The organism is Pseudomonas sp. Ant30-3, from assembly GCF_000690905.1.
GTDB lineage: Bacteria > Pseudomonadota > Gammaproteobacteria > Pseudomonadales > Pseudomonadaceae > Aquipseudomonas.
Genome location: NZ_JMCL01000072.1, coordinates 1 through 57,671, shown reverse-complemented (window position 1 = coordinate 57,671; position 57,671 = coordinate 1). Strand labels below are relative to the sequence as shown.

The 57,671-nt window shown below is 57.5% G+C and carries 35 protein-coding genes (1 of these 35 running past the window's edge); 20 read left to right on the top strand and 15 right to left on the bottom strand.

Annotated elements, in window-relative coordinates:
- On the bottom strand, positions 1 to 1,337 hold the 5' portion of the coding sequence (gene sbcB / locus DU29_RS0117775; protein WP_028622885.1) for an exodeoxyribonuclease I. It extends 94 nt beyond the left edge of the window; 1,337 of the gene's 1,431 nt are visible here — the first part of the coding sequence; the start codon lies at positions 1,335 to 1,337; its stop codon lies beyond the left edge, outside the window.
- A 185-nt stretch (positions 1,338 to 1,522) separates the two neighbouring features.
- Here sbcB and DU29_RS0117770 point away from each other — a divergent pair, with 185 nt between their 5' ends.
- The 4 genes from DU29_RS0117770 to DU29_RS0117755 are packed head-to-tail and all read left to right on the top strand — an operon-like array spanning position 1,523 to position 5,913.
- Positions 1,523 to 2,248 (top strand): RDD family protein, encoded by a 726-nt coding sequence (locus tag DU29_RS0117770; protein ID WP_028622884.1) that lies wholly within the window; start codon positions 1,523 to 1,525, stop codon positions 2,246 to 2,248.
- A complete protein-coding gene (locus DU29_RS0117765; protein WP_028622883.1) occupies positions 2,245 to 3,222 on the top strand; it encodes a stage II sporulation protein M in 978 nt (325 codons plus the stop codon). The genes DU29_RS0117770 and DU29_RS0117765 overlap by 4 nt, the downstream gene beginning before the upstream one ends.
- Positions 3,209 to 4,753 carry a DUF4129 domain-containing protein gene (locus DU29_RS0117760; RefSeq protein ID WP_028622882.1) on the top strand — a complete coding sequence of 515 codons (1,545 nt, stop codon included), beginning with the start codon at positions 3,209 to 3,211 and terminating at the stop codon, positions 4,751 to 4,753. The genes DU29_RS0117765 and DU29_RS0117760 overlap by 14 nt, the downstream gene beginning before the upstream one ends.
- Entirely contained in the window at positions 4,750 to 5,913 is a 1,164-nt protein-coding gene (locus DU29_RS0117755; RefSeq protein WP_028622881.1) for a DUF4350 domain-containing protein, read from the top strand. The genes DU29_RS0117760 and DU29_RS0117755 overlap by 4 nt, the downstream gene beginning before the upstream one ends.
- 921 nt (positions 5,914 to 6,834) lie before the next feature.
- Here DU29_RS0117755 and DU29_RS0117750 read toward each other — a convergent pair.
- Positions 6,835 to 7,746 (bottom strand): LysR substrate-binding domain-containing protein, encoded by a 912-nt coding sequence (locus DU29_RS0117750; RefSeq protein ID WP_028622880.1) that lies wholly within the window; start codon positions 7,744 to 7,746, stop codon positions 6,835 to 6,837.
- Positions 7,747 to 8,164: 418 nt separating this feature from the next.
- On the opposite strand from DU29_RS0117750, the gene DU29_RS0117745 reads away from it, so the two are divergent.
- From DU29_RS0117745 to DU29_RS01000000130160, 5 genes are read left to right on the top strand one after another with little or no spacing between them, the layout of a single operon-like run.
- Positions 8,165 to 9,127: a proline dehydrogenase family protein gene (locus DU29_RS0117745; RefSeq protein WP_028622879.1), complete on the top strand. Its 963-nt coding sequence runs from the start codon at positions 8,165 to 8,167 to the stop codon at positions 9,125 to 9,127.
- Between the two features lie 9 nt (positions 9,128 to 9,136).
- Positions 9,137 to 10,198: a threonine aldolase family protein gene (locus DU29_RS0117740; protein WP_028622878.1), complete on the top strand. Its 1,062-nt coding sequence runs from the start codon at positions 9,137 to 9,139 to the stop codon at positions 10,196 to 10,198.
- Positions 10,195 to 11,499: a hypothetical protein gene (locus DU29_RS0117735; protein WP_028622877.1), complete on the top strand. Its 1,305-nt coding sequence runs from the start codon at positions 10,195 to 10,197 to the stop codon at positions 11,497 to 11,499. The genes DU29_RS0117740 and DU29_RS0117735 overlap by 4 nt, the downstream gene beginning before the upstream one ends.
- On the top strand, positions 11,496 to 12,704 hold the full coding sequence (locus tag DU29_RS0117730) for an MFS transporter (RefSeq protein ID WP_050483129.1): 1,209 nt from the start codon (positions 11,496 to 11,498) through the stop codon (positions 12,702 to 12,704). The genes DU29_RS0117735 and DU29_RS0117730 overlap by 4 nt, the downstream gene beginning before the upstream one ends.
- 3 nt (positions 12,705 to 12,707) lie before the next feature.
- On the top strand, positions 12,708 to 13,718 hold the full coding sequence (locus tag DU29_RS01000000130160; protein WP_050483128.1) for an aminotransferase class V-fold PLP-dependent enzyme: 1,011 nt from the start codon (positions 12,708 to 12,710) through the stop codon (positions 13,716 to 13,718).
- Here the strand turns inward: DU29_RS01000000130160 and istB are convergent.
- Both istB and istA read right to left on the bottom strand, forming a co-directional pair.
- Positions 13,651 to 14,406, bottom strand: a complete 756-nt coding sequence (gene istB, locus DU29_RS0117720; protein ID WP_003290589.1) for an IS21-like element ISPpu7 family helper ATPase IstB — start codon at positions 14,404 to 14,406, stop codon at positions 13,651 to 13,653. The two genes, DU29_RS01000000130160 and istB, sit on opposite strands and share 68 nt — an antisense overlap.
- A gap of 17 nt (positions 14,407 to 14,423) precedes the next feature.
- Complete coding sequence (gene istA, locus DU29_RS0117715; RefSeq protein WP_019364253.1) at positions 14,424 to 15,938, bottom strand: IS21-like element IS1491 family transposase; 1,515 nt, start codon at positions 15,936 to 15,938, stop codon at positions 14,424 to 14,426.
- A gap of 45 nt (positions 15,939 to 15,983) precedes the next feature.
- Here istA and DU29_RS1000000132460 point away from each other — a divergent pair, with 45 nt between their 5' ends.
- Together DU29_RS1000000132460 and gntB are read left to right on the top strand one after the other, a co-directional pair.
- Positions 15,984 to 16,451, top strand: a complete 468-nt coding sequence (locus DU29_RS1000000132460) for an aminotransferase class V-fold PLP-dependent enzyme (RefSeq protein ID WP_152635560.1) — start codon at positions 15,984 to 15,986, stop codon at positions 16,449 to 16,451.
- A 143-nt stretch (positions 16,452 to 16,594) separates the two neighbouring features.
- Entirely contained in the window at positions 16,595 to 17,581 is a 987-nt protein-coding gene (gene gntB / locus DU29_RS0117705; RefSeq protein ID WP_028622874.1) for a guanitoxin biosynthesis L-arginine gamma (S) hydroxylase, read from the top strand.
- A 1,067-nt stretch (positions 17,582 to 18,648) separates the two neighbouring features.
- On the opposite strand, the gene DU29_RS01000000130150 is transcribed toward gntB, so the two are convergent.
- Together DU29_RS01000000130150 and DU29_RS0117690 are read right to left on the bottom strand one after the other, a co-directional pair.
- Positions 18,649 to 19,050: a hypothetical protein gene (locus DU29_RS01000000130150; protein WP_050483127.1), complete on the bottom strand. Its 402-nt coding sequence runs from the start codon at positions 19,048 to 19,050 to the stop codon at positions 18,649 to 18,651.
- Positions 19,051 to 19,095: 45 nt separating this feature from the next.
- Positions 19,096 to 19,389: a hypothetical protein gene (locus tag DU29_RS0117690; RefSeq protein ID WP_028622872.1), complete on the bottom strand. Its 294-nt coding sequence runs from the start codon at positions 19,387 to 19,389 to the stop codon at positions 19,096 to 19,098.
- A gap of 105 nt (positions 19,390 to 19,494) precedes the next feature.
- Here DU29_RS0117690 and DU29_RS0117685 point away from each other — a divergent pair, with 105 nt between their 5' ends.
- Positions 19,495 to 20,496: an AAA family ATPase gene (locus DU29_RS0117685; protein ID WP_028622871.1), complete on the top strand. Its 1,002-nt coding sequence runs from the start codon at positions 19,495 to 19,497 to the stop codon at positions 20,494 to 20,496.
- On the top strand, positions 20,493 to 21,824 hold the full coding sequence (locus DU29_RS0117680) for a DUF58 domain-containing protein (RefSeq protein WP_028622870.1): 1,332 nt from the start codon (positions 20,493 to 20,495) through the stop codon (positions 21,822 to 21,824). Before DU29_RS0117685 ends, DU29_RS0117680 begins: the two co-directional genes overlap by 4 nt.
- An 82-nt stretch (positions 21,825 to 21,906) precedes the next feature.
- Here the strand turns inward: DU29_RS0117680 and DU29_RS01000000130145 are convergent, their stop codons facing one another.
- From DU29_RS01000000130145 to DU29_RS0117645, 7 genes are all read right to left on the bottom strand, one after another.
- The gene (locus tag DU29_RS01000000130145) at positions 21,907 to 22,626 is read right to left on the bottom strand and encodes a hypothetical protein (protein ID WP_177326970.1); all 720 of its coding nucleotides are present in this window, start codon (positions 22,624 to 22,626) and stop codon (positions 21,907 to 21,909) included.
- 3 nt (positions 22,627 to 22,629) lie between these two features.
- On the bottom strand, positions 22,630 to 25,494 hold the full coding sequence (locus tag DU29_RS1000000130985) for a hypothetical protein (RefSeq protein WP_028622869.1): 2,865 nt from the start codon (positions 25,492 to 25,494) through the stop codon (positions 22,630 to 22,632).
- Positions 25,491 to 29,996: a neuraminidase-like domain-containing protein gene (locus DU29_RS01000000130135; RefSeq protein ID WP_050483126.1), complete on the bottom strand. Its 4,506-nt coding sequence runs from the start codon at positions 29,994 to 29,996 to the stop codon at positions 25,491 to 25,493. Before DU29_RS01000000130135 ends, DU29_RS1000000130985 begins: the two co-directional genes overlap by 4 nt.
- Before the next feature lie 73 nt (positions 29,997 to 30,069).
- On the bottom strand, positions 30,070 to 34,728 hold the full coding sequence (locus tag DU29_RS0117660; protein ID WP_028622868.1) for a Tc toxin subunit A: 4,659 nt from the start codon (positions 34,726 to 34,728) through the stop codon (positions 30,070 to 30,072).
- A gap of 201 nt (positions 34,729 to 34,929) precedes the next feature.
- On the bottom strand, positions 34,930 to 39,012 hold the full coding sequence (locus DU29_RS1000000130980) for a hypothetical protein (RefSeq protein WP_152635559.1): 4,083 nt from the start codon (positions 39,010 to 39,012) through the stop codon (positions 34,930 to 34,932).
- Positions 39,013 to 39,291: 279 nt separating this feature from the next.
- Positions 39,292 to 39,651, bottom strand: coding sequence for a PilZ domain-containing protein (locus DU29_RS0117650; RefSeq protein WP_028622867.1), 360 nt, complete (start codon positions 39,649 to 39,651; stop codon positions 39,292 to 39,294).
- Between the two features lie 226 nt (positions 39,652 to 39,877).
- Positions 39,878 to 40,255: a tetratricopeptide repeat protein gene (locus DU29_RS0117645; protein WP_028622866.1), complete on the bottom strand. Its 378-nt coding sequence runs from the start codon at positions 40,253 to 40,255 to the stop codon at positions 39,878 to 39,880.
- 175 nt (positions 40,256 to 40,430) lie between these two features.
- Here DU29_RS0117645 and pyk point away from each other — a divergent pair, with 175 nt between their 5' ends.
- Both pyk and DU29_RS0117635 read left to right on the top strand, forming a co-directional pair.
- Entirely contained in the window at positions 40,431 to 41,882 is a 1,452-nt protein-coding gene (pyk, locus tag DU29_RS0117640) for a pyruvate kinase (RefSeq protein WP_028622865.1), read from the top strand.
- 254 nt (positions 41,883 to 42,136) lie between these two features.
- Positions 42,137 to 43,414: a delta-60 repeat domain-containing protein gene (locus tag DU29_RS0117635; protein WP_028622864.1), complete on the top strand. Its 1,278-nt coding sequence runs from the start codon at positions 42,137 to 42,139 to the stop codon at positions 43,412 to 43,414.
- Positions 43,415 to 43,724: 310 nt separating this feature from the next.
- Here the strand turns inward: DU29_RS0117635 and DU29_RS0117630 are convergent, their stop codons facing one another.
- The gene (locus tag DU29_RS0117630) at positions 43,725 to 44,660 is read right to left on the bottom strand and encodes an iron-sulfur-binding ferredoxin reductase (RefSeq protein WP_028622863.1); all 936 of its coding nucleotides are present in this window, start codon (positions 44,658 to 44,660) and stop codon (positions 43,725 to 43,727) included.
- A complete protein-coding gene (locus DU29_RS0117625; RefSeq protein WP_028622862.1) occupies positions 44,653 to 45,759 on the bottom strand; it encodes a GGDEF domain-containing protein in 1,107 nt (368 codons plus the stop codon). Before DU29_RS0117625 ends, DU29_RS0117630 begins: the two co-directional genes overlap by 8 nt.
- 468 nt (positions 45,760 to 46,227) lie before the next feature.
- Here DU29_RS0117625 and DU29_RS0117620 point away from each other — a divergent pair, with 468 nt between their 5' ends.
- From DU29_RS0117620 to DU29_RS0117600, 5 genes are all read left to right on the top strand, one after another.
- Complete coding sequence (locus DU29_RS0117620) at positions 46,228 to 47,751, top strand: fumarate hydratase (RefSeq protein ID WP_028622861.1); 1,524 nt, start codon at positions 46,228 to 46,230, stop codon at positions 47,749 to 47,751.
- A 168-nt stretch (positions 47,752 to 47,919) separates the two neighbouring features.
- Positions 47,920 to 52,551, top strand: a complete 4,632-nt coding sequence (locus DU29_RS0117615) for a SpvB/TcaC N-terminal domain-containing protein (RefSeq protein WP_028622860.1) — start codon at positions 47,920 to 47,922, stop codon at positions 52,549 to 52,551.
- A gap of 249 nt (positions 52,552 to 52,800) precedes the next feature.
- Positions 52,801 to 54,567 carry a sensor histidine kinase gene (locus tag DU29_RS0117610; protein ID WP_028622859.1) on the top strand — a complete coding sequence of 589 codons (1,767 nt, stop codon included), beginning with the start codon at positions 52,801 to 52,803 and terminating at the stop codon, positions 54,565 to 54,567.
- Positions 54,561 to 55,886 carry a sigma-54-dependent transcriptional regulator gene (locus DU29_RS0117605; protein ID WP_028622858.1) on the top strand — a complete coding sequence of 442 codons (1,326 nt, stop codon included), beginning with the start codon at positions 54,561 to 54,563 and terminating at the stop codon, positions 55,884 to 55,886. Before DU29_RS0117610 ends, DU29_RS0117605 begins: the two co-directional genes overlap by 7 nt.
- 308 nt (positions 55,887 to 56,194) lie before the next feature.
- Positions 56,195 to 57,517 carry an MFS transporter gene (locus tag DU29_RS0117600; RefSeq protein ID WP_028622857.1) on the top strand — a complete coding sequence of 441 codons (1,323 nt, stop codon included), beginning with the start codon at positions 56,195 to 56,197 and terminating at the stop codon, positions 57,515 to 57,517.
- Positions 57,518 to 57,671 lie beyond the last annotated feature (154 nt).

Sequence of the window (57,671 nt, the reverse complement as noted above, 5' to 3'; positions counted from 1 at the left end):
GCAGCCGCCTCTATGAAAGATTTCAGCGTATTGGGTGCGCCCCACTGCGGATCAGACAGACGCTGCTGACAGAACAATCGCCAACGTTCCTGCTCTTCGCAATTCAACGTGTCAGGGAAGTTGCGGGCGCGATATCGAAACAATAGTTCAGGCAAACGTTCATCATCGAACGGCCAGTGCTCTTGTGCTATTTGTGCAGGCTCGGCGGACCTGACTTGCTCACATAAACGTCTATCGCGGTCGCCGATAAAACCGTCGTATAACTGTTGTTCAGGATCATCGTTCTGAGGAAATTCCTCGCTGGCATAAATCGCCTGCACTTTATCCCGCCAGATCTCCTGTGCGTCACTTAGTCGCAGTGCTCGCTCATGTTTAAGCGCCATATCCAGCCCGAGCCGTTGTTGATCGGCGGGACGCAGCACAGACATTGGTGCAACAACCGGGCACTTATTGATGTGGATCAGTTTGAGCGGCACCGGCAACTCGCCCTCTGCAAGATCGTCGCGGCGGGTATATAAGCGCTGGCGCAACGTCTCTGCATCAAGATCCAGCAGTCCCTGAGGATCCAGATGCAGGTCACAGACAATCAAGGCGTTCTTGTTGCGCGGGTGCCACGCCAACGGCAGCACCACACCGACATAACTGCGAGCCGCCGAAAAACGCCCGGAAATGTGCACCATCGGCTGCAGCAGTCGAATCTGATCCATCACCTTCGGTTTACTGCGCAACTGGAACAACCAGTCATACAGCTTCGGCTGTTTTTCCCGGATCAACCGAGCGAGGGCGATGGTCGCGCGAACGTCGGACAGTGCTTCGTGAGCATTGCCGTGATCGATACCGTTGGCGGCTGTCAGGCGTTCGAGTTTCAGCGTGACGCGGCCCTCTTCGTCCCTCGGCCAGACAATGCCGTCGGGGCGCAGGGCATAAGCGGCACGCACCACATCAATCAGATCCCAACGGCTGTTGCCACCCTGCCACTCGCGAGCGTAAGGATCGAAAAAATTTCGATACAAGCTGTAGCGGGTCATTTCATCGTCGAAACGCAAGGTGTTGTAACCGGCGCCACAGGTCCCCGGAGCGGCGAGTTGCGCATGCACCCGCGTCATGAAATCCGCTTCACTCAAACCCTGTTCGGCAAGACGTGCCGGGGTAATGCCGGTGATCGCACAGGCCGCCGGATGCGGCAGGATGTCTTCACTGGGCTGGCAATAGAGATTGACCGGTTCGTCTATTTCATTGAGATCGAAATCGGTGCGAATCCCCGCGACCTGCAGCGGGCGATCGCAGCGGGGATTGATACCCGTGGTTTCATAGTCGTACCAGAAGATCGAGGTCACGGGCTATTCCTGAACTGAAGATGGGCGAAGTCTAGGCGGTCATGTCCTGTCGCGACCAGCCTCTCGTCATTCAATCACTTCTCGCAACGCACCATGCAATACATAGTTATGTCGTTTCCCCCCGAGAGACTGCTAGCATCGGGCGCACAGAGTATCTCCGTTCAGGCCCCAACATCAGGTTGCCCATGCTCGATTCCACAGCACGGCCAGGGAAAGCGACGCAGCCCCCGCCACTGGATACGCGGTATCAGGTTGAAACGCCGGAAGGCATCGACTTGCCATTGCGCCCGGCGGGGTTGATGGTGCGCGCACTGGCGTTTTCCATCGACCTTGGCCTGCGCGGGCTGATTCTCGGCGTGCTCTTTGTTGTCCTGGCATTCCTCGGCAAGCTCGGCGCCGGGCTTGGCTCGATTTTGTTGTTCGTGGTCAGCTGGTGGTACATGGTGCTGTTTGAAGTGCTGAATCAGGGCCGCTCGCCCGGCAAGTTGTGGATGGGCCTGCGGGTGGTACAGGATGACGGTACACCGATCGGCTGGTCAGCATCGCTGGTGCGCAACCTGCTGCGATTTGTCGATTTGTTGCCGTTCGGCTACTTCCTCGGCGCTATCAGCTGCCTGAACCACGCCAGCTTCAAGCGCCTCGGCGATCTCGCCGCCGGTACGCTGGTGATCTACCGCGACCGCCCGGTGACCCGCCCGCAGCTGCCCGACGCCGAGCCAAGGCGCGCGGCAGTCGCGCTGACGCTGAACGAACAGCGCGCCATCCTTAACTTCGCAGAACGCCAAGGCGAACTGACCGCAGCACGGGTCAGTGAACTGGCGACGATCCTCGCCAACCCCATGCAGGTTGCAGCTCCGCGCGCCGTAGCGGAACTCAACGGCATCGCTCGTGGCCTGTTGGGCAGCGCATGAAGCAAAGCCTTTTTGAAAGTCGTCACAACGCTGAGTGGGAACGGTTTTCCCTGATGCTCGACAGGCTGGAGCGAAACAAGGACACCTCGCGCCTCGCCAGTTTTGCAAAAGATTACCGAAGGCTCTGTCAGCACCTCGCCCTGGCTCGGGAACGCGGTTACAGCAGTTTCCTCATCGACTCATTGCAGCAACAGGTGCTGCGCGGGCATCAGCAACTGTACCGGCAGCGTAGCCGCCTGGGTGCCAATGTCGTGGCATTCATCCTCGCCGATTTTCCGCGACTGGTCCGTCAGCAATGGCGCTTTGTACTGGCGGCCAGCCTGTTGTTTTTCGGCAGTCTGATCGGCTTCGCCCTCCTGGTGTTCCTGTTTCCGGACCTGGTCTACAACCTGATCCCCGCCGAACAGGTCAGCCAGATGCAAAGCATGTACGACCCCAACGGCGGGCACCTGGGACGCTCAGCCGAACGGGCGGCCAGTGAAGACTGGGTGATGTTCGGGTTCTACATTATGAACAACATCGGCATCGCGTTTCAGACCTTCGCCAGCGGCCTGCTGTTTGGCCTGGGCAGTGTCTTCTTCCTGCTTTACAACGGTTTGATGATCGGCGCCGTGGCCGGGCATCTGACGCAAATCGGCTATGGCCAGACGTTCTGGTCATTCGTGATCGGGCACGGTGCGTTCGAACTCAGCGCGATTGCCCTCGCCGGTGCGGCCGGCCTGCAACTGGGCTGGGCTCTGATCGCGCCGGGCCGATTGCCGCGGGCTGAAGCGTTGCGACTGGCGGCGCGCAAAAGTGTCCTGCTGATTTGCGGGGTCATGCTGTTTTTGTTGATTGCAGCTTTTATAGAGGCCTACTGGTCGTCCATGACTGAACCCCCGCCCCTCACCAAATACCTGGTCGGCGCGCTGCTCTGGATACTGGTCGCGATGTATCTGCTGTTTGCCGGACGGACACGCCATGCGCCTGAGTGACGCAACAATGGTCATCCGCCCTCGCCCGACCTGGGAAGCCATGGACCTGGGCGTGCTGTTGAGCCAGCGCCATCGACGCTTGCTTATGACCAGTTGGGCCATCGTCACCGTGCCGGTGTTCGCCCTGCTCACCCTGATTTTCTGGGATTCACCGTCGCTCGCGGTGTTCATCTTCTGGTGGCTCAAGCCGGCATTCGAACGGTTGCCGCTGTACATTCTTTCTTTGGCGATGTTCGGTGAAACGCCGACGTTGCGCCAGGCACTGCGCCAGTGGCCGCGCCTGCTCAAGCCGCAATTACTCGCGAGCCTGACCTGGCGGCGCTTGAGCCTGACACGCAGTTTCTCGTTGCCCGTGGTGCAACTTGAAGGGCTGAGCGGCAACGAACGACAACAGCGACTGCAGGCATTATTGCAGCGAGACGCGGGGGCCGCGCGCTGGCTGACGATCATCGGCGTGCATCTGGAAAGCGCGCTGTGGATCGGCCTGATGCTGCTGTTTTACCTGTTGCTGCCTCAGCAGATCGAACTCGACTGGAGCTGGCAACGTTTACTCTCGATCGCGAGCCAGGACTGGCGCTGGCTGGAACACCTGACGAATGTGTTCTACCTGCTGGTTTTGGTGGTGTGGGAACCCGTCTACGTCGCCTGCGGTTTCAGTCTTTATCTGAACCGGCGCACAGTGCTCGAAGCCTGGGATATCGAGTTGGTGTTCCGCCGCCTGCGCCAGCGCCTGAGTGGCGCGGCGCTGATTCTGCTGCTGGGAACCTGTGCACTGTTGCCGTTCAATCAAAATTCGTGGGCCGCTGAGCCCGTCGCGACGCCAGAATCCGCACGGCTTCTGTCTCAACCTTTGACCAGTCAGGCTTCACGGGACAGCATCAAGGCGATCCTCGAACAGCCGCCGTTCAAAAACAAGGAAACGGTCACGCAGTACCGCTTTGGCGAGGATCAATCCGCTGCCGATTCATCGGACAAAGGCAAGGTGCCGCAATGGCTGAAGACGTTGTTCGGCTTGCTCGACGGCCAACGCTTCGGCGCTGTGGCGACGCTGATTGAAGTGGCGTTGTGGACGGTGTTAATTGCGGGAATCGGCTTGTTGATCTGGCGCTACCGGAAATGGCTGCAGGCATTCGTCACCCAGCGCCCACTGGAAAAAACCAGACCGGCCCGGGCAGCGCTGCAGCAAGCATTCGGCCTGGACCTCAACCGCGAGACCCTGCCCGCCGACATCGCCAGCAGTGCAGAAAAGCTCTGGCAAAGCCACCCGCGTGAGGCACTCGGTTTGCTTTACCGCGCACTGCTCAGCCACTTGCTGCACGATCACCACATGCCATTGAGCGCGGCCGACACCGAGAGCGAGGTGCTGCGGCGTATCGAGCAACTGCGACACCCCGCCTTGCTGGCGTTCAGCCAGACCCTGACGACCCATTGGCAGAACATGGCGTACGGGCATCGACTGCCGCCCGAGCCTGTGCAAGATGAATTGTGTGATGGCTGGCGCACCTTGTTCGGCCCGGGAGGCACGGCTTGAGCCGGCGTTTGTGGCTGACCGTCGCGCTGATTGCAGGCGCGCTGTGCTGCGTATTGAGCATTTGGCTGTACCTGAAGGCGACGCCCTATCAGGCAGAAATCGATCATGGACCGGCGCCCGAAGCTCAGGTCAATCCCTATCTGGCCGCCGAGCATTTCCTGCGCAAACAGGGCCTCATCGTCAGCCATGCCAACAGCCTGGATGTGCTGCCGATGCTGGAACCCCATCAGAACAGTTTGTTGTTGCTCGGCGAACGCTCCAGCATGTCGCCGCGTCAGGTCGATCAGGTGTTGAACTGGACCCGCGCCGGCGGCCGTCTGTTGTTTGTCGCCGAAGCGTTGTGGGACGAAAAGCTCGGTCAGAGCGATGACCTGTTACTCGACAGGGTGCAGCTGCAGCAGTCATTGAGCAAAGACCTCAAGGACCCGCCGCCTGACACCAGCGGCGAGGCACTGCCGAAATTGACCAAGCTTTATCTCGAGGATGAGGACGCCCCGGCTTACGCCGGTTTCGATACTGCGTTCCATCTCGACGACCCGAAGAACCTCGCTCAGGCCTGGGCCAACAGCGGCAAGGGCACGCACATGATGCAGCTCGCTCACGGCCTCGGTTCGATCATTGTTGTCACCGACGCCGAGCTGTGGAAAACCCCGGCCGTCGACCAATATGACAACGCCTGGCTGCTCTGGTACCTCACCGCTGATACCCACGTGACGCTGTTGTTCAACACGGAGCACGACAGTCTGCTGACCTTGCTGCTGCGTTATTTCCCGCAAGCGCTGGTTGCGCTGATCGCCCTTATCGGCCTGGCCTGCTGGCATTTCGGTGTGCGTCACGGGCCATTGATTGAACCGGCACCGAAAGCGCGCCGACAACTTCAGGAGCACTTGCGCGCGAGCGCTGATTTCATGCTGCGCCACAGCGGTCAGGAGAGTCTTTTGCAAAGCCTGCAACAGGACATCCTGCGTCGCGTCCGGCACCGACATCCCGGTTATGACCAGCTCGGCGTCGCCGAACAATGGCTGGTGCTCGCGCGCCTGACCGGTCAACCCACACGCGCTATCAGCCAGGCCATGAGCCCGCGACCGAAGCAACGCCTTTCAAGCGTTGAATTCAGCCGTCAGGTTGCCCACCTGCAAACCCTGAGGAATGCCTTATGATCTGGCACCTGACAACCGTTAGATGTCCACAATAGTTAGAAACTCCCCTCTTACAGAGTCGTAGTGCTTAAGTTCGATGCAATAGTTCTAAAACTGCCTGAACGAACAAACGAATTGAGGGCCATCTTTGCGGGGCATGGCAGCCGGTGTTTGTATGAGCTAGGACTTGAAGATCGCGGGGGTACCCTCTCCCGGGTTCCCAATTCTGCATTGGGGTCCAATTGAGAGTTGCATCCCCCGCCACTTGATTCTTGCGTCACTGCCTACTCCTCGGCTCTATTAGCTCCAAGCGAACCTGGCTGATGATCGCGGCGCGAAACAGGCTGAGTCCGTATCTGCTGCCACTAACTAGCTTAACTATCCGGGATCCACTTGCCCCTCCCTTGAGCAACCAGCCAGAAGCTGATCCGTAAGGGCCATATAGCCGCAGCTCACTGCGTGGGAAAAAGCATTTTGCGAATCTGGTTCCTTCGGGAAGTAGCCGAGCACTTTTTGTGATGTAGCGCTCCATCTCAGTCGCGCATTCTCGCTGCGTAACCACCTTACTTTCTTATTTTTCTCGTGAGATTACCCGAGGCCAGGTCAGTTCCGGTCTAATTTTGGTGATCTACAGTGCAGCGATATCGCATTTTCCTCCGCCAAGGTACTACTTAATAGTAATGCGCCGATCAGTGACCCGGCTGGCTCTACGCTCGAGGCTTGGGGGCGACTGAATGGCCCTCACTGATAATGCAAATAAACGAATGATTTTCTGGTCACTGCAGGAGGTGGCGATGGAGCTCGTTTTGGGCTACTGAGGATTTAGTCATCGCTGGGCAACCCTGCCCTGGGTTCTCCATCCTGCTTTGGAACTCCATGGAGTGTTGCGTTCCGCCTTTTCGCGCACTTCTGCTGCACAGTCAATTTGCAATCCTAGCGCCGCTACGAAGACGTCAGGTTCGCCGCCAGCACTTCCAGCAACGCTTTCACTTTGGGCAGCGCTCGACGACTTTTGATCCAGGCCAGATTGATCGCCATACCTTCGGTTGCCAATTGGGGAAGCACTCTCACCAACGTACCGTCTTCCAGCTGCTGCTTGATCAGCCATGACGGCAACTGCGCGATGCCGCAACCGGCCGCGACCGCGGTGACCAGACCTTCTCCATTCCCCACCACGAGCCGAGGGGCGAGCTGGTGTCGTTTCGTTGAGCCCGCCTCATCGCCCGCGAACTTCCACGGCGCGACATTTCCATCCAGCCAGCCATACGCGACACATCGGTGGTGCGCCAGATCGTCCTCGGTCAGCGGCGTGCCATGGCTGGCCAGATACGCCGGTGACGCACAGCAGATATGCCACTCGCGGGCCAGCTGACGATGCTCCACTGAGTCAGGCCAGCTATCCGCGCCTCCGATGCGGACTACCACGTCAACACCTTCTGCAAAGGGATCGCCCATCCCGTCCGAGAATGAAATGTGGGGTATCAGCAGCGGATGATCCTGCAAAAACTGCAGGATGACCGGCAGCACTCGCGCTCGGCCGTAGGTACCCGGAAGGTCGATGCGCACGGTCCCGCGCGGCTCGATAGTTTCCGCTCGCAGCGACAGTTCGGCATGTTCCAGGTCTGCAAGCACACCGGTGCACGTCCGGAAAAAAGACATCCCCGCATCGGTTAACGACAAGCGTCGAGTCGTCCGACGGAACAGCCGGGTTCCCAACCTGCTCTCCAGCCGGGCGATGCTTTTGCTGATAGCAGAGCCGGTCAGATTCATTTTTTCAGCGGCGGATTTGAAGCTGCCACATTCCGAAACGCAGACAAACACATCGATACCTTTCAAGCGTTCAGAGGGAAACATAGTCATCCTGATTCATGAATTCAGTTCCGGAAACTTGGTAAAAATCATCATAAATCAGATCTCTGTTCCACAGTAAGCTGAGACCTGGACATCTGTCTGCGAAGCGCTATGAACACGTCTTGGAAAGGACTCCTGATCGATGAGGCAAGGATGCTGAACGAATTAAAAAACTATCCGGCCGGCCCCGCTTATGCGGATAGTCACCCCAGTCAACCTCTGTATCGGTCTCTGTACCCGTGGCTCCGCTGGCGCGTGTGGGTCAGGGTCACGCGGCCCCACTGTTCTAACCGACTGATTCACAACAATTGGAAACCGCTAAGGGTTTGCGATGGTTTTTTGTGCCTGTCGAACCGGCGCTCGCGCTAACTAGACTCGTCGGCAGGCAGTGCCTGACGAACGTATTTACAAGGAGAGATAAATGCCTTCAATGGATGTGTATGCACTTGCAACCGCAGGTCTGAAAAAACTGGCGCTGAATCAGGAGTGCCGGGACGCGTTCACCAAAGACTCGTTGTTCTTCAAGTTATTCGAGCGTGCTGCCCATCGCTACATCATCGCCTCGGACAGACGTGAGCTGAGTGAAAAGTTGCACCTGCTATCGGGTAAAGGCTACCTGTTGGGTGTTGAATACGTGGGGGAGGAAAACCACGATCCCCGTGTCGTACAGGATTTCGTCAATGAGTATCTTGCCTCTATCCAGACATTTGCAGAAGCCGGGTTAAAACCACAGCTGGGGTTTGATTTAAGTGCAGTGGGATTGCTCATCTCCCAGGAAATGGCTTACCAAAATGCGGCCACCTTGTTGTCTGCTGCGGCAAAACACGACATTCCGATAATGATCAGCATGGAGCACTCATCGGCCGTCGACTCGATTCTGGAAGTTTACGCCGAGTTGGCCCCGGCTTATCTCAACGTCGGTATCACGATTCAGGCGCACTTGCACAGAACGGTCAACGACCTGCCCAGAATCATTGGCTATGGGCGCAAGATCAGGCTGGTCAAAGGCGTTTACAACGAAGTTCGCGAGGTGGCTCTGCCCCGCGGGCCCGAGCTGGATGAACGCTACCTGCACTTACTCGAAGATGTGCTGGCCGCCAAAGTTCCAGTCAGTTGCGCGACGCAGGACCCGGCCTTGATCAAACGGATCTTCGAACACAACTATTTTCCGGGTATCCAGGAACTGGAAATGCTCCATGGCGTGCAACCTGAAACATTGCGTCAGGCCAAGGATGCGGGGCTGGCCTGTCGAATTGCTGCGGTTTACGGTGACAGTTGGTACCTGCACTTCCTGCATCGTCTGGCGGAGTCGCCCGACAATGTCATTGAGGCTTTGGCCGATTTTTACGATCCGTCCCGCATCACGTTCGGCGCAGGTTATTAAGGAGGATTTATGTTTATCGATCTCAGAAGCGATACGGTCACCAAACCCACGGAAGGTATGCGCAAGGCGATTTATCAGGCAGAGGTGGGCGATGACTGCTTTGGGGAAGACCCGGTGGTTCGTGCGCTTGAAGAATATTGTGCCGATTATTTCCAGAAGGAAGCGGCGCTCTTCACCACCGGCGGCACGTTGAGTAACCAGTTAGCGATGAAGTCACTCACTAACCCGGGTGACGAGATTTTTCTCGACGCCTCCTATCACATCAACTTTTATGAGGCGGCGGCGACTTCCGCTTTTTCGGGCGTTAACTTTTCGCTGTCCAGGCATGACAGCGGCTTGTTCGATGTCAGCGACCTGGAAAAGCTCTATGCCTCCAAGTGCCGCTGGAATCAAAATTATGCGATGCCGCGTGTGGTGGTGGTTGAAAATACGCTTGGATGCAAAGGCGGCGCGATATTTCCGCTACAACAAATGAACGATGTTTTCGGTTACGCCAAAAGTATCGGCGCCTACCGCTACCTGGACGGCGCGCGAATTCTTCACGCGTCGATCGCCTCCAGCATCGACGTGACCTCTTACACTGAAAACGCCGACCTCATGGCCATGTGCCTGTCCAAGGGACTTGGGGCGCCGGTCGGTTCGATCATGGTCGGCTCCACAGAGCTGATACAGCGCGCCAAGAAATACCGCAAATGGTTCGGAGGCGATTTGCACCAGGGCGGCATGATGGCGGCGGCCGGGCTGTACGCCATGCAACATCATGTCGAACGGCTCGCCGAGGACCACGAACATGCAGCGTTGCTGCACCGTCTCTTGGGTGAACTGGATGACGCGCCTGCCCATTACAAGGGCACCAACATGGTGACCTTGGATATTTCCTCGTTAGGAATGTCTCCGTTGCAGTTCGGTAGTTATTTGAGCCAGCAAGGTGTTGCAGGTTTGCCTTACAACGCCAGGGAGATGCGCTTCATGCCGCACATCAACATTACCCGCACGGATATTCAAAAGGCTGCAGAGATCATCAAGGCTGCTGTCCGTGAACACACGCCAGCTCGGGAAGCCATCAAATGATTTACAAGAAAAACATCGTTGTAATCGTTGATGCTTACTCCATCGGAAGCCTGATAGCACCTGCTTTCATCTCGCGGGGGTTTGAATGTGTGCATGTGCGTTCGACCGATCACGTTAATGAGTTCTACGAAACCTGGCTGCGCGCCGGCGATTTCATCAGAGACATTCTCTACACATCTGATGCCGAATTACGCTTGGCGCTCTCTGAATATCACGTCCAGTTCGTGCTGGCCGGGTGCGAATTCGGGGTCGAACTGGCAGCGCATCTGGCGGCACAGTTCGACGTTGCCCGGCACAATGATGCGAATCACGCAATCCGCTGGCGCAACAAATTTGAGATGCACGAGGCCTTGTCTCAGGCCGGCGTGCGCTCGATCAGACATTTCAAGTCGGATTCATTGCCGAAAATCCTGGAGTGGGTCAAGGAGAACGGGATTTTGCCGGTCGTACTTAAACCGATTAAGAGTGCGGGCTCCGATAATATTCATATTTGCACCCAGGATACTGAAATCGAACAGGCTTTCCAGGTGATAAAAACCAGCCGGAATATATTTCTGGAAAGCAACGAAGAGATTCTGGTCCAGCAGTATCTGGATAATTCCGACTTCAAGTCCGAACTGTTGCTGAGCAAGTCCAGGGATGTCGACATCGAATACTGTGTCAACACTGTGAGTGTCGATGGCCTGCACTATGTCAGCGAAATCATCCGCGTTTACCGCACCCGTATCGGTGCATCGCCTGTGCATGACTACAACCAGTTGATGTGCCCGGTAGGCAATGCCGATGTCTACAGTCGTCTGTCGACCTACATATTCTCGGTGCTCGATGCATTGGGCATCCGCCAAGGCGTAGGCCATAGCGAGCTGATGATCGTCGATGATCAACCCGTGCTGCTGGAAACAGCAGCCCGCATGCCGGGGGGCATCGATCTGTCCGCTTATACCCGCGCCTTGGGGCACAACCAGTTGAGTCTGTGGATTGACTCGCTGATCAATCCGGACGCGTTTCTCGAATATCGGCAGCGGCCAAGAACCAAGCTTTATTTTCATTCCAGTTGCGTGTTCCTGATCGCCCGCCAGGCCGGGCCGATCAAACGCGCGCCGGACCTCTCGCGCTGGAAGGCGATTCCCGGGGTACACAGCATCAAAGTCCAGGATGCAGGCGTCCTAAAGGCAACCGTCTCACTGGAAAATTGCCCGGGACATGTGTTCATTCTGAGCAGCGACCGTGCAGCCATTCAGCGCAGCATCGAGCTGCTACGCGAGCATGAGCCCTCTATCTACCAGGAAATGCTGGCATGAAAGACGTCTCGGGCAGACTGGAGTTTCAGGCCGTTTCCAAGGTCTACGAGAGGCCAGTGGTGCTATTGCTGCTGGCCACTTTCATCCTGACCATTGCACGTGCGTTGGCGTTGCCCTATCTGGTCGTGTACCTCTCTCAGACTTTTGGTCTGGGCGTTGCCGATATTGGTCTCGCTGTGGGCGGGGCACTGATCGTCAGTTCGGTACTGGGCGTGTATGGCGGGTTTCTGGTGGACAAGTTCTCCAATTACCGCGTCATGCTCGGCGCCGCTATCGTGTTCGCACTAGCCTTCACACTGGCCTTTGAAGTAAACAGCCTGGTGCTGTTTATTGTCGCCATCGTGGTGGTGAACCTTGCCTATGCGGTGATCGATATCGCCGTGAAATCGGGTATTGGTTCATTGGTAGCGCCGGACAAGCGTGGAAGCGTGTTCTCTTTGAAGTACACACTCACCAATGTCGGTTACGCCATCGGACCTTTTCTAGGCATGCTGCTCGCGAACATCAGCCCCGGTCTGCCATTTGCAGCGGCGGCGTTGATCGGGGCCGGTTTTGTCGCGTTATATGCCGTATTGGGTGGACAAATCACCCACTCGGCCTGCGTTGAGCGTTCGGACAAGGGTTTTGCCACTGTGCTGATTCACATGCTGGGTAACTATCGATTGGTCTGCTTCACTATCGGCGGAATACTCAGCGCGATCGTGTTTGGGCAGTTCACCGCGTATCTGTCGCAATACCTGATCGTGACCAGTGACCCAGAAAACACCTACCGGATTATTAACTACCTGGTCACTACCAACGCCTGCGTGGTCATCAGCCTCCAATACCTGATTGGCTCCCGGATCAACCAGAACAATCTGTTCCCCATGTTGATGCTGGGAATGGCTTTCTTTCTGGTTGGGCTCATGGGCTTTTGCTATGCGCAGGTGCACGTGGTCTGGATAGTTGCGATGATCGTTTTCACCATTGGTGAAATCATCATTATCCCGGCGGAATACCTCTTCATCGATTACATCGCACCAGAGGATATGCGCGGCGTTTATTACGGTGCGCAGAACCTGTCCAACCTGGGTGCAGCGCTGGGCCCGGTCTTATGCGGTATAGCACTATCTTTATATGCACCGGGCGTCATGTTCTACATTTTGTCTTTGTGCATTGTGATGGCGAGTGGTTTCTACTTTATGGGCTCACGGCGCAGAGGCTGATCAATGATTCATTTCAATACTGCGGGGTCGGGACTTGTATCCGCAGAGACACTGCGCGTTATGCAGCACTATCTACAGGCGGAGTACGAGTCGGGAGCCTATGAGGCCGAGCTTGGCCACCAGTCGCTTCTGGAGGGTGAAGTCTATGACAATGTCGCCCGGTTGCTAGGGACTGAAGCGGCTAACATCGCGCTGTTCGATGGTGCCACAAAAGCTTGGGTGACGGCGCTCGACGCTTTGAGCTGGTTTGAAGGGGCGCGTGTTCTGGTAACTCCGTACGAATATGCTGGCAACCTTATTGCGCTCGCAACATTGCAGCGTCTACACGGGATTGTGGTCGAGGTCATGCCGTTAAACCCCGATGGCGAGCTGGATCTGCATTGGCTGGCGCGGCACATGAGTGACCAAGTGAAGATGGTCTCGGTAGTGCAGGTGCCCAGTTGCTGCGGAATCGTGAATGATGTCGAGGCGATTGGGAACATTTTGCGCAACTACCCCTGTCTATACTTCATCGATGCCTGTCAATCGACCGGCATGCTCCCCGTGGACGTAAAGTCTGTCGGCTGCGATGTGTTGACCGCCGCTGGCAGGAAATTCCTGTGCGGGCCAAGGGGGACGGGTTTTGCTTACCTGTCCGAGCGTTTTCAGGCAGTCGCGCAGCCACGCTTCACTGATCTGGGCAGGGTCAGTGTCGATAGTTCGGGAAGGATCACTCCAGGCATTGAAGACGCGCGGCGATTTGAGTACGCCGAACGAAACAATGCCGCAGTGGTAGGGCTGAATCAGGCCATCAAAGAGCGACTAACTACGCCATACGGTGCGGATTCCACGCCATCCGGCCACCCAGTCCGCTCTCATCTGGCCAGGCATTCCAGGGCCATCTGGCCACCTGTTCCACGGCCATCCGGCCGGGCAGTCGGAGCGCAGCGACGCAGGGGTGGCATTGTTAGTCCGGGTTGGCTGGCGTCGTCAATTTCTGCGTCCGTTTGCGCATTGATTCACCCTTCAGATTGATCCGGTAAGCGTTGTGCACCAGGCGGTCGAGGATAGCGTCGGCCAGGGTCGGATCGCCGATCAGTTCGTGCCAGTTGTCCACCGGCATCTGGCTGGTAACGATGGTCGAGCGCTGGCCGTAGCGGTCGTCCAGTAGCTCCAGCATGTCGCGCCGCTGTTCGGCGGTGAACGGGGCCAAGCCCCAGTCATCGAGGATCAGCAGGTCGGTCTTGGCGTAGCTGCTCATCAGCTTGGCGAAGCGCCCGTCGCCATGGGCCAGACCCAGTTCTTCCAGCAAACGCGGCAAGCGCAGGTAACGCACGCTGTAGCCTTCTCGGCAGGCCTGGTGGGCCAGGGCGCAGGCCAGCCAGGTTTTACCGACACCGGTGGGGCCGCCGATGATCAGGTTGAGGCCGTCGCGTAGCCACTGGCCGCCGCTCAGTTGCAGGATCAGCGCCTTATCCAGCCCGCGCGGGCTGCGGTAGTCGATGTCTTCGAGGCAGGCGTTGTGCTTGAGCCGGGCCTGGCGCAGGCGGCTGCTCAGGCGCTTGTCGTCGCGTTCAGTCAGCTCGCGGTCGACCAGCAGGCCGAGGCGTTCCTCGAAGCTCAGGCTGTCGATGTCCGGGGTTTTCAGTTGTTCGTTCAGCGCCTTGAGCATGCCGTGCAGGCGCAGGGTTTGCAGCTTGTCCAGGGTCGGATGGGGCAGCATGGTGGGATTCCTTGTGTTCAGTGGTAGTAGCCGGGGCCGCGCAGGTTGGCGTGGTCGTCCGGCAGCAGGGGCAGGTGCTGCTGGGCCAGCGGCAGGTTCTCCAGCCCCTGGCGCAGGATCGATTCGAGGCTCTTGTAGCTGCACGTGCCGAGGCTGATGGCGCGACGGCAGGCCAACTCCAGGCGCACTTCGCCGTGGGTTTTGCCCAGGCGCAGGATGCCCAGGCAGGCCCGGTAGCCCTGCTGCGGATGGATGCGCCGTTCGAGGATGTGCCGGATCACGCCGGCGGTGTTCGGCCCGGTCTGCTCGGCCCAGCGGATCAGCCGTTGTGGCGTCCACTCGGCATGCTCGCGATGGCTCTTGGGCATGTGCTCGGCCTGCGTGCTGTGCCGGCCCTTGTGCATTGAGCGCAGGTGGCTGGCCACTCGCTGGTTGGCGTGGAAACACTCGACGGTGCGCGCCGTCAGGCGCACCTCCAGCTGCTTCTTCACCAGTTGATACGGCACCGAGTAGTAATGCCCATCGACCTCGACGTGGTAGTCGATGTGCACCCGCGCTTTCTTCCACTCGGCGTAGACGTAGGGTTGCTCCGGCAGGGGGCGCAGCGCCGGACGATCCAGGCTGTCGAAGGCCGTCTGGCGCGAGCCCGGCAGCTTCTTGAACGGGCGTTGGTTGAGCCGCTCCAGCAACACGGAGATGGCGCTGTTGAGTTCGTCCAAGGAGAAGAACTGACGGTTGCGCAGGGCCGCGAGGATCCAACGCTCGACCACCTGCACGCCGACTTCGGCCTTGGCCTTGTCGCGCGGTTTGCGTGCCCGCGCCGGCACCACCGCCACTCCGTAGTGCTCGGCAAGGTCGCGGTAGCTGGGGTTGATGTCCGGCTCGTAACGATGGGCCTTGCTCACCGCGCTGCGCAGGTTGTCCGGCACCACGATCTCCGGCACGCCGCCGAGGAAGGCGAAGCAACGGGTATGCGAGCCTAGCCAGTCCGGCAGCTGCTGCGACCAGGTGGCTTCGGCGAAGGTGTAGCTGGACGCGCCGAGCACCGCGACGAACACCTGCGCCTGGCGGATCTCGCCGCTGTGGCGGTCGATAACCGGCACCGTCTGGCCGGCATAGTCGACGAACAGCTTCTCGCCGACGCGGTGCTCCTGACGCATCACCACGTCCAGCTTGCCCTGCCAGGCCCGGTAGTGCTCACAGAACCAGCTGTACTGAAAGCCCTGCGGCTGGCTCAGGCGGTACTCCTGCCAGAGCAGCGCCAGGGTCACCCCGGGGCGGCGCAGTTCGGCATGCACCCATGCCCAATCGGGTAAAGGCCGCTTCTCGCTGGCAACCGCCGGGGCCGGCGGGAACAGTTGCTGCTCCAACTCGGCATCGGACAACGAACAGGGCCAACTGAGACCACTGGCGGCAAAACGATTGAGGTAGTCGCCGACGGTGACACGACCGACCTGCACGCTGACCGCAATCTGGCGAGCTGATAGTCCGACCTCGAACTTGAGACGTAGTACTTCGCGAATCTTACGCATGGATAAACGCTCCACGACGACCTCTCTGCTTCGAAAAAGAGGTCGATGGTAGTGAAGAAATCCTGCGTAGCTGCCTGCCCGGTTGAGTGGCCGGATGGCCGTGGAATCAGTGGCCGGATGCGCGTGGAATGGGTGGCCGGATCAGCGTGGAATCGGTGGTCAGATGCTCATGGAATGGGTGGCCAGATGACCGTGGAATCCGCACCATACGGTGAGGAAGTCGAGATTTACAAAAGTCTCTATTACTGTCTTGCACAAATACCTGCAGTCAAACTGATTTCCCCCGGCGCGCGTCACGAGGGGATTATCGCTTTTGCCCACGAACGCTGTTCAGCAACCGCGCTGGTTGATTACATGCGAGCGCAGGGTGTGAATTGCTGGCCGGGTTATGCCTCTCATACACCCTATTACATGTTGGGGCAGGGGCATGATCGATTTGTGCGATTATCAATCAACAATAAAAATAACTTTGCCGATGTAGAGGTGTTCATGTCGTTGCTAGCAAAGTTGTAACAACTATCTAATATAGATTGTTGTTGTGGGTATTGCTGCGCTGTGGTCTTGCGATTTTGTTAGCGGGTAAACGGCTAGTTGTCTGCCAGGAAATGGCAACTTCCCGCTTGCTTCTTATTTTTCATTAAAGAAAGGGAATTCTGATGAACGACGTAAAAAGGTTTAACCCTTCTGCTGCAGTTAAGCAGCGCCTTCGACCATTGTATAAAAAGGACAATTGGCATTGGCTATTTGCCGTGTTTGCCGATTTGGCGGTTATTGTGTCTGCCGTTTTTGTCGCTAACCGCCACCACTATCTTTACCCACTTGCCATTCTCTTCATCGGTTCCAGACAACGGGCTTTGGCTTCGCTTTTGCACGAGGCCGCGCATATGACCCTGACCCATCGCAAACAGCTCAACAAAGTCATCGGCGAGTATTTGCTGGGCTATCCGATCTTTCAGAATTACGAAGCATACCGTCGATCCCATGTGCAGCTGCACCATCATAATCTCGGTGATCAACACAAGGATCCCGACCACCGTTATTACATTGAGTCGGGGCTGTACAATGCGCAGGACCGTTTTGATTTTTTGTTCGGCCATCTGCTCAAGAGCCTGACGCTGGGCAATACGTATCGGTACTTCCTCTATTTGGTCAAGAATCGCGCAGGGGATATTCTGATTCACCCGTCACAGGGCGTTAAGCTGCTGGCTGTTCATGCGTCGATACTGCTGGTGTTCAGCTATTTCATTGGCCCGTGGGCCTATGCGCTGTTTTGGCTGGTGCCTTATTTTACTGCTTTTCAGGTGATTGGATGGCTCTCCGAGATTTCCGAGCATTTCGGTATGTTTGGTCTCTACAACAACGAGGAGCAACTCACGCGGAATCGCTTCCCAACCCTGATCGAGCGAACGATCATCGGCATGCATGGCGATAACTATCACCTGACTCATCATCTGTTTGCCGGTGTTCCGTTCTGGAATCTGAAAAAAGCCCATCAGATCCTCATGGACGACGAGCGCTATGCTGCGGCCAACCGTGGCTGTGGCGGTATATTCACGGCGAAGAAAGACGCCAAATCCAGTATTGATCAGATATTCGAGGCTTACCGAAGCGGAAAGATCAGCGCTATTGTGGTCGCGGAGTAATGCTCGACACCTCCAATAGGGGTTCACAAGTCGGTAATCAGTGAAGTTTGTCCTGTCTCCATGGGGCGTCGGTGTGCGCGTAAGTGCTCGCCTGGCGTCCCATTGCCAGGTTTGCAAAGGGGATTGCCCGCCCCCCCCTTCTGGCTTGCCATCCTTGTGTAGATCCATCTCAACCCGATTGTGGGCCGTCCAGCTGTGCCTAGGCCGAGATCAGTAGGATCCAGCGTGACTCCATCAATAAAAATGGACTGCTTAGGCTTGGGCCGAGCCCAAAACAGAAAGGCCTCAGCGAATGCAGAGGCCCTCAATAGAGTCATTGGGGCGCAGACCAAAACGTGCTCCAGCGTGACCTCATCGTATTCGTCAGGGTTGACGGATATGAAGATTTTCCACCAACTCGCCTAGCCTTGCGAGTGTTTTTCTATTTTCTGAAGAAATTTCCTCTCCCCATGGGAGAAGCTTAATCGGGGCCTCATGGATAACATTGGGCGGCCATAAAGACAGAACACTGACTACCGCAACTCGCACATTTATATACGCACTGATGTCATCTGCTCAACACTCCAACGCTCAGTTCAGTTCAGTTCAGTTCCATGGTCAGGTCATTCTGGCGAGGCACCATATAGGTCATTTGATTCGGTGATGAGACTTGCGAAAAGAAAACTCATGATGCTCGAAAAAGCCCGGCAGGCCAGGCTAATCTTGAGTTTCTCCAGACTGCGGATCAAGAATGTCGAGTAGCATCTTGTCGTGCGATGCGCGTGTTGCCGTGTAGAACATGTAGCGATCTAGAAGGATCCTTTTCATGCTTCTGGCGGAGGCAAGGTGCCTGGGCTCTACAGAGATTGTCGCGGTAATGCCACTCCGGGTATCGGTCACCTTCAAGTGGTAGCGCCCAATCAAGCCGTCCTCTCGCGTGGTGTGGCCTAGGCATTTAAAGGTGAGAGAGGTTTCTGACACGTTGGTCTCCGATGGCCTAGACATCCCACATACCTGAAGCCCCATTCAATACTTTATAGAATGGGGCTTTGTGTATATAGCTAGGGTAGTAGCGGGCACATAGGGCCTTAGTTGTTTTGTGGAGCAAGGCTTACCGAAAGACGCCCCGAGGGGCTGCAATGAATGATCATTACGGCGTTCGTGCGATGACCGTTTGCTGACTCGTCAAATACACGAACGATGTCGTGTCCACCAGACTTGCGACAGCTTCTTCCTGGGATGGACGCTGAGACGCCTTCAGCGCTGGTTTCACTGCCCAGGGTCGAAGGCATGTAGAAGTCCAAACTTAGCCCGATCAACGCGTTTTCTGGAAGGGGCGAGAGTCGATTCTCAAAGTTATTTCGTACGCTGATCAACGCTGGCTCGAAGTTTTTCTTGATTATGTCGGTAGTGGCTTCAAGGCAGGCGCCACCAACGGAGGCGATTACGGCTATGAGGCTTTTCGAAAGATTTTTCTTGAGAGCCGGCATTGCTCGCATCCTTGCGTATGTGTGAAAGAACCCGGTGGGTCAGCTTTAGTAAATATCACTCGTGGACGAGGCAATCGTCGAGTCAACTGTGAGCTTGTTGGTCGCTGAGTTGAACTGAAAGGTACGCCCCTCAACGTAAAGGCCGTTCTTGCTAGCACCAATTTCTTCTGCCTGATACGGCTTCAAGGTGAGGGTCGTAACCTCCCCTTGGTAGCCAATCTCTACATAATCGACTTTGGAATCGCGTGCCCTCCGACCGGCATAGACTAACCTCCACTTCTGACGAGTGCTCAAATTAGGGGTTACCATCGGATCGCGATGAGGCAGATTGGCAGTCATTCCCTCGTTCCACGCGTAAAAAATACGTCAAAAACGTTCGATTAGGTAAGTGACTGATTTATGGAAGATAAAACCAATGTAACAGTTACCAAGGCTCCGGAATCGGTGAGCAAACAGATCGAGCCCGGCGCACCGAGCCACGCCGCGCAACAACGCCAGCGTGCCAGTCAGCTGGCGCAGGCCGTGAGGACTGAATTGCAGAAAGCGGTCATCGGCCAGAACACCGTGATCGACGACGTGCTGACCGCGCTGATAGCCGGCGGTCATGTGCTGCTCGAAGGTGTCCCGGGGCTGGGCAAGACTTTATTGGTGCGCGCCCTCGCCCGTTGTTTCGGCGGCGAGTTCGCGCGTATTCAGTTCACACCGGACCTGATGCCCAGCGACGTCACCGGGCATGCGGTGTACGACTTGCAGACCGAGCAGTTCAAACTGCGCAAGGGACCGCTGTTCACCAACCTGCTGCTGGCCGACGAAATCAACCGCGCCCCGGCGAAAACCCAGGCGGCGCTGCTCGAAGCCATGCAGGAACGGCAAGTCACCCTTGAAGGCCGCGCCCTGCCGATTGCGCAACCGTTCATGGTCCTCGCCACACAGAACCCGATCGAGCAGGAAGGCACCTATCCATTGCCGGAAGCTGAACTCGACCGCTTCATGCTCAAGGTGCGCATGGACTATCCCGATGCCGATCAGGAGCTGGATATGGTCCGCCAGGTCAGCCGCTCGACCCGCGCCGACATGCTCGACGTGCAACCGCTGCGCACCATGCTGCAAGCCAAAGATGTGCTGGCCCTGCAACGCATCGCCAGCGATTTGCCGCTGGACGATCAGGTGCTTGATTACGCCGTGCGCCTGGCCCGCACTACCCGCAGCTGGCCCGGCCTGATGCTGGGCGCCGGGCCTCGCGCGTCGATTGCGCTGGTACGTTGCGCCCGGGCGCGGGCGCTTCTGCGCGGTGGCGAATTTGTGACTCCCGATGACATCAAAGGCTGCGCGTTGGCGGTTTTGCGTCACCGTGTGCGTATTTCGCCGGAGCTGGATATCGAAGGGCTGGAAGTGGATCAGATCTTACGGCAACTGCTCGATCAAGTGCCGGCGCCACGCGTGTGAGACCCTCGCGGCTGCTGCTGATCTGGCTGGTAATCCTGCTGGCCATCGGCATCGTGCTCGGCACAGTAAGGGCGCTGGGCATCGCTGTTCCCTCAACCCTGCTTTCGATTAATTGGGGACTGCTGCTGGCACTGCTTATCCTCGCAATCGTCGACGCGGTTCGCCTCAATCGGTTGCCGTCGCCCAAGGTCGGGCGGCAAATGCCTGGCAGTCTCGCCCTCGCCCGCTGGGGCGAGGTGAGACTGCACGTTGAACATGATTTCCCTCAGCCGCTGAATATTCAGATTTACGATCATGTACCCGAGGGCCTGAGTTTCGAGCAGCTGCCGCTGGCGGTCGAGCTTCAGCCGGGAAAACGCAGCGAAATCGGCTACCGCTTGCGCCCACTCAAACGAGGTCACTTTACCTTTGAGCATTGCGAAGTGAACCTGCCGAGCCCGCTGGGCTTGTGGTCCGGCAAACGGCTGTTGAAGGTGGCCGATCACACCCGCGTCTACCCAGATTTCGCCCGCGTCTACGGCGGGCAATTGCTGGCGGTGGATAACTGGCTTAGCCAACTCGGCGTGCGGCAAAAGCAACGGCGCGGTCAGGGCATGGAATTTCATCAACTGCGGGAATTTCGCGAAGGCGACAGCCTGCGTCAGATCGACTGGAAAGCCACCGCCCGCCAGCGCACGCCGATTGCCCGCGAATATCAGGACGAGCGTGATCAGCAGATTATCTTCATGCTTGATTGCGGCCGCCGTATGCGCAGTCAGGACGGTGAACTGGCGCATTTTGATCATGCGTTGAACGCGTGCCTGTTGCTGAGCTACGTAGCGTTACGCCAAGGCGACGCGGTCGGTCTCAGTACCTTTGCGGCAGAGCAAGAGCACTATCTCGCGCCGGTCAAAGGGACGGGGCAGCTCAATGTATTACTCAATGCGGTTTATGACCTGGACAGCACTCGGCGCAGCGCTGATTACCTCTCCGCCACAACACAACTGCTGGCCCGGCAAAAGCGCCGAGCACTGGTGGTGCTGGTGACTAATCTGGGGGATGAGGATGATGAAGAATTGCTGACAGCCGTCAGGCGAATGAAGCATCGCCATCGGGTGTTAGTGGCGAGCCTGCGCGAAGATATGCTCGATCCTGTGCGTCAGACGCCAGTGGGGACCTTGTCGGACGCGCTGACCTATTGCGCGACGATCGACTACTCCAATGCCCGGGCCGAACTCCATGAGCGGATGACCGCTCATGGAGTCTCGGTGCTGGATAGCACGGCTGTCGAGTTAGGGACCACATTAGTGACGCGCTATGTCGAATGGAAAAAAGCCGGGATGTTTTAGTTACGCCAGGCACTGTCGCAGGTTGCGATATTGCAAAGGACCAAAGGATCGCAGGATCCTTAGTGAACGGTTACTGCGATTGTCACTTTCCTGCCCAGTCGACAACACTGGATGGCAACCCTGAGTCCGGCGTCGCTCCCAATGACATCGGATTGCCCGGTGATCGCTTAAGCAGGCGGGAGGCTGCCACTTGTAACGCATAAGCCCCGCCAATGCTGCCGGTGCACTGCCAGCTAAGCCCCTCGATGGTCAAAGGACGATAGACGCCCAGCGCAGGCTCCACGGTCAACCCCAGATCTGTTGCTGACGAATAACCCGACAACCCCAGGCAAACTTCACGACCCAATAAAGGGCTGGCAGGGTTGACGATCGATAAATGAACGGTATGGGCTTCCAAGCGGGGAAACAGTGTTTCGGCGCCCCAAATCGTTGGCGGATCATCGTTAAGTCTGAGCCGGGCATCGTCCCAGACTCCCGCGGCCAATACCCTGAAGCGAAAGGTGTGGGCAGGCGCGGCGGCGAGACCACCGTTGACGCCTGGGACCGTGGCGACCACTGTCACCTCCTCCACCTGTTCGGCATGAAATAAAAAGCGTGCCCATCCTTCTTCATCCGTCAGCACACGGTGATGTTCTTGCCCAACGGCGAAAGCTACCTCTATTGAGGATGCCGCCCGCTGTTTACTGGATGAGCGCAAATTTAGTTCCAGCCAGACGTTTTCGCCGACAATCGGATCGAAACTGTCTTCCCGGACTTCTGCGATCTCGATTTCGCCGGCGGCCTCTTTCTGATCATTGAGCATAACTTAATCCTCGTCCTTCAGCATTGTTCCATAGGCAGCAGTGGGTGAAGCAGATTGCGCGTCGCGAGCGGCCAGTACTTTGACGTTAAAGGTGTGAGCAGGAGCGGCCAGACCGTCATAGGGGCTGTTCACCGTTGCGATCACTGCCACATCACCCGGTTGCGTTGGGGTAAAGGGAAAGCGTGCCCAGCCATTTGCCGCCGTCAACACCGCCATCTCAGTCGCTCCGTGTTTAAAAGCGACTTCGATGTCTTGTACCGTACGCTGGGTGTAGTAAGACTGGGTTCTGAGTTCCAGCCAAACGGTTTGACCGACGATCGGATCAAAGCTGGCCTCTCGCACTTCCATGATCTGCATTCGGTGATGTCCCAAAGACAGGGGCAGTGGCGGGTAATCCTGTGAAAGTTGTTCGAACGCCAGCGACAGACCCGATTCACCCGTTGCAAGACTGGCGCGGCAGTCCAGCTGCCACTTGATACCGTCGGCATTCAGTTCTTCTTCATGCCCTTCCTCCGGGTCCAAAATCACATCCAGAGCAGTGCTTGAAGGCGGTGCCCACTTCGCCGCAACTTTCAACGCAGTCAATGGGCTTGCCGTCTTGGGAGTGAAGTGCAATGTGTGTTCCCCGCCGAAACAGGGGTAAGCGGTGCTCCCAACTGCCAGCTCTTTGTCGTCGAACTTTAAAACGCCCTCCCCCTCAAGTGTTCTGGATAACAAGCGCCCCGATAGTACATAGGGGTCCAGACCGTCGTTACACACGTGTAGAGAAAAACGGGCGCTGCTATCACCGTTTGAGCTCACACCCCACGTCAGTCCTTCTTTGCGTAGCTGTCGCCTGTCAACAGCCGAAGGAATGAAGTCGAACCCCAGGTCCTCTTCCCCCTCGCCATGCACGCTCAGGTAGATTTCTTCGTTCAACAGCGTTTCGCCAATTGGCTCGATCTTTAGCTCTACCGGCGCACTGTCACGAAAACAGATAAGACCGACAGTCCCGGGCTCATGATCGGCCAGGGTCACTTTGACCAACCGGGTCCAGGGTTCCTCACCTAATACGGTCACCCTGAACCGATGGACGATTTCTTTGGCGTCATAGGGTCTGCACGCAGTGGCTGAAACTTCGAAGGTTCCTTCCTCGACTGGGTCGAATGAGTAGACACTCCAGCCGTCAGTACCCGTTGGATATGTCACGCCATCGCGGCTCCAGACGACTGCAATCCCTGGCACTCCGCCCACCCCGTCCACTGTTGAAAGAATCTGAACCGCCAGTGGCAACGCCGGGCCACCCACTGCGGGAAATCTCACAGGTTGCTTCGTTTCGCCGATTGCCAACGTATTGTGCGCCAGGTTGAATTGCTGGACGGGGGATCTCTCCAACAGTTCCGAACAACTGATCTGAATCTCGAAACGACCATCGCGCAGGTTTTCACAGTCCATACTCCAGGTCAGACCAGCCCCCACAATCGGAGTGAGTTCATTAGGCGCAGGCTTGATCTGTACTCCCAAAGGATTGCCTGGATCGTCCACCTGCAGATGCAACGCCACTTCGGAATCGCGCAGTGCATGGTCGGGGGGAAACGCTAGCGTCACTGTGTGTGTTTCGCCGCGACTGGGGTAGGCGAGTTTGTTTCCCCAAACCCAGGAACACGCTGAATCGTCCAGAGAAAACGTTGCGCTCAGCCATGGATTGTTCTGCAAGGCGCGCACTTTGAATACATGCCTGGCATCCTCCGGCTTGTAGTGACTGACCACGCTGGCGATGATCTCATGGTCACCCGCTGCATCCGGGGTGTAGGTGTAGCCGGCCTCACCGGACGGGTCCGTAGGGCACGTGTGCAGCTCGATTTCTTTGCCATCTGCGCCTTTGAGAGTCCAGGTAACGATACGATCAGCCAGTGGGAAATCCGAATAGTAAGACTGCACTCGCACCCGTAATGCCACACTTTGCTTGAGGTCAATGACCGGATACCAGGCAGGCTCCTGCAGCGGGACGACATCCAGCCTGAAATGCCCCACAAGAGCCTTCAACGGATAGAGATCGGCCGTGTATTGGCTGCGTACGGCCAAGGTGCGCGCAATCGGAATATCTTGTGCCATGTCAGCGCAATCAATGTTCCATGCTGCTGCAATGCCCTGCTCTTCTCCCCAGAATGGACGGGCAGCCAGCACACCATCGGGATCGCTGAGCCCTCCCTCCACCAGTAAGCCTGCTTCGGTTGCCACCCAGACACTGTCGGGTGTAGGCAGTAGCGTGACAACATGAGACTGATCAAGACGAGCACCGAAGCATAAATGCAGCGTGTCGTCTGGTACCTGCAGTTCTCCATCGATCGCCAGGCAGTTCAGGCGCAAAGGCTCGAGCACGAGTTCGACCCGAACATCGGCAACTCGCAACCCTCTTGACATGCCTGGTCGTTCATTCGGCGGGCTGATAAACGTCAGGGTAATTTCCGTTTCAGCAGCATCAAGCTCCAGGGCGTGCCGATACTCCACGAGGTGAAGATCCAGCCGGTCGGGGCTCGGGTCCACAGAGACCCCATGCTTGAGTGACGGTACAAGCTTCAGATCATATTCACCGCCCAAACCCTCGAGGATCCTCAACAGGCACTCAGCACCTTCCATCGCTTCGTAAAGGAAGACCAATTGATAGTCCGCCTTGCCGGGCGTTGGCTGCGGCAATGTGGCCAGCGTCAAGGTCTGGCTTCCCTGGCCTTCATTGACGGCGTACATGAAGCCAACGGATCCGCCGTTCCAGGAGCCGGACTGCCGGGTGACTTTGGCTCGGTCATTGATGATCCATCCTTCCAGCGCCTTGGCGAAATCACCATTGTTGACAAAGTTGTGCCCGGCTTGAAGGTTCTCTTCGTTCATGACTGCCTGCTCCCTGTGCCGGCCAGACGTTTGGCTTTGGCTCCCCCAGCGGGTGGTTCGGGGACGGTATCGAGCTCTTTATCGACCACTGCTGCAAAGGCCGGACCGCCATCTTTCGCTTGATAGTAAATTGTGATCCATATGTCAGGTATCGACGCCAGCTTGGCAGCCTGGGTCTTATGCCGTGGAAAGGTCAATTCATAGTCCGCATGGACACCCGTCCCCTCAAAGGGTGCGTAGCGGTCGTCGACAGGCTCAACGGCTCCGTTATCTTCAATTCCCGTGGACAACGCTATCTGCTGGTAAGGGCGCAGGTTTCGCACCATTACATTGGCAGCAGGAGCCTGGTTTCCTTTCTCATTGTGCAGGAATTTGATTGCACTTATGTCCGGTTCAATAACGGTTGTACTGCTGATCTGAGACAGAATCGCACGGACATGCTCATAAGGTCCCAACAGGCAAGGAAACGTCAGCGCCACTCGCTTGATTTGATGGCAGTAGAGGCCTGGATAGTCTTCATCGAACATTTTCTGATTCAGCGAGAAATACAGTTTTCCTGCAGCCACCGATGCTTCCCATTCGGCACCTTTCAGTTCCTTGAGAGAAATCGTCTTGATCAACTGAAGACGGTGCTCGTCGCGCTTGATGCGCGCAGCCGCCATTCGCATAAGGTCCAGTTTTAAAGAGTGACCGCTGGTGAAGCCAAAATAAGCATCCATCCAGACATCCGGCCGAATAAAGCGGGTTTTGAAGTCGCCCATTTCATACTGCCAGCACGTTTCGGCGCACAGACACAAGCCAGCTACCAGATCGTAAGCCTGATAGATCAGCGTCTTCATTTGCCCGACTACCCAACTGCTTAACTCGCGACCAGAGCTGCGATTCTTGTAGAACGCATATACCGCCTTGGCCTGGACATTAGATGCTTCCGTCTGTTGCAGACTCGCCTCGGCGGCGCGGATCGAGTGCTCCTGAGCGAGGATTTGCTCACTCAGCACCCGGACTTCGGCCTTCGCCTGATTGAGCACCAGGTCCCACTCCTCCAGGCGTCGGCGATATTGCTCATTGGTCGACAGCCTCGCGGATCCGGTCATGGAAATCTGCGCGCCCGTATATACGCCATCGGCCGTACCTTGAGGTACGGCTCCCGGGCGGGCGCCACCAAAAGCTGTCCCACCAATGTTGGGCACAATATCCAGTTCTGCAGAAACCACTCTAAAACCACTCGTGGTCGCGAGCAAATCTCCTTCATCTTTGGCTCGCTCCAGAACCTCGTACTCATATCGCGAAACCTGCTCGTCGTATAGGTGCTGGTAATGCTCGACTCTGGCTTTGACCATGCTTTCGCTTTGCCGCAACGACGCCGCTGTCGCTTCAAGCTGGTCGATTGTTGCCTTGTGCACTGACCGCGCATAATCCACCAGTTCGAGCATATGGCTTTGATTTAGCTCTTCCAGCTCACTGCGATCATGCTGGTCCAGCCAGAACCTGAGTTGTTCTTCTTGCTGAATCTGGAACTCCACACCTTGCAGTGCCAGGTTGTGCACGGTCGGCCATTTATACGGCACCACCTGGACTGGTCCACCCGGATTGTGCGTCGCTCCCAGCCTGCCACCAGCCTGCGCACGCAAAAGTTCAAGAGGGTCCATCGTCTGGAACAAGGGAATAGAGAGGGTACGACCATCAATCGAGCGCCCTTCGCGCAAATTCTGCATCCTGGATTTGAGCAGCGTCCACATGGCTTTCGGCCGTTCATTGATCCCCGGTAGAAACACGTCGCTACCGAGCAGATCGAAGCGCGGAGTGGCCTGCATCGCACCGGGCACATCAGCCAGCGAAATGGCAAAATCTCGCTCGAAAGCCTTCAGCGCATCGCGTCCCTGAACCTTGCTTAATAAACTACTGAGGGTTTGCGGTGCCCACGTCGTGGCTGTACGTGCGTCAGGCTCCCGGCCCAGCAATGACAATGCCCGGCTGTAGTTGAGCTTGGCTGCGACCATGCTGTCGTAGTCAAGTCGACGGTACTGGCTGTCGCCCCAGGCGATCAGGTTATCCAGGTAGCGCAGGATAATCGCGATCTTGAAATGTATCGGTGCCGTGTAACCGATCGCGTCAGGATCGGTCGGAGCCGCGTTCTCGTAAGACGGGTCGATCGTCTCGTTTTGCAGGGGACGGCAGCGCCAATAGGCGGGCGCGGGGAGCACTGGCGGCTCACCCGGCGCCGGGTTCTCGGGCGGCACGACTTCTCGCGCCAATGGATTGAATATGTACTCGAACCATGGCTGCGCTTCCTGGTGCCGCCCCTCAGCGCTCAGGCGCGAGCCGACCAGATCCGGGACATGAAGCCACAGCTCCCAGAAGTACAAACCGTTGCTGCCATCAAAAGGCCCGTTCTCCTCGATCGTCCCGTCGGGCCTGGGTGGCTCGTCAATGTGCTGGGTATCCCAGGCCAGCAATGCGTGCGGGGACACAGCCGCCCGGCTGGTCAAAACCGGCCCGAATGTGGAGTTGACCCGTACGTGCTTGAGCGCTTGTGCACTGTTGAAGCTGAGGAATTGCGCGCCCTCCGGGCTGCTTTTATCGATCGAAGGGGTTGCGTATGCAAGAGGTCTCTGGTTAAGCAAGACCTTGAACTGATTGCGTCCATAGGTCGTTTTGGTGTCCGCGCCAAAGGAGAACACAATTGGCTCGTCGATGGGAAAGTTAGCGACACCTAATACCTCGGCCTTGCGTTTGTAGGTGAGCCATGGCGTGGCGTATTGGCCGTCCAACGGCCCCGTCGAGATCCACTTCTTGCGGTCATCCCCACTCGCGCCCTCGAATTCAAGGCTGAACGCCAGGGGGGCATACAAGATCCTCTGCACAACCTGATTCTGTGCATTCAGCGCAAATGCACCCAGGCCGTCGACAAAAAAACCTGCACCGGCGCGAATTTCGTCCGGCGTCTGGCTAATAAGAAGGGTCAGAGACTTAGGTGTCAACTTCGCCACAGCATCCGCGCGCCAAATGCCGTCGCCCACCGATTCTTCCGTAAAACTGTCTTTGCTAAACATGTGAATCAACACTTTTTCGGGACCGAGTTTCAGGAGAATGTCCTGAGTCGGTTTTTCGCGAGTGTCCATGCTGATGCGCAGCTGCCTTTCGCCGGACTCGACAATCCGTATTTCAAAAGAGCTCGATCCCGCCATCCCCTTCCACCCGATGAATACCCGCTCCAGCACTCGACCGGTTTCCTCCACCGCGTCGCAGCGTCCGCGCACCCTGAGCACTTCAAAAGGTGTGTTGTCTGCGCCGATCTCCCGAGTATGGATGGCGTCCAGAAACAAGTGCTTACTGAGGCCGCCCTCCGGCTGCGGAGTGCTGGTCATGGTGACTTTCGAGTAATCGGCCGGTACAACTTTCTGCTGCAGGCTCCGGATATCCCGAAAGCGGGCGAAGGTCATCATCAGCAAGGTGGCGATGTCTCCGGGGACCTTACGAAACAATGCGTCGCGGGTTTCATGAATTTCCACTTCCTGGATCGAAGACTCACCATCCAGGAGATGACGGTTGGTGTAACAGACAGCCAACAAGTCGTCACGTGGATCGCCGTCACCCAGCGACACAGCCGTGAGCCGGCCATTGGAAATGTCAAATTCGCACTCACGCTTGTGGAGAGAAACAGGGGCAGACCATTGACCGTTCAATGATCCGGAAGCCATCTTGATTTCCAGCGACCATGGAATCTGCACCACGCCTTGAGCATTGAGCGTGCGTTCGGTCCATTCACACCAGACCAATACCGGGAGCCCTCTCCAGTAAAGAGGACGGATGTCCATGACTTTGCCGGCGGTCGCGGTTTCAATTTTCTGCCACTCGCCCCATGCCGCCGGATTAATCTTCTTGCTGTCGTTATTCAGATCAACCGTGACCGTGCGCCAGTAGAAGGCGAATGGAGATGTCCGCTCGCGGCCAATCAGGCAATACCGCGCGTCTTGCACATCAGCGCCATCGATGTATCCGCTGAGGATGTCAAGGTCACAGATCTGCTGAAAAGACCGGGTATATTCCATCAGGCCCCTCTGCACAGAATCGGCCGTCAGACGCATTTGACTGAGGTTGTTTTCCAGCGTCCGGAATAGGGCGGTTTTCTTCAGGCGCAGAGCCGGGACAATGTAATTCTCGGCCCGGTCTTTCAGAATGACGTTCGCGGACCACGTGCTGTAATGGCTGAGAATCTGGTACCAATACTGTAAATCGTCATCTTCGAAGTAGCTGTTTTCGTATCCCACCTCCATGCCGCTGTAAACGGACTGGATGTGCTGTTGCAAACACCGCACATCGGTGGAAATCCAAGTGGCTTCCAGATGGGCGCGGTCCTGAGTATCGAGCATCAAAAAGTCATTCAACTCGTCAGTGTCACTAAGGTCGACGTTGTCTGGCCAAAGTGACTGCCCCAGGACGGCGTCTACCATGGCCGCCGTATAGCGTTCTGTCAGCTCATTGATCTGGATCGTTTCCATTTTGATTTCCTTGTCGCTGAGTGATAACCCGGCCACACGCCGTGGGTTGAGCCGGGTCAGGACAAAATCCAATTCATGGTTTCGACAAGTCGCGTCGAGTGGGGGGACGCTTGTCCAAGGAACCTCCAATGATCATCGCCTCGTTCAAGCGGTCGCATACCAGACTGATCTGGAACCGACCGTTTCTGATATCGTGGGTGCGGATATCGACTGCGTAAGGCTGGTCCGTGAAGGTAAAACGAGTGGCCAGCGGAGGATCGAACAGCACCCCTAGCTTTTGAGTGGAATAGTCGCAACTCCAGCCCAGTGCACCTTGACTTCCCTTCAACGAGTCGGCCAAACCGGGGGTGATTTCCAAGCGGTAATGGCCATTTCTGAGCAGCGAGAATTCACCAGTGCCCGGGACAATCGTTTCACTGGATTCATGAGCCGTGCCTGGGTCGGAGATCAATTGGACGTTCCATTCAAAGGCTGGAATGACTGTCAGGTCGAACGCTTGCTCCGTACTGGAATGTCCCAATTGGGCAATGACCTTGAAGTTGCCTGCTGTCGAAGGATTGAACGGGTACACCGAACGGCCGTATGCATCAGTTGCAATGGAGATCGTCTCGACAGGAACAGTATTAAGCGTCCAGGAAACTGGATAGTTGGCTATCGGCCTGGCATCAGTCGCGTCCGACTCCATCACATCGATCCACTGCAGCGTTGGCCTTGCACCGACCATCGAGAAACGCACGGGCTCCGAGTATTTCGCGATCACCGCAGTACTCACGACCCACAGCGTTACCTCCGTAACGGGATCGCCGCCAAGCTGTGCGAAAACCGTCAGATTGCCCGCCTCGACAGGGGTGATATTTACTTGGGAGAAGCCTTCTTCATCGCTCGATTGCTGTGTTTTGACAGGGTCGGCACTGGTCCACCAAGTCACAACCTTGCCGGCAACTGCCGCGCCATCCAGCCCGACGACCTGGCAACGCATCGTCAGAGGCCGATTGATCATCACCACGCCGGTGGCATGCGGTACATCGACGATACGTGGCTTGTCGCAAAACTGGATGGTGCCGTTGAACGTTGCACTCGCATGGCTCTCCATATCACTGATCATCACTTCAGCATTGCCGACTGACAGACTGGAGTACCACGCCCGTGCGATCCCGTCCTTGTCAGTAAAGGTTTCGCTCGGGCGGATTTCACCGCATGTGGTAGACCAGATAACCTGACGTTGCACGCCCTTGTTCCCGTATCTGTCGAGCAGCACGGCCGACACTTCCTGCTCCCATAGACGCCCGGCCAGAACTGGCGATTCAGGCAACGGCGACATAAGTTCTGATGGGAAGAACAGCGTCGCTTCATCACATCCGATCACAACCGATGGTGCATAAATCGGCTCGTGCAACGGCAAATTGAAGACGACATGAGCAGTGCCGATCCTCGCCCCCGCCTGCAGACTGGCCTTGGCACGCCCACGTTCATCGGTGAGTGTTTCGGGCGTCAACAAAGCCCCCAGGTCGGTGCTCCAGTACACAGGGACGCCCTTGAGCGGCTCCCCGTAAAAGTCTAGAAGTGTGCATTCGAACTCCGCCACTTCCCGCCCCACGTTGGCAATCAGTCGAGGATTGTCGACCACGCAGCGCGTGGTGATGCTTTGCCCGACTTCCGCCGAGTCCTGCGAAGTGGACAGATTTTTGAACCGGGCAAGGCTTTCCAGTGCATTCTGCGCGGCGTTCGCATAAATCGGCTGCAGATCCAGCGGGTTCAGTACGCCCAGAGTTAACGCCGAAGTGGCATCCATTCCTTTCCTGGCAAACTCCAGTGTGCGGGACAGCAGATCAAGGTGCGCCAGACTCGACAAAATCGGCCGTTGAGTATCGCCGGTGCCGGAGCCGATATGCTGGGCGCACTGCAGCACATGTCGGATCCCGCAGCCAAAAAAAGTGGCAAGCTTGTCGGTGGCGGCATCGCGAATCAGACTTAAAGCGTCCGGCGCCAACTCTTCGGGCAATTCGTTGACCTGCCGCAGATAGGCAAGCATTTTTTCCTCGGGCTGCCTGGCGAGTTTGATCATGCGTTGGTAGAACGCCAGGTAATACATCGTCTGGATCGAGATCTCGTGGGGGCTTTCGAGACTGAACCATTGATATTGCTCACCCGTCACCAAGGTGCTGAGCATTTGCGCACTCAGCTCCAGCTTCTTCACAATCCGGCCGCGACGTTCAAGTTCCACCAACATTTTCAAGAACGGATCAGGATCACCCGATTTATGCTGAGCGAGAGCAAGCGAGCCAGGTTGCTGCGACATGGCTTTGCTCAAAAAATCATAAGGATGACCTTGGGACCAGACCAGCACCTGCGCCGCCAACGAAGAGTCCAGTTCAAGATAGACTGCGCAGCTCTCCTGCACGGCCACCCGTTGTTCGTCCCGACGACGCAGCAGAACAGCACGGACAAGCGAGTGCACGCGCTCCCGCTCTTCGTCGGTAGATTCGTCGAGAACCTCCACCACTACCTTCCCGATAGCTGTATCGACCTCCTTCAGATAATCCGCCTCGGTTTGATCGTGACGTCCGATCACCAACCCCTCTGCATCCACCAGCTTGCTCAGCTTCGCCAACCAGTCGACGATCACTTCGTTGTCGCCACGCAGCGGAGCGCCGGCTTCCACCAGTGACGCCGCCGTCAGCAACATCGGTTGGACCTGGCTGCGCAGTTGGCGCAGATACTGTTCCTGGAGTTCGGACCAAACGGTCGGCACCAAAACCGGGGCGGTGTGTTGCACCAGCCACAGGACAGGCAAATCATTAGCCCGGCACCACTCGACACAGGTTGTCAGCGCTCGTATCGCGCTCAGGGCATCAGCGCCATCACCTGCACCGCGACCCGACACTGCAGGCTCCGCGGCCAACTGCGCAACCAGGCCATCACCATTGCTCAGCGTCTGCAGGAGCGCCGTGGATTCGATAGGTGTCAACTCGACCAACCGGGCCACCTTCACAAGGCGCCAGAAGCTGGAAAGGACTTTCAGACTGCGGCTCAAGTGAGTGTTCAAACCGCACGCTTTGGCGATCACCGTGGCCAGGTAACGGTAAGTTTCGAAGTTGATTTTCAATGCGCTGCAAATCTGGTGAACCGTCTGCTGGTCGGCCGCTGTGCTCGGCATGATCGCGAACTCGCCATCATCAATGCGCAAGGGTTCGTCATACATCGCCTGGCGGTTATAGACGCGATCGAAATGCGAAAGTTGGCCATCTTGACCGTACACCGACAGCACATCGATGAGCGCAGCGAACTCTTCCATCTCACACTCATAAGCGCTGCTTAACTCCTGGAACAACCCCAGGCAGCGCAGAGTATTAACGGTGATCCAGATATCAGTTTTCCCGGTCCCGCGGCTCTCGGCATGCATAGCCGCCATCAATAACTGATCAACCTGGTGACTCGGTTTGCCCAAAAGGCGATCCAGGCGACACTTACGGTTGATGCGGTCCATGCGATTGGCAAACTGCGTGAATCCCGCCTCCCCCACATGATGTAATTCAAAGGCATTCAGATCGGCATTTCTTTTCACTTCGATCGCGGGTTGTTCACCGGCATGGATGTAGGTTGCGCCTGCCGTCACGCCAGTCAGCAGGTCTTCCGGATCACCTATGGCCGGCGCATTGGCAGACAACTTGGGGGTAAAGGCGCCACGCCCCAGCAATGCGTCGACGCTACGCTGGTCAAGACGCGTGGCTTCCGTGAAGTTCCCAAGCTTGCGCAGGTCATCAAGGTTCGCGGCATGCTGCCCAAAATTGTCTTTATAAAAGCTTTCAGCGGACGCCTGCGGCGTCGGATCGACCAGCCGAGTTCGTGGATCAACCCGCCGCAATGGCACGTTTTCCGGGCTTTCAATTGAGCTGAAGTAGGGGGCTTCCAGCAACAGCGACAATTTCAACGGGCCGATCCCGCTACTCAACTGCAATGCGGCATCGGCGCGTCTTCCCCGCCCACCCCGATTCTTGAAATGCGGGTAGTCTGAGTCGACTCCGCGAAGGACATCACCCAAACTTCCTTCTTTCAGCACGGTGGCGACAACATAGGCGATGCTTTCCCAGTCATGATCGTAGGGCAGACCGTGGTGAAATCGACAGGTACGCAGGTAGGTTTTGACGTCGTGAATACCTTCGGGGAGTTTGCTGTTGATCTGCGCTTCGAGCACTGCGTTGGCAATTTCCAGGCGCGACTGCCGGCGATTGACAGCCATCTCGTCAATCCACAGATTATCCACGTCCGGACGGCGCACTTGCAGAGACACCGAACGCTTCAGATCGGCCTGCGGCACAATGCGGTCTCGTACCCACTCGCGCAAGGTCACCAGATATGCAGTAGTTGATGCGCTGTTTTCGATACTGCCCGCAGGAGCACTGCCTTCAGTGTTAGGGTTGATCAGATCCATATACGTTGGCAACGGCACCGACGCCCGAGCGTTGTGTCGCGTCGGCATACCATGCAGATTCCGTTCGCGAAAGACCCTGGCCATATACGACGCCAGCGCATTGCCTCGGCCCATCATGGCCTTGGCTTCTACCCGGCTCAGGCCAAGTTTTTGCAACCCGCCGGTTCCCAGTTTTACCAACTCGAACACGCTGGGGTTTTGCTCCAGGTATTCAGTGAAAGATCCGACTTGCGTGACGCGTTGTTCCCCCAGCACAGCCTTGGCCAATTGATTAACCGGGCGTTCGTCAGAAGTATTCATTGCGGTTTCCCCTCATAAGCCAGGCCGCCCCTAATAGGGGTAGCAACGCTATCGCTCAGTCGATTTGACGCTGACTCAGGGCGGAGAACAACTGTCAGATCTGACAGTAAATGCAACCACTGGTCGGATTGAGAATGCACAATTTCACGGTAACAAAAAAAATGACCCTCTAGAGAGGGCCATTGGGTCACACATCGGGTGTCACCCGGCGTCTATCACTTTAAGATTCACCGGAGTCGACATCTCGGAGATTATTACTCCATTGCGAGCCTGTCCGGTCACTGCAAAATCCCCCAGCGGCAATACCTTCGTTATCATCAACCAATTCCCTGATTCATCGGCGATACCCTCGGCCCATGCGACCGTGCTGATGCCCGATTGATAAACAATCACGTGCGCTCCCGGCACAGCGGTGCCGCTGATCACTGCACGTGGCGCGACGTACCCGCCATCAGCCGGGTTCAGAATGACCGGTGCTTCGACTTTTTCCTCGACCTTGAAGCCGACATTTTCCGACTTGAGAGAGCGTTGACCGTCGATGGTTTGCACGGCCCCGATTCGGTGTGGGTCGTCCGTCACGGTAAGTTCGATGGAAAGGCGCACCGACCACCGGCCCTGTGCGTCAACCTGCGTACTGGCGATAACGCCGCCGGTAAAGTTCAGGTAGAGAACTATCTCGGCCCCTGGCCAGCCTCTGCCGGCAAAAATCGGCCGCCGCTCAAGTTTTCGCTCTGGGTCATTAATTGGCGTATCGATGAGTGGTGCCTCGAATCCGGCAGAGACCTGAACCACATCGAAGGACGGATGGGGTGACAAGTACTGCGACTGGACACCATCGCGGGCCTGGCTCACCGAATACCGGTACTCGTTACCGAAAGGCAACTCGATCGCCGAACGCGCGCTCCAGAGGCCATCACGATCGACCCAGGGTTTGGCCAGCACAACGTTAACGTCGTTGGCTTTGGTGATGGTGATTTGCGCCCCTGGCATACCGCGGCCCTTGAACATTGGGTGCCTTCCGACTTTTTGTCCTTCAACAGGATAGTCAACCTGCGGCGCTTCAAATCCGGCAGCGACTTTTTCCACCATGAAGCGCCCACTTTCAACCCACTCGGAAGCGCCACCCTCCACCGTCTGGCGCACCATTACCCAAGCCGCCCCTTCCGGCAGATTCTTGTCGCCCATCACCTCCCAGCGCCCGTATGCATCCGCGACCGCGGATGGCGCCAGCCGCTCGTCAACGTTGAACCCTGACGCGACGCTGACAGTGGCTCCAGACGTTGCCAACCCACTGTATCGCGGCCTGAGCCCTACGCGATCGCCGGCAATGGGTTCGATTATTTGCGGAGCAGGCCCAAGTAAAGTGACCCCCACCACGGGGGTCAGCGTAGACTCCAGACCGACCCCCGCAAATGCCGAGGCGCTCAACCCGTCTTGCGCAACCATGTTATGTTTGATCAGGTATGACCAGGTGCCTTGAGCTGAAACTGTCGCAGAGCCTAAATTGAAATAATTGTGGCGGCGCTGAATTTTGATAGTGTCCAGTGGGTAACCGAATCCGGAAATTCTCAACATTGCGCCCAGCGCCTCATTGGGCAACGGCGTATCGATGACAGGCACGGACGGCACCACGGTGACGACACGCTCTCGTCTTGCACTGTTGAAGTTCTTGTAGAAGAGCGCAACTTCAAGCACGACTGGACCGCCCACGTCCAGGCTGACAGTTGCTTCCCAGCGGCCCTCCGGCGTCACCGGAATATCTTTGACCCTGGGCTGGTTTTCCCCTTTGATCCACAACTGGACCTTACCGCGCGGCATGGCGGTGCCCGAAAACTGCGACGTACGCCCCGGGCGTCCATTCTCTGCGGGCAGTGAAAACACCGGGATGGGCACCCGAACCGTAAATTTTTTCGAGGTGGAGTGTGCCGACACGTTGTCGCTGTCTGGCGCTTCTTTCTGAACAGCGTAAAGCTCAAGCTCCTTCGGCACTTGCTCCAGCAACGTGACCGACCACTTACCGTCTTGCCGAACCTGTGCGCGTCCAAGTTCTTGATTGCCGTCCACGGAAAAAACAAACACCCAGCACCCTTTGTAACCAGTGCCTTCCAGTACCGGCACCGGATCGACTTCGGCGCCGGCGGGTGTGCTGATAACCGGTAATGGGGTCCCGACTGTAAACGTGCGGGTGGCGATGGCAGAATCTTGCCCACCAAATTCTGCCGTAGCGGTCAGGGTATAAGTGGCCGGGGCCCAATCTTCGGTGGCGTTCAGCACAAACGTGCCCAAGGTTGCGCTCAGTTCCTGTGGCTGTTTTCCCGAGATGCACAATTCTATCTTCGAGCCAGGCCATGCCGAGCCGGAAATTTGCGGACGCTGGCCGGTGGGGGATTCGGTGGGTGGATTCGTGAATTGCGGGACGGGTGACTCGATGACCATCGAAAAAATACTGCTGTCGGCAGACCACTGATTATTAACCCATTGACGGGCCGTCAGAGAGGGATAGGTGCCGGGCGGCAAATCGGCCCCTGGCGGAGTCTGCCAACTATTGTTCTGCTGCACGATGGCCTGCGGCACCCCGGCCAGAGCCACACCGTTGTGGTAAATGCCAATTTTCACCTCGGTTGCGTCCCATTGGCGACCTGTGCCCTCGAACGTCACCTTTTGCCCGGCAGCCGTGGCACTTACGCCTGTCGGTTTAGGCGTGGGTACATTGACCCTGATCTCAGTAGCCCAGCCCGAGTTGAAAATTCGGCCGGTGCCACCGTCAGGAACGCTTTGGCGACCGCCGAACACGTAATTGCCCGGCAATAAGTCAGCCGGAATATTTTTGCTCCACTTGCCCGCATTGACTGGTATCTCAAGATAAGCATCATCTTTGATGCCAGAAAAATGAACATCCATTCGAACGTTCAAGCCGTTATGACCCGTGCCGTGTAACTCAACGGCTTCTCCATTGAGCTTTGCCGCAAGCGTGGGTTTCGGGGGCCGGATATGGAATGAACGAACTGCACCACGGTTTGACTTCACACCGGATAGAACTTGCTCTACAGCAAGATTTACAGCCCCTGGATTACAGTTAACCGGTACGCTCCAGTTGCCGGTTGCTTGCAGGGTGGTTTCTCCAACTTTGGTAGCCGTCGGATCAATATAGACGGCGAGTGTGGCAGCGGAATAACCATTGCTACCGGTCACGTTGAAAATCATTTCCTGAAGAGTCGCCATATTGCTGATGGCCGGTTTTCCCAGAATCTGGAAAGTGACTGGTTTTGTGTAACCGAGCTGGGTCCCTGCGAGTGTATATTGCGCCTCTACTGTAATGACTCGACTGGACAGCACTGCGTTGGCAGCTGCCGTCCAGATACCGGACGAATTCGCGGTTGCCGGACCGGCGAAAGCGGTCCAATGGCTCTCAGCCTGTACCACTGCAATTTTGCTTCCGGGGGCAGCTGTGCCTTTGAAGATAAAATCCTCCGCTCGCACTACGGTGTCCAGATTAGTAATTTTCGCGAGGTACGCGGAAGCGTTAGCGGTCTTATGGTGGAACGTACTGGAAAAAGCCTGCAGACCAAAATAAGTCATCGACAACTGACCAGTGGGTATGGAAACAGTAGCGTTCCAGTCACCAGTAGCACTATTTATGGAAGCATTTTTCAACTTGCCAGATGGGGTATGAATTTCCATTGCAGGAGCAGCCACAGGAAAGAAAGCGCCTTTGCCAAGAATCTGGAATGTTGGCTCAGCGACATTCCTGACAGGCGAAATTATTGTAGGAGGCGGAGCTGGGACTGGATATATAGGCATCCAGAAATGTGGATCATTTCCCGACGTATCGTAGGTCCATCGGCAGTAGATATTTCCCTTGCCGGTATTGCGATTACCTGTTGCAACGAATTTAGCGCTGATACCGTGCCAGTTTCCATCCTGCCTAGCATCATCTCTGGTAATCTCCGGCAGGCCCGTCGAGTCATGCGAATCAATACCCAAATAAATATTACCGGACCCACGACCATTGTTAGCTAATCTGTAGCCATGAGCCCTGCAATGAAAAGTGAAATTCACTTCCCACCAAAACTCCAAGTCAAGATCTAGTCTCCTAGCATCTTCACCTCCGGTGAGCGTAAATCGCGTTCTTCCTAAAGAAGTTGCACTCAGTTGAGCCTCCGAAATTGAACCTTCAATCTTCGGTATTTCATCAGCTTCTTGCTGCACGGCAATGCCGCTGCTATCAGACTCCACCGTCGGCTCGCGGAATTCATCCTTTTCTACACCGTCGTCGGTATCCATGGTCATTTCCTATGGTTTTGCAATCAAGGCAGACATCCAGGTGTCGGCATTGCCGCGGGGGATAATTAAAGTAATTGAATCCCCATTTCCATTGCCAACCACCTGTTAAATTTGACAGTTCAGACGAACGGTTCAGCCCTCGCATTGATGTTGATAAGCTCCTATGATTGCTGATGTTCTATCGGTCAAATCGGGCGGGAAGGAGTAGCGAGATCGCGAAGGAAAGGCGCAGGTCGCCCGAGGCAATGAAGCGCTCGCAACTCTGTGTTACGGCTTTTTTCAGGCCGACGCCGGCAACTGCCTGAAACTGAAATACCCCCGCAACGCCCCCACCAAATCCCCATACTCCACCGGTGCCCATTGCAGGCTGAAACCAGCGTCGTAATGGTGAGGCGTCGCGTCTTCATGGCACCACAGGCAGCAAGCCTTCAGGTCGATAAACCGAGGGCAATCGTCAGCCGCAGGAATTTTCAGGCGCAGGTCGAATGAGGCACCAATCATCAGTGGCAAATGGCTGATCAGCATCAGCCCGTCTTCGGACACGTTACCGAGAAAGCCAATCGGTTTGTCGGTAACGCCGTTGAACACTTTGAGAAAATACGGCAGTTGATGCCGCTCGATCCGGCGGTCGATGTACATGCGCCATTCGCCATGCAAGGCTCTTGAGCAGAGCCGCACTAATGCTTCGGAACGGGCTCTGCATGCAGAGGCGCGCTCTCCCAGATCCCGGTGCGACAGTCCATACAACCGCTGTCGCTTACGCCTGCCGATCACAGGTGTGACGTCGATAGAAGCAAAGCTCTCACCGACTACAAGAACTATAGCTCACCGTCCCGGCAAGCCAGGTCCTGAGATAACAGCGCAATCAGAAGCGCGTAGGGCGGACCGCTGCCGTGGTACTGCGCAACGGGTAATGGCCCAGCGACTGCAAGGTCTCCAGGCGGGCGCGAGCGCGGAAGGCGTATTCGCTTTGCGGGTAGGAAGCGATGATGAACTGATAAGTCTGCGCCGCATCGACGAACAGTTTCTGCCGTTCGAGGCACAAACCGCGCAACATCGATACTTCCGGCCACACGTAAGGCCGCGCGCGGCTGGCGCGTTCGACCTTGGACAATTCGAGCGTGACCTGCTCGCAATTGCCCCGTTCGTAGGCGCTGTAGGCATTGTTCAGATGATGGTTCATCGACCAACGGGTGCAACCCACGACACTGAGGGCAAGCACGGCTAAAAGCAAAAATCGCATGAGGGTTCTCCTGTCTTGAGCTCTGTATCGACCCGCCGGCGAAAATCTTCAGCACTGTTCATTTCCATAAACAGGCGAATCACAAAGTTCTTCAAGAAAAGTAGTGCACATGAACAATGACTACACCTGCAGAGCATAGTAGCCTCACTCAGCGCTTGAACTCAGGAGTCTTTGCATGTCCGTCCGTCGTACCAAAATCGTCGCTACCCTTGGCCCGGCCAGTAACTCGCCGGAAGTTCTCGAACAGCTGATTCTGGCTGGCCTGGACGTCGCCCGCCTGAACTTTTCCCACGGCACCCCCGACGAGCACAAGGCTCGCGCCAAGCTGGTGCGGGACCTCGCCGCCAAGCACGGTCGTTTTGTCGCCCTGCTGGGTGACCTGCAAGGCCCGAAAATTCGTATCGCCAAATTTACCAACAAGAAAATCGAGCTGAAGATCGGTGATCACTTCACCTTCTCCACCAGCCATCCTCTGACCGAAGGCAACCAGCAAGTGGTCGGCATCGACTACCCGGACCTGGTCAAGGATTGCGGCGTCGGCGACGAGCTGCTGCTCGACGACGGCCGTGTGGTCATGCGCGTCGATTCCGCCACCGCCACCGAATTGCACTGCACCGTGACCATCGGCGGCCCGCTGTCGGATCACAAAGGCATCAACCGTCGCGGCGGTGGCCTGACTGCACCGGCCCTGACCGAGAAAGACAAGGCCGACATCAAGCTCGCTGCCGAGATGGAAGTCGACTACCTCGCCGTGTCCTTCCCGCGCGACGCCGCTGACATGGAATACGCGCGCCAGCTGCGTGACGAAGCCGGCGGTACTGCCTGGCTGGTGGCGAAGATCGAACGCGCCGAAGCCGTGGCCGACGACGAAACCCTCGACGGTCTGATCAAGGCTTCCGACGCGGTGATGGTTGCCCGTGGCGACCTGGGTGTGGAAATCGGCGACGCCGAGCTGGTGGGCATTCAGAAGAAAATCATTCTGCACGCACGCCGTCACAACAAGGCAGTGATCGTCGCGACCCAGATGATGGAGTCGATGATCCAGAACCCGATGCCGACCCGCGCCGAAGTCTCCGACGTGGCCAACGCCGTGCTCGACTACACCGACGCCGTGATGCTGTCGGCCGAGAGCGCCGCCGGTCTGTATCCGCTGGAAGCGGTGCAAGCCATGGCGCGTATTTGCGTCGGCGCAGAAAAGCACCCGACAGGAAAGACCTCCAGCCACCGCATCGGCAAGGAATTCACCCGCTGCGACGAAAGCATCGCGCTGGCGACCATGTACACCGCCAACCACTTCCCGGGCGTGAAGGCGATTATCGCGTTGACCGAAAGTGGCTACACCCCGCTGATCATGTCGCGCATCCGTTCCTCGGTGCCGATCTACGCCTTCTCGCCGCACCGTGAGACTCAGGCGCGCGCGGCGATGTTCCGTGGCGTGTACACGGTTCCGTTCGACCCCGCGTCGCTGGCACCGCACGAAGTCAGCCAGAAGGCGATCGACGAGCTGGTCAAGCTCGGCGTTGTCGAGAAAGGTGACTGGGTCATCCTGACCAAGGGCGACAGCTACCACACCACCGGCGGCACCAACGGGATGAAGATCCTGCACGTGGGTGACCCGCAGGTCTGAGTGATCGGTTAGTGAAAACGCAAAGCCCCGCTATGTGAATGGCGGGGCTTTTTTTCGTTTGCGGAACGGACGAAATGAGCTGGAACGTACCCCTAACCTGTCAAATGTGACAGTAGACGTCGCTGTCAACAGCGCCTTTAATCGATCTCGTCCACCGCTGCTATTACTGTCATCCAGCGTTTTTACGCATGGCGTTTGCGGCTCGCCATTGGCAGTACCTGACGGATACTCACTTCGAATAAAGGAATTAAACAATGAGCCAGTCTACTGCAATGACGACTCTCGCTCCTGGCGATCTTGACCTCAACCTGAATCAAACAGGCCAGTTGGTCGTTCAATATCCAAACGCCACAGATACGGGAGGCGAGTGCATCGAAGAAGGCCCCGACGGCAAAATTTACATTGGCGGAGGCGTCGACGCAGAGGGCGATGAAATCTGGCACAAGCTGGGCATTGCCTGTTTCAACAAGGACGGGACGCCCTATACAGCATTTGGCAAAAACGGCTATGTGATATTGTCCTTTGGCCCCGGGAAAGACACCCATTTGCGCCAGATCCATTTTCTGACAGTCAATGGCGAACCCAGGATTCTGCTATCAGGTATCGATACTAAATCGGGAGAGGTTGTGCTGGCCCGGCTTCATGCCGACGGCAGTGCAGATGAAGACTTTGGCATTAACGGTCTATTGACCGTCAAAGCGCCGCAGACCCTTGCGCAAGACCTTGGCCTGGGCTCGAACCCTTGGACCGCAGTCGCTACAGGCGCATCTGGGCCTTGCGCGGTAGCGGATGGGAAAATCTATGTTGTCATGGAAATTTACATGCCCATCTGGATCGCAACCGTTGCGCTGCTGATCCGGCTTAACACCGACGGCTCGTTTGATAACAGTTTCAACGGCACAGGTTTTGTCGCCGTGACCAATCAGCATTGGGGGCATAGTTCTATCAAGGACGTGCTGGTGCACAACGGGAAAATCACCGTATGTGGAACCCTTGCCAGAAAAGGCATGGTGGCTCGTCTTAATGACAACGGCACTTTTGACACTGACTTCGCTGAAAGTGGCTTTAAACTGTTTCCGGAAGCCGATTTCGAGGCGCTCTGCCTGTCTTCCGGTTCCAGCGTTGTGGTAGCCGGCAGCTCGGCGGGCTCTGGCGCGCTGGCCGGGCTCACCGACAAGGGGGATCTGGATCCTGCGTTCAATAACGGCAAAGTCCTGATTCAATCCTTTGATGACGATTCCTTTGTCATGTTCAGGAATATCGGTGTAACTGGCGGGAAAATCATCGTGGCCGGAAGGATGGGCGTACAAGGCGGGCAGCCTTTGTTTGTTGTGGCACGTTACAGTCTTGGCGGAATACTGGATGTCGAATTCGGGCGCGGCAAGGGCTGGAGCGCTACTAGATTCGAGGGCCATTACACCGTGGCTCAGGGCATGGCCCTACAAAAGGATGGGAATATATTGATCGTGGGCGATTGGACCGGGTTTAGCGTAGCAGCCCTGGTCGCCCGTTTTGTGAACACAGCTCAGTAACGGACGGTAATCGAAGGAAACCAGAGCCCCGCCATGTGAATGGTGGGGCTTCTTGGTTTGCTGATCCAGGCGCTATGTTGCCTGGGCTGACGTCATCGCGGGCAATACCGCTCCCACACGGATTAGGCGTGCCAACAACATCGGGGGAGAGCACAAAACCTGTGGGTGCCGGGCTTGCCCGCGATGAGGCTAGCGTGGTCAACATCTGTGGCGAGGATGCTTGCTCCCGCTTGAGTGCGCAGCGCCTACAAACTTTTGGGGCCGCTGTGCAGCCCAGCGCGAGCAAGCTCGCTCGCCACAAAATCAGCACTCAACCACGCAGCAAGAACTCGTCGGCCAGCAGTTGGTTGCGCGGCAATCCGGCCAGATACAGGCGTCGGGCAAAGGCCTCGACACTGGCAGGTGACCCGCAGAGTAAGGCCTGGGTTTGCCGGGAAACAAGCCGCAGTTGCGCCAAAGCCTCGGGCAACCCGGTCGGCGTCCACAGCTCGATACTCAGGTTCGGACGGCTGGCCGCCATGGCCTGCAAGGGTTTGGCCAGGTAATGCTCGTCGGCATCATGGGCCAGGTGAATGACGCGAATGTCACCTTGGTGATCCTGTCGCAACGCTTCGCGCAGAACGCCGAACAGCGGCCCAAGGCCCGTTCCTGCTGCCATCAGCCACAAGGGTCGGGAAGACCAGTCGGCATCGTAATGCAGCGCGCCGCCGCGCAGCTCGCCGAGACGCAACGGGTCGCCAATCTTCAGGCGGCGGGCGGCAGCGCTGAATTCACCCAAGTGACGACAATCGAGATGAAACTCCAGAAAACGGTCTTCTTCCGGCAGGCTGGCGAGGGAGTAAGGCCGCGCCACATTGCCGGCCCAGAGCACCAGGTGCTGTCCGGCGTTGTAGCGCAGCGGCCGCTGAGGGTTGACACGCAGACGCAGCACATTGGCGCTGAGCCAATCGACAGCCGCGACTTCGGCGGGGCGACCGTCCTGTTGCGGATCGAACGCGTGCACTTGCAAGTCCTCGACCACCTGACACTGGCACGCAAGGCGCCAGCCCTGCGCACGCTGTTCTGCGCTGAGGGCATCCGGCCGACTGTCATTCGGCAGGCCTTGCACGCACTGCACCAGACACGCATGGCAACTGCCAGCGCGGCAGCTATAGGGCACCGCTACGCCGTTGTGATTTAACGTGTCGAGCAGATTACTGCCGGCCGTCACCGACCACTGGCGCTCGCCGACGCGCACCTCAGGCATCGACGTTTTCCCACGCTGCGGCACACCGATTGCGACCGTCGCGTTTGGCCCGATAGAGCGCCTGATCGGCTCGCTGCAGCGCGTCGTCGAGGTCGTCCCCCAGCTCCAGTAGCGTCATGCCTGCGGACAAACTGAGGTGAGCGACATCCAGACCGATCAGCTCGACATCGGTAAACGCAATGCGCAGACGTTCGCAACACGCAGTCAAACGCTCGGGATCGCAATCGGGCAACAACAAAACGAATTCTTCGCCGCCATAACGGGCCAGCACGTCGCCCTCGCGCAGGCACGCCGTGGCGACAGCGGCGAAGGCTTGCAGCACCTGATCGCCGGCGGCATGCCCATGCACGTCGTTGATGCGTTTGAAGTGGTCAAGGTCGATCAACGCCAGGCCGTGGACTACGCCCGATTCCATGGCGTTGAGTTCGCGTGAGGCCAGGCGCAGGAAATGCCGGCGATTGAATAACCCGGTCAGTTCGTCGGTGGCGACCAGGTCCTCGAGCTGGCGCATCATGCCGCGCAAGGTGTCCTGATGCGCCTGCAAAGCGAAGCGTCGCTGGCGCATGCGTTGCCGCGAGGCCTGGACATAACGGGCGTAAAGTTCCAGCCAGATCAGCACAATCAGCAGTACGCACACCTGCAGCGCAGACAGCGCCGGGTCGGTCAGCTCGAAGTGGTAGCCCTCCCACAGAGTGATCGCGCAAAAACTGAAGAACACCAACAACGCGCACCGCACAAATGCGCGGCGCGACAGATGAAACAGCCCGAACAGCATGATCAGCAGGTAGAACACCAGAAACGCACCGCGAGCCTCGTCGAGGTTGGCGATCAGCCAGGTTTGCCAGCCTAGGCCAAGCAAGACCTGGGGCTCGGTCAGGCTGGGGTCTGGAAACCGCAGGTTCCGGCCGCTGTAAAAAAGCGCAAAGAGCGTCGCCTGGCTGATGACCACCAGGGCGCTGCCGACGGCCACATTGGCCAACGGCTCATCGTAATGGCCCGTGAAAAACGCCAGCCACAGCAGCAGCAAAGCCAAGGCGTAAGTGCCGGCTGCGAGGGCGAAGCGTTTGAGCAAAAGGCGTTGGATTGCGTTATGGGTCAATCGTTGACTCACCGTGCGAAAGAAGGCTGACAGAGCGTCCTGTTCTACAGACCGACTGCCACTTTAGTGGGCAGTCGGGTAAATGACCATTGAATTTTTAGGGAGAAAAACTGGCGTCAAAGCGCTGACCCGGTTAACTGTTGATGGTGCCTGCACCTGTCAGGAACCGGGTTGCTGGCGATAGCGACCTGCCAGTCACAAATTGGCTGGCTGCCCGAAACGCTATCGCCAGCAAGCCGACTCCAATAGATGAGCGCGCCCGCGCAGCTTTATCTGCACCGCCTGCGTATGCGACCAACGATTGACTGCCGGCGCGTGTTTACGCCGACGACCCGCGCTATACTGCCGCGCCTTTTTAGCGTCGCGCCAGCATGCCCGGCGTGCCCTGCAAGGTGTTCGCAACCGACCGATGCACCCAAGCTGCGAGCACCTTATTGAATGTTCCCGTCTTTTAGAGGAGCGCGACAGATGACCGTGATCAAGCAAGACGACCTGATACAAAGCGTTGCCGACGCCCTGCAATTCATTTCCTACTACCACCCCGTCGATTTCATTCAGGCGATGCACGAAGCCTACCTGCGCGAAAAATCGCCGGCAGCGCGTGATTCGATGGCGCAGATCCTGATCAACTCGCGCATGTGCGCCACCGGTCACCGCCCGATCTGCCAGGACACCGGTATCGTCACCGTGTTCGTTCGCGTGGGCATGGACGTGCGCTGGGATGGCGCCACCATGGGCCTGGACGACATGATCAACGAAGGCGTGCGCCGCGCGTACAACCTGCCGGAAAACGTCTTGCGTGCCTCGATCCTCGCCGACCCGGCGGGTGCTCGCAAAAACACCAAGGACAACACCCCGGCAGTGATCCATTACTCCATCGTCCCGGGTAACACCGTGGAAGTGGACGTGGCGGCCAAGGGCGGCGGTTCAGAGAACAAGTCGAAGATGGCCATGCTCAACCCGTCCGACTCGATCGTCGACTGGGTCCTGAAAACCGTGCCCACCATGGGCGCCGGCTGGTGCCCACCGGGCATGCTCGGCATTGGCATCGGCGGTACCGCCGAAAAAGCTGCGGTCATGGCCAAGGAAGTGTTGATGGAGTCCATCGACATTCACGAGCTGAAAAAGCGCGGCCCGTCCAACCGTATCGAAGAGATGCGCCTGGAGCTGTTCGAGAAGGTCAACCAACTCGGCATCGGCGCTCAGGGTCTCGGCGGCCTGACCACCGTGCTCGACGTGAAGATCATGGATTACCCGACCCACGCCGCCTCGCTGCCGGTGTGCATGATCCCCAACTGCGCCGCCACCCGTCACGCGCACTTTGTGCTCGACGGTTCCGGCCCGGCCTCGCTGGAAGCGCCACCGCTGGACGCCTACCCGGAAATCGTCTGGGAAGCCGGCCCGTCGGCCCGTCGTGTCAACCTCGACACCCTGACCCCGGAAGACGTACAGAGCTGGAAGCCGGGCGAAACCGTCCTGCTCAACGGCAAGATGCTCACCGGTCGCGACGCTGCGCACAAACGCATGGTCGAGATGCTCAACAAGGGCGAAACCCTGCCGGTGGACCTTAAGGGGCGCTTCATCTATTACGTCGGCCCGGTTGATCCGGTGCGCGAAGAAGTCGTCGGCCCGGCTGGCCCGACCACTGCAACGCGGATGGACAAGTTCACCCGTCAGATCCTCGAGCAAACCGGCCTGCTGGGCATGATCGGCAAATCCGAACGTGGCCCTACCGCGATCGAAGCGATCAAGGACCACAAGGCGGTTTATCTGATGGCTGTTGGCGGCGCGGCTTACCTGGTGGCGCAAGCGATCAAGAAATCCCGCGTGGTCGCGTTCGCCGAACTGGGCATGGAAGCGATCTACGAGTTCGACGTCAAAGACATGCCAGTGACCGTTGCGGTGGACAGCAACGGCGAGTCAGTGCACATCACCGGCCCTGCGATCTGGCAGAAAAAGATCAGTGAAAGTCTGGCGATAGAAGTGCAGTAAGCAGCGCTGAAGCGTCTTGAAAAACCGGCCTGTCTGACAGGCCGGTTTTTTTTCGCCCGGCTTTTTCCCGAGAGAAATCACGGCCACCTGTCAGATGTAACAGGTCACAACTTCCGCCCCCGCTGATAGCTTGATTGCACTTGTGCGACTTGTCAGGTGGAAAAGCGAATGACCACGGAAGAACAAAAAGGCACGATCAATATTGCAGCGCCAGCCCAACCCAAAATTGGCGGAGCCATTGCCAGTTTTGGTGGTTGGGGGGCGATGGGTACGTCCGGTGCTGCCTCGTACCAACTGAATATTCCGATCAGCAAGGCACCCAACAGAGACCTCGTCCCGGCGATGTCGCTCGGTTACAGCAGTCACGTCGGCAACAGTACGTTCGGCATCGGTTGGCATTTGACGGTCAACGCCATCACCCTGCGCACCAGCAAGGGTGTTCCGGTTTATGACCCGCGCAAGGATCTGGTCGTCGGTCCGGACGGTGAAACCTGGATGCCGGAGCTGGATGCAAAAGGCGAACTGGTCAAAACGCCAGAAACGATGGGAGAGACCATCTATCAGAAGGTCCGCTACCAGCCGCGGGTCGAGGGTGGGTTTGCACGCATCGAACGATGGCTCAGTGAGACCGATGCTGCGGGATTCTGGCTGATCCACACCGCCGACGGCAGTGTCCACATGTACGGCAAGACGCTGGCGTCACGCCGGGCCGAGCCGCGCGACGAAGACAAGCCGCTGGAGCCAGAACGCGTCGGCGTATGGCTGCTGGACGAGACCGTTTCGGTGCGCGGTGAGCACATCGTGTATGAATACAAGGCCGAGACCGAAGAGCCACTCGCGCCGGACTTTCGCGACTACCGCGCCCAGCGCCATTTGCATCGGGTGCTGTACGGAAACGCCGTGGCAAGCTCGACCCTGTATTCGTGGGACGCCGAGGGCTGGAAGGATCAGGATTTCCATTTTCACCTGCTGTTCGACTATGGCGAACGCAGCCACGACCTGACGCAAACACCGGCCTATGGTCTTCCCTATTTGCAGGACGCGGATCAATACGGCGATTGGCTCGAGCGCAGCGACCCCTTCTGGAATTACGACTATGGGTTCGAACTGGGCACTCGCCGCCTGTGCCGCCAAGTGCTGATGTTTCATCACTTCAGGGCCGAGCTTGGCGACGCGCCGAAACTCGTCCAGCGACTGCTGCTCAACCACACGACCAATTCTCTGGATTACAACCATCTGACCGCCGCCCACCTGCAGGCTTTCGACGCTCAGGGCAAAGTGGAGAGTCGGCCGCCGATGGAGTTCAACTACGCGCCGTTCGGCCTCGACAAGCCTCACCCGGGCTGGAGCAGCTTCCCTCAAATGCCCGGTTTGAATGACGGTCAGCGTTATCAACTGGTCGACTTGTATGGCAAAGGCATGCCTGGGATTTTATGCCGCTACGACAAGGCCTGGTACTACCGCGAACCCTTGCGCGCCGACAGCGGCGGTGATGATGTGCGCTATGGTGACATGAAAATATTGCCCTACATTCCCGTTGCCGATAGCAGCAAACCGCTGCGGCAGTCGCTTGCCGACCTGAACGGTGACGGTAGGCTGGAATGGGGCGTGCACTCGCCGAATTTCAACGGTTTTTTCACGATGCACCCGGACCGGCAATGGTCGACATTCGTGCCCTACAAAGCCTTTCCGCTGGAGTATTTTCATCCTCAGGCGCAAGTGACAGACCTGATCGGCGACGGTCGCACTCACGTTGCAATGATCGGCAGCAACAGCGTGCGCCTGTACACCAATCTGGGCGATGACAACGGCTTCAGCCCCGGCCGCGACGTGCCGCACGATGAAAACGATGCTCTGCCACTGCCGGGCAACTCGGAAACCGAAATAGTGGGTTTCAGTGATCTGTTGGGCAGCGGCCGGCAACACTTGTTTCGCTTGCGCCACAAAAGCCTGGAGATTTGGACGAATCTGGGTCATGGGCAGTTCGGCAATCGAATCGTGCTGCAAACACCGGAATTCTCTTACGAGCAATTCAATGCTTCGCAAGTCCTGTTGGCAGACCTCGATGGTTCCGGCGCAACCGACCTGATTTATCTGGAATCGGACCGGATGCGCGTGTTCATGAACCACTGCGGCAAAGGTTTCGCCAAGGTGTCGATTGATCTGCCATGGCCCGAAGGCGTGCGCTATGACCGCCTGTGCCAGGTGACCACTGCTGACTTGCTGGGGCTGGGATGCACTAGCGTGGTATTGACCGTGCCGCACAGGTCACCGCGACATTGGCGCTACGACTTCATCAGCGCCAAACCATATCTGCTCAACCGCAGCAACAACAACATGGGTGCACTCAGCTTTATCGACTATCGCAGCTCGGCTCAGGAGTTTCTCGATGAACAAGCCGAGCAACCGGGCAAGATCGTTGAATCCGGTTTGCCGTTCGCGATGCACCTGGTCAAGTGTCAAACTCAAAAAGACGAAATCACCAGCACTACCCTGAGTCAGCGCATCAGCTATCGCGACGCGTATTACAACACCTTCGAACGCGAAGTCGGCGGTTTTGGTCTAACGATACAGACGGACACCGAAACCAGCGCCGCAGCGCGGGCAAGCGTTGGCTTCACGGCACCGATCCTGAGCAAAACCTGGTATCACACAGGTAAATCCATAGATCCGCCAAGGGACGGTTACTACGATGCCGACGCACAGGCGGTGCCGCTGAACCCCACCCTGGTGGAACGTTATCACGCCGCGGATAACGCATCGGAAACGCTCGACTCACTCGACGAAAACACCACTCGCGAGATCGCCCGGGCACTCAGCGGTTCAACCCTACGCAATGAAGTATTCGCTTTCGATGATACACGTGTGCCTTACGCTGTAGCAGAACATCGCTCGATGGTTCGCCTACTCCGCGCCAAGGGTGATCACGATGCTTATGCCGTGCTGCAACCTCTCGCACTGGAATCGATCAGCTACGAGTACGAGCCGCTGATGCCTGACGATCCCCGTTGTGAACACACGATCAATGTAAAGTTTGACCGCTTTGGCACCGCCCTCCATGCCTTCAAGATCTACTACCCACGGCGCAGGACAGCGGACAATCCGCCCTTCGATGACGAGCACGAGAACCGCTATTGGATGGATGCTCACGATGAACAGCAACAGCGTTGGTATTTGACTGAATCCAGGGCTGAATTTATTCACATTAATCCCGCAGAGGGCTGGAAATTCGGCATGCCTTTCCGGCTCGGGCTGGAGTATCGAAAACGCGACAACGCGCGAAAAGAGGAAAAAGCAAAGCTTACGATGGCTGACATCCATCATGAACGTTTTGTTGAGTTGAGCCAGGACGACGGTGATTGGGCAACCGGTTGGGAGCTTGCCGGCAAGTCCATGCAGTTCTATGTCGATCCGGAAACGGGGGATACGATGGAAAAAGGCACCGCCACTGTCCACGCTCTGCCCGGTTACGTGGAGATTGCAGAGCTTGACGCGAAGGCCTTGAGTGCTTACGACAAACTCAAGGATGATCAGGGCGAAATGCCGTTCAATCTGTACGAAAAACTGGTGTCCGTGGGTTACGACACCATGGACTGGTTCCTGCCCGAGACAGGCCCCATCCCGGTGGCGAAACCGCCCGAGGCTAAAGATCACTTGTGGTTAGTGCGACGTGGCTTTCCTGCCTACCGCAAAGAGCAAGATTTCTACAACGTTGATCACTTCCAGCAGACGCGCAGCCATGGCATTACCAAAGTCAGTTATGACCCTCACTGGTGCGTGCACACGGCGATTGAATTGCCGGATGGCTGCATTACCCGCACGTCCGACACCGATTACTGCACGTTCTTGCCCGCGACCATCGTCGACCCCAACCAGAACACTCAAGAGGCGCGGTACAACGCCTTTGGCGAGGTGGTGGTCAGCAGTTTTTACGGCACCGAACTGGGCAAGAAAGTTGGTTTTTACCCACTGGCCGACTATGTTCGGCCCGATGATCGCAGCCCGGCGAGTGCGATCAACGATCCGAAGAAAGCCATCGGAAACTTCGCCATGGCCATGTTCAGCGATGCGTTCAGCTGGATGGGGCAAATACCCCAACAATCTCCGCCAGACGCTGAATGGCTGGCCTGGGCGCAAGCGCATGGCTTTGTGCTACCCAGCGGTCACCTCTGTGATCGCGCACGCCAGCATGTCTTGCAGCTCGAAAACCCGAGCCCGGATGAAGCGCGTCTTCAGCAATACCTAGCAGCCGCCCACCGGGAACCGGTCCACGTCGCGACCTTGCAGGCTGACCGTTATCCGGGAGACCCGGAATTGCAGATTCGCATTGCCATCATCCATCAGGACGGCTTCGGCCGCGTGCTGCAAACCAAGCAGGAGGTCGAACCCGGCAAGGCCTGGATCGTGAAGCCCGACGGTACGCTTGCACTGAAATCCGACGGCACGCCTGAAGAAGCCGAAGCCGCGCGGCGCTGGCGGGTCAGTGAGCCGGTCGAGTACAACAACAAAGGCGAGACGGTGCGCGTCTACCGGCCGTACTTCGCGGATCAATTTCGTCGCATCAACGATGACTCGTTACGGGAAAGCGCTTTTCACGACAAACAGTTTTACGACGCCGCTGGCCGGCCGACGCACACCGTACTGGCGAAGAAAATGCTCCAAGGCGAGCCACCGGAAATGAAGAACCTGCGCCGTGAACAGCAATACCGCTGCTGGTACACCATCGCCTTCGATGAAAACGACTTGTTTGACCCGCCCAAAGAAATCAAAAAACGCAATCCGTGGACAACGCTGCATTGATCTCTCACGTCCATGCACATACGCCACACGTTGCTGTCATCGACAACCGTGGTTTGCCCGTCCGTCACGTGGCGTACTGGCGAAGGGATGACAGTGGCGGTAGCCCCGAACCCCGGACCACCGCCCGGCAGCATGACGAACAGACAAGTTACTGGCCCGCACACCGGCAGCCGCTTGACCGAGCTTTGTCTCTGGCGAAGAACACTCCATGCTATCGTGCCGGCCCGACTTCTCTCTGTTAGCACCCGCATGCTGCCGACTTCACGTACCTTGCGTTTATCGCTCTACATCTTGTTGATACTCGCCGGTGCTGCCCTCACTGCTACGTGGGCAATCCGCCACGCCGAGCGACAGGCGCTGGTGGAAGATGCAGCCCGCGCCAGTCAGCAATTAGGCTTGTACGCCACATCGCTGCACACCCTGATCGAACGCTATCGCGCCCTTCCCGCCGTACTCGCACTGGACCCGGAATTGCGCTCGGCACTCAACGGTCCGTTAACAGCTGATCAGCAGGACGCGCTGAATCGCAAACTGGAGAAAATCAACGGCGCGGCCGCTTCTTCGACCTTGGAGCTGCTTGATCGCACCGGCCTGGCCATCGCGGCGAGCAACTGGCGGTTGCCCAGCAGTTACGTCGGTCACAACTACGGTTTCCGTCCCTATTTCAACCAGACCCGAACCCAGGGCACCGGGCGTTTTTACGCCGTTGGCGTGACCAGCGGGATTCCCGGGTACTTCCTCTCCAGTGCAGTGAATGCCGACGATGGTCGCTTTCTCGGCGCCATGGTGGTCAAGCTGGAATTTCCGGAACTGGAGCGCGAGTGGCGTCAGGGCAGCGACACGTTACTGGTCAGCGATGCACGCGGGATCATCTTCATCGCCAATCAGCCAGGTTGGCGCTACCGCCTGTTGAAACCGCTAAGCGACAGCGATCATGCCGAACTCAAATCGACCCGCCAATACGACAAGCAAACCCTGACGCCCCTGAAGTTCGAATCGCTGCGGCGCTTCGACGACAACAGTGATCTGGCGCGGGTCGAAGGCCCGGACGGTAGCGCCGATTACCTCTGGGAATCAGCGCCACTGGCCGCCGAAGGCTGGACGCTGCACTTGCTGCGTCGGCCGCAAATCGACTTCGAAGACATTCGCAATGCTGCACTCGCCGCCGCCGGGTCATGGCTGGCGCTGGTGTTTTTGTTGCTGTTCCTCAACCAGCGCTGGCGTCTGGCAAAAATGCGCCAGCGCAGTCGTGAGGAACTCGAACAACTGGTGGAAGAACGTACTCGTGACTTGCGCACAGCGCAGGACGGTCTGGTGCAATCGGCCAAGCTCGCGGCGCTTGGGCAGATGTCCGCAGCCCTCGCCCATGAAATCAATCAACCACTGACTGCGCAGCGCATGCAGCTGGCGACGCTGCGGTTGCTGCTCGATCACGGCCGCGTCGACGATGCCTACAACGCGTTGAAACCGGTAGACGAGATGCTGACGCGCATGGCCGCCCTCACCGGTCACCTGAAAACCTTCGCGCGCAAAAGCCCGAGCGGCTTGCGCGAACGCCTGGATCTGGCGGCAGTGGTCGATCAGTCGCTGGAGCTGCTCGACGCTCGCTTGCGTGATGAACAGGTCAGCACGGTGCTGCATCTGACGCGTCCGGCCTGGGTGCGTGGCGATGCAATTCGCCTGGAACAGGTCCTGATCAACCTGCTGCGTAACGCCCTCGATGCGATGCGCGACAAACGCTGCAAGCGCCTGGAAATTCGCCTCGAAGCCGACGAACAGTCGTGGCGCCTGACGGTGGCCGACAATGGCGGTGGCATCGCTGAAGAACATCTGCCAAAAGTGTTTGATCCCTTTTTTACCACCAAACCGGTGGGCGATGGTCTGGGCATCGGTCTGGCCGTATCCTTCGCCATCGTGCACGAGTCCGGCGGCCGCCTGAGCGCTGACAATCGCGACAACGGCGCGCTGTTCACGCTCACCCTGCCCATCGATCCGGAGACTCAAACCGCATGTTGAACTCAGTGATGGTGGTCGATGACGAAAGCAGCATCCGCAGCGCCGTCGAACAGTGGCTGAGCCTGTCGGGTTTTGAAGTGCAGCTGTTCAGTCGCGCCGATGAATGCCTGGCGCAGTTGCCCAGTCATTTCCCCGGAGTGATCCTCAGCGACGTGCGCATGCCCGGCATGAGCGGGTTGGAACTGCTCGCCGAAGTGCAGCGCCGCGATGCTGATTTGCCGGTGATTCTGCTGACCGGCCATGGCGATGTGCCGATGGCGGTGGACGCGATGCGAGACGGCGCCTACGACTTTCTGGAGAAACCGTTCAGCCCGGAAACCCTGCTCGGCAGCTTGCGGCGGGCATTGGACAAGCGCCGGCTGGTCCTGGAAAACCGCGCGCTGCATGAGCAGGCCGACAACCGCGCCAGACTCGACTCGACTTTGCTTGGCGTGTCCCGTGGTTTGCAGACGTTGCGCCGGCAAGTGCTGGACCTCGCGGCCCTGCCGGTGAACGTGCTGATCCGTGGCGAAACCGGCAGCGGCAAGGAACTGGTCGCGCGCTGCCTGCACGACTTCGGGCCGCGTGCCGACAAGCCGTTCGTGGCGCTCAACTGCGCGGCGATTCCCGAGCAGTTGTTCGAGGCCGAGCTGTTCGGCCACGAGAGCGGCGCGTTTACCGGCGCTCAGGGTAAACGCATCGGCAAGCTGGAATATGCGGATGGCGGCACGCTGTTTCTGGATGAAATCGAAAGCATGCCGCTGGCGCAGCAGGTGAAGTTGCTGCGCGTGCTGCAGGAGCAGAAGCTGGAGCGGTTGGGATCGAATCAGAGCATCCACGTGGACTTGCGGATCATTGCCGCGACCAAACCGGACTTGCTCGACGAAGCGCGAGCCGGTCGTTTTCGCGAGGACCTGGCCTATCGCTTGAACGTCGCGGAATTGCGCTTGCCACCGTTGCGTGATCGTCGCGAGGATATTCCGCTGTTGTTCGAGGCGTTTGCCTACAAGGCTGCGCAGCGTCTGGGTCGCACATTACCGCCGTTGAGCGGGCCGCAGCTGAGCCATTTGTTGAGTCACGATTGGCCAGGCAATGTGCGTGAACTGGCGAATGTCGCCGAGCGCCAGGTACTGGGGCTGGATGAGCCGGCACCGGCGGGCATCGACCCCGGTAAATCGCTGGCGGCGCAGCAGGAAGCGTTCGAAGCGCACTGCCTGCGTGCAGCGCTCACCCGGCATAAAGGCGATGTGAAAGCGGTGCTTGAAGAGTTGCAGCTGCCGCGCCGCACCTTCAATGAAAAGATGCAGCGGCATGGGCTGAGTCGCGAGATGTTTGTGTAAATCAGCTGAATTTTATGGCGCTTGATCTGGCCTCATCGCGAGCAGGCTCGCTCCCACATTTGAATTGCGAACACTGGCCCATTGTGGGAGCGAGCCTGCTCGCGATGAGGCAGGCCAGGCAAAAAAACCCTGGAATCGATAAGCGATTTTCCGCTCACGCTCACTGAAAAATAAGCGGATTTCCGCTCAAACCATCCCCTTACCCCCCTCTAAACCAGCCTTCTCGCCTTTGGCACAGCTCCTGCTATAGCCCACGCAGGCTGCGTTTTATCGCGCTCCACAAAAACAATTAAACGAAGGATCCTTCAATGGATAACTCCAACACCCTGCCCCTGGGGTCGGCTGCCGTGCCGGCCAAAGAAAGAACCACCGCCAGCCGAATCAAATCGATCTTCAGCGGCTCGGTCGGCAACATGGTCGAGTGGTATGACTGGTATGTTTATGCCGCCTTCTCCCTGTACTTCGCCAAAGCCTTTTTCCCTAAAGGCGACACCACCGCACAACTGCTGAACACCGCCGCGATTTTCGCGGTCGGCTTCCTGATGCGTCCAATCGGTGGCTGGCTGATGGGCCTCTACGCCGACCGTGCCGGTCGCAAAAAAGCGCTGATGGCGTCGGTCTACCTGATGTGCTTCGGCTCGCTGCTGATCGCCCTGAGCCCGGGTTATGAAACCATCGGCATCGGCGCACCGATCCTGTTGATTTTCGCCCGTTTGCTGCAAGGCCTGTCGGTCGGTGGCGAATACGGCACCTCGGCCACTTACCTCAGCGAAATGGCGACCAAAGAGCGTCGCGGCTTCTTCTCCAGCTTCCAGTACGTGACCCTGATCTCCGGCCAGCTCATCGCGCTGGGCGTATTGATCGTATTGCAGAACATCCTCACCACCGAAGAACTGTACGCGTGGGGCTGGCGCATTCCGTTCGCCATCGGCGCGCTGTGTGCCGTGGTCGCGTTGTACTTGCGTCGTGGTATGGAAGAGACCGAATCGTTCAACAAGGTGCAGAAGGAAAAGAAAGAAAGTGCCATGCGCACCTTGATGCGCCATCCGAAGGAACTGATGACCGTGGTCGGCCTGACCATGGGCGGCACTTTGGCGTTCTATACCTACACGACATACATGCAGAAATACCTGGTGAACACCGTCGGCATGAGCATTTCCGACTCCACCACCATTTCTGCGGCCACCCTGTTCCTGTTCATGTGCCTGCAGCCGCTGATTGGCGGCCTGTCGGATAAAATCGGTCGTCGGCCGATCCTGATCGCCTTCGGCGTTCTCGGCACTTTGTTCACAGTGCCAATCCTGACCACTTTGCACACGATCGAAACATGGTGGGGTGCGTTCTTCCTGATCATGGCCGCACTGATCATCGTCAGCGGATATACCTCGATCAACGCGGTAGTCAAAGCCGAACTGTTCCCGACCGAAATCCGCGCACTGGGCGTCGGCCTGCCGTACGCATTGACCGTATCGATCTTCGGCGGTACCGCTGAGTACATCGCACTGTGGTTCAAGAGCATCGGCATGGAAACCGGCTACTACTGGTATGTCACCGCGTGCATTGCCGTGTCGCTGCTGGTGTACATCACCATGAAAGACACGCGCAAACATTCGCGGATCGAGACCGACTGAGTTCGCTGAGGCGATATGGAAAGGGGCAGACCTTGGCGGGTCTGCCCCTTTTTCATTGAACAAACATAATCCCCTGTAGGAGCCGGCTTGCTGGCGATGGTGTGTCAGCGACGATGGTGTTAGCTGACACACCATCGCCAGCAAGCCGGCTCCT

What these genes read in the sequence shown, in the direction of transcription:
- DU29_RS0117770 (WP_028622884.1), top strand. Translation starts at nt 1,523, where the DNA reads ATGCTCGATTCCACAGCACGGCCAGGGAAAGCGACGCAGCCCCCGCCA.
- DU29_RS0117765 (WP_028622883.1), top strand. Translation starts at nt 2,245, where the DNA reads ATGAAGCAAAGCCTTTTTGAAAGTCGTCACAACGCTGAGTGGGAACGG.
- DU29_RS0117760 (WP_028622882.1), top strand. Translation starts at nt 3,209, where the DNA reads ATGCGCCTGAGTGACGCAACAATGGTCATCCGCCCTCGCCCGACCTGG.
- DU29_RS0117750 (WP_028622880.1), bottom strand. Translation starts at nt 7,746, where the DNA reads ATGTTTCCCTCTGAACGCTTGAAAGGTATCGATGTGTTTGTCTGCGTT.
- DU29_RS0117745 (WP_028622879.1), top strand. Translation starts at nt 8,165, where the DNA reads ATGCCTTCAATGGATGTGTATGCACTTGCAACCGCAGGTCTGAAAAAA.
- DU29_RS0117740 (WP_028622878.1), top strand. Translation starts at nt 9,137, where the DNA reads ATGTTTATCGATCTCAGAAGCGATACGGTCACCAAACCCACGGAAGGT.
- DU29_RS0117735 (WP_028622877.1), top strand. Translation starts at nt 10,195, where the DNA reads ATGATTTACAAGAAAAACATCGTTGTAATCGTTGATGCTTACTCCATC.
- DU29_RS0117730 (WP_050483129.1), top strand. Translation starts at nt 11,496, where the DNA reads ATGAAAGACGTCTCGGGCAGACTGGAGTTTCAGGCCGTTTCCAAGGTC.
- DU29_RS01000000130160 (WP_050483128.1), top strand. Translation starts at nt 12,708, where the DNA reads ATGATTCATTTCAATACTGCGGGGTCGGGACTTGTATCCGCAGAGACA.
- istB (WP_003290589.1), bottom strand. Translation starts at nt 14,406, where the DNA reads ATGCTGCCCCATCCGACCCTGGACAAGCTGCAAACCCTGCGCCTGCAC.
- istA (WP_019364253.1), bottom strand. Translation starts at nt 15,938, where the DNA reads ATGCGTAAGATTCGCGAAGTACTACGTCTCAAGTTCGAGGTCGGACTA.
- DU29_RS1000000132460 (WP_152635560.1), top strand. Translation starts at nt 15,984, where the DNA reads ATGGTAGTGAAGAAATCCTGCGTAGCTGCCTGCCCGGTTGAGTGGCCG.
- gntB (WP_028622874.1), top strand. Translation starts at nt 16,595, where the DNA reads ATGAACGACGTAAAAAGGTTTAACCCTTCTGCTGCAGTTAAGCAGCGC.
- DU29_RS01000000130150 (WP_050483127.1), bottom strand. Translation starts at nt 19,050, where the DNA reads ATGCCGGCTCTCAAGAAAAATCTTTCGAAAAGCCTCATAGCCGTAATC.
- DU29_RS0117690 (WP_028622872.1), bottom strand. Translation starts at nt 19,389, where the DNA reads ATGACTGCCAATCTGCCTCATCGCGATCCGATGGTAACCCCTAATTTG.
- DU29_RS01000000130145 (WP_177326970.1), bottom strand. Translation starts at nt 22,626, where the DNA reads ATGCTCAATGATCAGAAAGAGGCCGCCGGCGAAATCGAGATCGCAGAA.
- DU29_RS1000000130985 (WP_028622869.1), bottom strand. Translation starts at nt 25,494, where the DNA reads ATGAACGAAGAGAACCTTCAAGCCGGGCACAACTTTGTCAACAATGGT.
- DU29_RS01000000130135 (WP_050483126.1), bottom strand. Translation starts at nt 29,996, where the DNA reads ATGGAAACGATCCAGATCAATGAGCTGACAGAACGCTATACGGCGGCC.
- DU29_RS0117660 (WP_028622868.1), bottom strand. Translation starts at nt 34,728, where the DNA reads ATGAATACTTCTGACGAACGCCCGGTTAATCAATTGGCCAAGGCTGTG.
- DU29_RS1000000130980 (WP_152635559.1), bottom strand. Translation starts at nt 39,012, where the DNA reads ATGGATACCGACGACGGTGTAGAAAAGGATGAATTCCGCGAGCCGACG.
- DU29_RS0117650 (WP_028622867.1), bottom strand. Translation starts at nt 39,651, where the DNA reads ATGTACATCGACCGCCGGATCGAGCGGCATCAACTGCCGTATTTTCTC.
- DU29_RS0117645 (WP_028622866.1), bottom strand. Translation starts at nt 40,255, where the DNA reads ATGCGATTTTTGCTTTTAGCCGTGCTTGCCCTCAGTGTCGTGGGTTGC.
- pyk (WP_028622865.1), top strand. Translation starts at nt 40,431, where the DNA reads ATGTCCGTCCGTCGTACCAAAATCGTCGCTACCCTTGGCCCGGCCAGT.
- DU29_RS0117635 (WP_028622864.1), top strand. Translation starts at nt 42,137, where the DNA reads ATGAGCCAGTCTACTGCAATGACGACTCTCGCTCCTGGCGATCTTGAC.
- DU29_RS0117630 (WP_028622863.1), bottom strand. Translation starts at nt 44,660, where the DNA reads ATGCCTGAGGTGCGCGTCGGCGAGCGCCAGTGGTCGGTGACGGCCGGC.
- DU29_RS0117620 (WP_028622861.1), top strand. Translation starts at nt 46,228, where the DNA reads ATGACCGTGATCAAGCAAGACGACCTGATACAAAGCGTTGCCGACGCC.
- DU29_RS0117615 (WP_028622860.1), top strand. Translation starts at nt 47,920, where the DNA reads ATGACCACGGAAGAACAAAAAGGCACGATCAATATTGCAGCGCCAGCC.
- DU29_RS0117610 (WP_028622859.1), top strand. Translation starts at nt 52,801, where the DNA reads ATGCTGCCGACTTCACGTACCTTGCGTTTATCGCTCTACATCTTGTTG.
- DU29_RS0117605 (WP_028622858.1), top strand. Translation starts at nt 54,561, where the DNA reads ATGTTGAACTCAGTGATGGTGGTCGATGACGAAAGCAGCATCCGCAGC.
- DU29_RS0117600 (WP_028622857.1), top strand. Translation starts at nt 56,195, where the DNA reads ATGGATAACTCCAACACCCTGCCCCTGGGGTCGGCTGCCGTGCCGGCC.